General features: G+C 59.3%; 53 protein-coding genes and 1 riboswitch (1 of these 54 only partly in view). Of the genes, 21 read left to right on the forward strand and 32 right to left on the reverse strand.

All coding sequences use genetic code 11. From position 1 onward, the window contains the following. Positions 1-135: 135 nt before the first annotated feature. Positions 136-537, reverse strand: a complete 402-nt coding sequence (mce, locus tag JMJ95_RS06810) for a methylmalonyl-CoA epimerase (RefSeq protein ID WP_290683913.1) — start codon at positions 535-537, stop codon at positions 136-138. A 275-nt stretch (positions 538-812) separates the two neighbouring features. Between mce and JMJ95_RS06815 the strand changes: the two genes are divergently transcribed. Further along, entirely contained in the window at positions 813-1,196 is a 384-nt protein-coding gene (locus tag JMJ95_RS06815; RefSeq protein WP_290683915.1) for a hypothetical protein, read from the forward strand. 45 nt (positions 1,197-1,241) lie between these two features. Here the strand turns inward: JMJ95_RS06815 and JMJ95_RS06820 are convergent, their stop codons facing one another. After that, a complete protein-coding gene (locus tag JMJ95_RS06820; protein WP_290683917.1) occupies positions 1,242-1,700 on the reverse strand; it encodes a universal stress protein in 459 nt (152 codons plus the stop codon). A gap of 162 nt (positions 1,701-1,862) precedes the next feature. Between JMJ95_RS06820 and JMJ95_RS06825 the strand changes: the two genes are divergently transcribed. Continuing rightward, positions 1,863-2,636 (forward strand): A24 family peptidase, encoded by a 774-nt coding sequence (locus JMJ95_RS06825; protein WP_290683919.1) that lies wholly within the window; start codon positions 1,863-1,865, stop codon positions 2,634-2,636. Here JMJ95_RS06825 and JMJ95_RS06830 read toward each other — a convergent pair. Beyond that, positions 2,569-3,420, reverse strand: coding sequence for an alpha/beta hydrolase (locus tag JMJ95_RS06830; protein ID WP_290683920.1), 852 nt, complete (start codon positions 3,418-3,420; stop codon positions 2,569-2,571). The genes JMJ95_RS06825 and JMJ95_RS06830 overlap by 68 nt on opposite strands. 149 nt (positions 3,421-3,569) lie before the next feature. After that, positions 3,570-3,679: riboswitch (TPP riboswitch) on the forward strand. Between the two features lie 51 nt (positions 3,680-3,730). Here JMJ95_RS06830 and JMJ95_RS06835 point away from each other — a divergent pair. The 5 genes from JMJ95_RS06835 to JMJ95_RS06855 all read left to right on the forward strand — a co-directional run bounded on the left by JMJ95_RS06835 (position 3,731) and on the right by JMJ95_RS06855 (position 7,739). Beyond that, positions 3,731-4,465 (forward strand): ABC transporter ATP-binding protein, encoded by a 735-nt coding sequence (locus tag JMJ95_RS06835; protein WP_290683922.1) that lies wholly within the window; start codon positions 3,731-3,733, stop codon positions 4,463-4,465. Continuing rightward, positions 4,462-5,208 carry an ABC transporter permease gene (locus JMJ95_RS06840; protein WP_290683924.1) on the forward strand — a complete coding sequence of 249 codons (747 nt, stop codon included), beginning with the start codon at positions 4,462-4,464 and terminating at the stop codon, positions 5,206-5,208. The genes JMJ95_RS06835 and JMJ95_RS06840 overlap by 4 nt, the downstream gene beginning before the upstream one ends. 43 nt (positions 5,209-5,251) lie before the next feature. Beyond that, entirely contained in the window at positions 5,252-6,187 is a 936-nt protein-coding gene (locus JMJ95_RS06845) for an ABC transporter substrate-binding protein (RefSeq protein WP_290683926.1), read from the forward strand. Continuing rightward, complete coding sequence (gene thiW / locus JMJ95_RS06850; RefSeq protein WP_290683928.1) at positions 6,165-6,686, forward strand: energy coupling factor transporter S component ThiW; 522 nt, start codon at positions 6,165-6,167, stop codon at positions 6,684-6,686. The genes JMJ95_RS06845 and thiW overlap by 23 nt, the downstream gene beginning before the upstream one ends. An 84-nt stretch (positions 6,687-6,770) precedes the next feature. After that, positions 6,771-7,739, forward strand: a complete 969-nt coding sequence (locus tag JMJ95_RS06855) for a hypothetical protein (protein WP_290683930.1) — start codon at positions 6,771-6,773, stop codon at positions 7,737-7,739. On the opposite strand, the gene thiE is transcribed toward JMJ95_RS06855, so the two are convergent. The 6 genes from thiE to JMJ95_RS06885 all read right to left on the reverse strand — a co-directional run bounded on the left by thiE (position 7,723) and on the right by JMJ95_RS06885 (position 14,307). Continuing rightward, positions 7,723-8,358, reverse strand: coding sequence for a thiamine phosphate synthase (gene thiE, locus JMJ95_RS06860; protein WP_290683932.1), 636 nt, complete (start codon positions 8,356-8,358; stop codon positions 7,723-7,725). The genes JMJ95_RS06855 and thiE overlap by 17 nt on opposite strands. Beyond that, positions 8,355-9,188, reverse strand: a complete 834-nt coding sequence (gene thiM / locus JMJ95_RS06865) for a hydroxyethylthiazole kinase (protein ID WP_290683934.1) — start codon at positions 9,186-9,188, stop codon at positions 8,355-8,357. Before thiM ends, thiE begins: the two co-directional genes overlap by 4 nt. Continuing rightward, positions 9,173-9,985, reverse strand: a complete 813-nt coding sequence (gene thiD / locus JMJ95_RS06870; protein ID WP_290683936.1) for a bifunctional hydroxymethylpyrimidine kinase/phosphomethylpyrimidine kinase — start codon at positions 9,983-9,985, stop codon at positions 9,173-9,175. The genes thiM and thiD overlap by 16 nt, the downstream gene beginning before the upstream one ends. 327 nt (positions 9,986-10,312) lie before the next feature. Continuing rightward, positions 10,313-10,936, reverse strand: a complete 624-nt coding sequence (locus JMJ95_RS06875) for a phosphatidylserine decarboxylase (RefSeq protein WP_290683938.1) — start codon at positions 10,934-10,936, stop codon at positions 10,313-10,315. Then, the gene (gyrA, locus tag JMJ95_RS06880; protein ID WP_290683940.1) at positions 10,933-13,392 is read right to left on the reverse strand and encodes a DNA gyrase subunit A; all 2,460 of its coding nucleotides are present in this window, start codon (positions 13,390-13,392) and stop codon (positions 10,933-10,935) included. Before gyrA ends, JMJ95_RS06875 begins: the two co-directional genes overlap by 4 nt. 387 nt (positions 13,393-13,779) lie before the next feature. Further along, on the reverse strand, positions 13,780-14,307 hold the full coding sequence (locus JMJ95_RS06885; protein ID WP_290683942.1) for a nitroreductase family protein: 528 nt from the start codon (positions 14,305-14,307) through the stop codon (positions 13,780-13,782). Positions 14,308-14,407: 100 nt separating this feature from the next. Between JMJ95_RS06885 and JMJ95_RS06890 the strand changes: the two genes are divergently transcribed. Beyond that, positions 14,408-14,923: a type 1 glutamine amidotransferase domain-containing protein gene (locus JMJ95_RS06890; RefSeq protein ID WP_290683944.1), complete on the forward strand. Its 516-nt coding sequence runs from the start codon at positions 14,408-14,410 to the stop codon at positions 14,921-14,923. Between the two features lie 18 nt (positions 14,924-14,941). Here JMJ95_RS06890 and JMJ95_RS06895 read toward each other — a convergent pair whose 3' ends face one another. The 5 genes from JMJ95_RS06895 to JMJ95_RS06915 form a co-directional block, all read right to left on the reverse strand. Then, the gene (locus tag JMJ95_RS06895; protein WP_290683946.1) at positions 14,942-15,565 is read right to left on the reverse strand and encodes a TetR/AcrR family transcriptional regulator; all 624 of its coding nucleotides are present in this window, start codon (positions 15,563-15,565) and stop codon (positions 14,942-14,944) included. Positions 15,566-15,627: 62 nt separating this feature from the next. Then, entirely contained in the window at positions 15,628-17,286 is a 1,659-nt protein-coding gene (gene ilvD / locus JMJ95_RS06900; protein ID WP_290683948.1) for a dihydroxy-acid dehydratase, read from the reverse strand. Positions 17,287-17,323: 37 nt separating this feature from the next. After that, the gene (locus JMJ95_RS06905) at positions 17,324-18,613 is read right to left on the reverse strand and encodes a TRAP transporter large permease (protein ID WP_290683950.1); all 1,290 of its coding nucleotides are present in this window, start codon (positions 18,611-18,613) and stop codon (positions 17,324-17,326) included. A gap of 2 nt (positions 18,614-18,615) precedes the next feature. Beyond that, a complete protein-coding gene (locus tag JMJ95_RS06910; RefSeq protein WP_290683952.1) occupies positions 18,616-19,125 on the reverse strand; it encodes a TRAP transporter small permease in 510 nt (169 codons plus the stop codon). A gap of 12 nt (positions 19,126-19,137) precedes the next feature. Then, a complete protein-coding gene (locus JMJ95_RS06915) occupies positions 19,138-20,109 on the reverse strand; it encodes a TRAP transporter substrate-binding protein (RefSeq protein ID WP_290683953.1) in 972 nt (323 codons plus the stop codon). Positions 20,110-20,687: 578 nt separating this feature from the next. On the opposite strand from JMJ95_RS06915, the gene JMJ95_RS06920 reads away from it, so the two are divergent. Continuing rightward, positions 20,688-21,065, forward strand: coding sequence for a cupin domain-containing protein (locus JMJ95_RS06920; RefSeq protein WP_290683954.1), 378 nt, complete (start codon positions 20,688-20,690; stop codon positions 21,063-21,065). Positions 21,066-21,081: 16 nt separating this feature from the next. Here JMJ95_RS06920 and JMJ95_RS06925 read toward each other — a convergent pair whose 3' ends face one another. Then, positions 21,082-21,546: a hypothetical protein gene (locus tag JMJ95_RS06925; protein ID WP_290683955.1), complete on the reverse strand. Its 465-nt coding sequence runs from the start codon at positions 21,544-21,546 to the stop codon at positions 21,082-21,084. 377 nt (positions 21,547-21,923) lie between these two features. Here JMJ95_RS06925 and JMJ95_RS06930 point away from each other — a divergent pair, with 377 nt between their 5' ends. After that, positions 21,924-22,085 carry a hypothetical protein gene (locus JMJ95_RS06930; RefSeq protein WP_290683956.1) on the forward strand — a complete coding sequence of 54 codons (162 nt, stop codon included), beginning with the start codon at positions 21,924-21,926 and terminating at the stop codon, positions 22,083-22,085. Positions 22,086-22,144: 59 nt separating this feature from the next. On the opposite strand, the gene gpt is transcribed toward JMJ95_RS06930, so the two are convergent. Next, positions 22,145-22,630, reverse strand: a complete 486-nt coding sequence (gene gpt / locus JMJ95_RS06935) for a xanthine phosphoribosyltransferase (protein ID WP_290683957.1) — start codon at positions 22,628-22,630, stop codon at positions 22,145-22,147. A gap of 141 nt (positions 22,631-22,771) precedes the next feature. Here gpt and JMJ95_RS06940 point away from each other — a divergent pair, with 141 nt between their 5' ends. The 5 genes from JMJ95_RS06940 to JMJ95_RS06960 all read left to right on the forward strand — a co-directional run bounded on the left by JMJ95_RS06940 (position 22,772) and on the right by JMJ95_RS06960 (position 28,278). Further along, positions 22,772-23,857, forward strand: a complete 1,086-nt coding sequence (locus tag JMJ95_RS06940) for a BMP family ABC transporter substrate-binding protein (protein WP_290683958.1) — start codon at positions 22,772-22,774, stop codon at positions 23,855-23,857. Positions 23,858-23,958: 101 nt separating this feature from the next. After that, a complete protein-coding gene (locus tag JMJ95_RS06945; RefSeq protein ID WP_290683959.1) occupies positions 23,959-25,512 on the forward strand; it encodes an ABC transporter ATP-binding protein in 1,554 nt (517 codons plus the stop codon). Beyond that, complete coding sequence (locus tag JMJ95_RS06950) at positions 25,509-26,594, forward strand: ABC transporter permease (RefSeq protein WP_290683960.1); 1,086 nt, start codon at positions 25,509-25,511, stop codon at positions 26,592-26,594. Before JMJ95_RS06945 ends, JMJ95_RS06950 begins: the two co-directional genes overlap by 4 nt. Position 26,595: 1 nt before the next feature. Further along, positions 26,596-27,525 (forward strand): ABC transporter permease, encoded by a 930-nt coding sequence (locus JMJ95_RS06955; RefSeq protein ID WP_290683961.1) that lies wholly within the window; start codon positions 26,596-26,598, stop codon positions 27,523-27,525. A gap of 48 nt (positions 27,526-27,573) precedes the next feature. Continuing rightward, positions 27,574-28,278 (forward strand): DUF554 domain-containing protein, encoded by a 705-nt coding sequence (locus JMJ95_RS06960; RefSeq protein WP_290683962.1) that lies wholly within the window; start codon positions 27,574-27,576, stop codon positions 28,276-28,278. A gap of 89 nt (positions 28,279-28,367) precedes the next feature. On the opposite strand, the gene JMJ95_RS06965 is transcribed toward JMJ95_RS06960, so the two are convergent. From JMJ95_RS06965 to JMJ95_RS06995, 7 genes are all read right to left on the reverse strand, one after another. Beyond that, a complete protein-coding gene (locus JMJ95_RS06965; RefSeq protein ID WP_290683963.1) occupies positions 28,368-29,174 on the reverse strand; it encodes an SDR family oxidoreductase in 807 nt (268 codons plus the stop codon). Between the two features lie 18 nt (positions 29,175-29,192). After that, complete coding sequence (locus JMJ95_RS06970) at positions 29,193-29,993, reverse strand: acetoacetate decarboxylase family protein (protein ID WP_290683964.1); 801 nt, start codon at positions 29,991-29,993, stop codon at positions 29,193-29,195. A 189-nt stretch (positions 29,994-30,182) separates the two neighbouring features. After that, positions 30,183-30,932 (reverse strand): M15 family metallopeptidase, encoded by a 750-nt coding sequence (locus tag JMJ95_RS06975; protein ID WP_290683965.1) that lies wholly within the window; start codon positions 30,930-30,932, stop codon positions 30,183-30,185. Positions 30,933-30,948: 16 nt separating this feature from the next. Further along, complete coding sequence (locus JMJ95_RS06980) at positions 30,949-32,238, reverse strand: TRAP transporter large permease (protein WP_290683966.1); 1,290 nt, start codon at positions 32,236-32,238, stop codon at positions 30,949-30,951. Positions 32,239-32,242: 4 nt separating this feature from the next. Next, positions 32,243-32,746 (reverse strand): TRAP transporter small permease, encoded by a 504-nt coding sequence (locus JMJ95_RS06985; protein WP_290683967.1) that lies wholly within the window; start codon positions 32,744-32,746, stop codon positions 32,243-32,245. A gap of 7 nt (positions 32,747-32,753) precedes the next feature. After that, positions 32,754-33,791, reverse strand: a complete 1,038-nt coding sequence (gene dctP / locus JMJ95_RS06990; RefSeq protein ID WP_290683968.1) for a TRAP transporter substrate-binding protein DctP — start codon at positions 33,789-33,791, stop codon at positions 32,754-32,756. Between the two features lie 210 nt (positions 33,792-34,001). After that, entirely contained in the window at positions 34,002-36,455 is a 2,454-nt protein-coding gene (locus JMJ95_RS06995) for a DUF3536 domain-containing protein (RefSeq protein ID WP_290683970.1), read from the reverse strand. 298 nt (positions 36,456-36,753) lie between these two features. Between JMJ95_RS06995 and malQ the strand changes: the two genes are divergently transcribed. The 4 genes from malQ (at position 36,754) to glgC (ending at position 43,116) form a co-directional block, all read left to right on the forward strand. Then, a complete protein-coding gene (gene malQ, locus JMJ95_RS07000) occupies positions 36,754-38,241 on the forward strand; it encodes a 4-alpha-glucanotransferase (protein WP_290683972.1) in 1,488 nt (495 codons plus the stop codon). A gap of 286 nt (positions 38,242-38,527) precedes the next feature. Further along, positions 38,528-40,264, forward strand: a complete 1,737-nt coding sequence (gene glgP / locus JMJ95_RS07005) for an alpha-glucan family phosphorylase (protein ID WP_290683974.1) — start codon at positions 38,528-38,530, stop codon at positions 40,262-40,264. A 5-nt stretch (positions 40,265-40,269) separates the two neighbouring features. After that, the gene (locus tag JMJ95_RS07010) at positions 40,270-41,733 is read left to right on the forward strand and encodes a glycogen synthase (protein ID WP_290683976.1); all 1,464 of its coding nucleotides are present in this window, start codon (positions 40,270-40,272) and stop codon (positions 41,731-41,733) included. 72 nt (positions 41,734-41,805) lie between these two features. Further along, complete coding sequence (gene glgC, locus JMJ95_RS07015) at positions 41,806-43,116, forward strand: glucose-1-phosphate adenylyltransferase (RefSeq protein WP_290683978.1); 1,311 nt, start codon at positions 41,806-41,808, stop codon at positions 43,114-43,116. 70 nt (positions 43,117-43,186) lie between these two features. On the opposite strand, the gene JMJ95_RS07020 is transcribed toward glgC, so the two are convergent. Both JMJ95_RS07020 and dapF read right to left on the reverse strand, forming a co-directional pair. Further along, positions 43,187-46,582, reverse strand: a complete 3,396-nt coding sequence (locus JMJ95_RS07020) for a hypothetical protein (RefSeq protein WP_290683980.1) — start codon at positions 46,580-46,582, stop codon at positions 43,187-43,189. Between the two features lie 100 nt (positions 46,583-46,682). Further along, the gene (dapF, locus tag JMJ95_RS07025) at positions 46,683-47,516 is read right to left on the reverse strand and encodes a diaminopimelate epimerase (protein WP_290683982.1); all 834 of its coding nucleotides are present in this window, start codon (positions 47,514-47,516) and stop codon (positions 46,683-46,685) included. 288 nt (positions 47,517-47,804) lie between these two features. Here dapF and JMJ95_RS07030 point away from each other — a divergent pair, with 288 nt between their 5' ends. Next, positions 47,805-48,116 (forward strand): hypothetical protein, encoded by a 312-nt coding sequence (locus JMJ95_RS07030; protein ID WP_290683984.1) that lies wholly within the window; start codon positions 47,805-47,807, stop codon positions 48,114-48,116. A 95-nt stretch (positions 48,117-48,211) separates the two neighbouring features. Here the strand turns inward: JMJ95_RS07030 and JMJ95_RS07035 are convergent, their stop codons facing one another. From JMJ95_RS07035 to lysA, 6 genes are all read right to left on the reverse strand, one after another. Then, positions 48,212-48,919 (reverse strand): ABC transporter ATP-binding protein, encoded by a 708-nt coding sequence (locus JMJ95_RS07035; RefSeq protein ID WP_290683986.1) that lies wholly within the window; start codon positions 48,917-48,919, stop codon positions 48,212-48,214. Then, positions 48,900-49,703 carry an ABC transporter ATP-binding protein gene (locus JMJ95_RS07040; protein ID WP_290683988.1) on the reverse strand — a complete coding sequence of 268 codons (804 nt, stop codon included), beginning with the start codon at positions 49,701-49,703 and terminating at the stop codon, positions 48,900-48,902. The genes JMJ95_RS07035 and JMJ95_RS07040 overlap by 20 nt, the downstream gene beginning before the upstream one ends. Beyond that, on the reverse strand, positions 49,700-50,563 hold the full coding sequence (locus JMJ95_RS07045) for a branched-chain amino acid ABC transporter permease (RefSeq protein WP_290683991.1): 864 nt from the start codon (positions 50,561-50,563) through the stop codon (positions 49,700-49,702). Before JMJ95_RS07045 ends, JMJ95_RS07040 begins: the two co-directional genes overlap by 4 nt. Positions 50,564-50,565: 2 nt before the next feature. Then, entirely contained in the window at positions 50,566-51,438 is an 873-nt protein-coding gene (locus tag JMJ95_RS07050) for a branched-chain amino acid ABC transporter permease (RefSeq protein ID WP_290683993.1), read from the reverse strand. Positions 51,439-51,572: 134 nt separating this feature from the next. Continuing rightward, positions 51,573-52,727: an ABC transporter substrate-binding protein gene (locus JMJ95_RS07055; protein ID WP_290683995.1), complete on the reverse strand. Its 1,155-nt coding sequence runs from the start codon at positions 52,725-52,727 to the stop codon at positions 51,573-51,575. A gap of 123 nt (positions 52,728-52,850) precedes the next feature. Then, entirely contained in the window at positions 52,851-54,434 is a 1,584-nt protein-coding gene (gene lysA / locus JMJ95_RS07060; protein ID WP_290683997.1) for a diaminopimelate decarboxylase, read from the reverse strand. 212 nt (positions 54,435-54,646) lie between these two features. On the opposite strand from lysA, the gene JMJ95_RS07065 reads away from it, so the two are divergent. Next, positions 54,647-55,390, forward strand: a complete 744-nt coding sequence (locus tag JMJ95_RS07065) for a transporter substrate-binding domain-containing protein (protein WP_290683999.1) — start codon at positions 54,647-54,649, stop codon at positions 55,388-55,390. Positions 55,391-55,441: 51 nt separating this feature from the next. On the opposite strand, the gene JMJ95_RS07070 is transcribed toward JMJ95_RS07065, so the two are convergent. Next, on the reverse strand, positions 55,442-56,160 hold the 3' portion of the coding sequence (locus JMJ95_RS07070; RefSeq protein WP_290684000.1) for a lactate racemase domain-containing protein. The gene runs 541 nt beyond the window's last position; 719 of the gene's 1,260 nt are visible here — the last part of the coding sequence; the start codon falls outside the window, past its right edge; its stop codon occupies positions 55,442-55,444.

Genomic DNA, 56,160 nt, shown 5'->3' on the forward strand with positions numbered 1-56,160 from the left:
GCTCACGCGCCGTGCCCTTCCCCTTCTCCTTCTGCTTCGCTATCGCCTTCGGGCCCCCTCCTCCCTGCGCTTCCTCGTGCTTCTTCAACAACTCCTCACACAATTCATCTATTGTTCGGTGTGACATGACGGCACCTACCTTTCACTGATTTCCAAAAGAATGCCGCCGGTAGACTTGGGGTGCACAAAAGCGATCTTCGCGCCTCCGGCCCCGTACCGGGGCGTTTCGTCAATGAGCCGTATGCCCTTTCCCTTCAGCTCCGCAAGGGCGGTTTCAATGTTTTCCACCCTGATGGCAAGGTGGTGGATTCCCTCTCCTTTTTTCTCGATGAACTTTGCCACGGGGCTTTCGTCAGAGGTGGCCTCGAGGAGTTCCACTTCCGTATCGCCTATGGGAAGAAAGGCCGTCTTGACTTTCTGCTCCTCAACTTCTTCAACACCGGTGCACTGGACGCCGAGAGCAGACTGCCAGAATGCGAGAGCTTCGTCGATGGATTTGACGGCAATTCCAATATGATCCACCATAATAGGTTTCATTCGTTTTTCCCCTTTCGATAATTTTCATTTGATGAAACAAAAACAGACGGGCAATATCTTATCAGAAAAGCGAACGGAGGAACTTTGAAAAAGTATAGTATACTGTATACACTACCTATGGTCTCTTCATTCCCTGCGCCTGAGGTCCTAAATCCGCAGGTTTTTCAGGCAGAGGGAATGTCGCCGGTGCCTGCGGATTTAGGGAGGTTTCGCCATCTTTATCAGCCTGTGGAAAAATGATATAGTTATCCGGAACGGGGAGGGAGGATGACGCAGTGAACCTGATAACATGCAAGCTGTGCGGACGGCTTTTCAGTGCCACCCGCGGAAAGATATGCGTAACGTGTCTCGATGAAATCGACGACCTTTACCCGAAGGTCCGGGAGTTCCTCAGGGATCATTCAAAAGAGAACTTCAACGTGGAACAGATTGCCGACGGCATGGACCTGGACATCCGGTACGTCCAGGCCCTTGTTGAACTGGGGTACCTGGACAGAGGGCTCGGGACGGATCCTGAGGAGGAAGAGGAAAAGAGACGGAAGGAAGCTCTGGCACGGCAACTCCAGGCATCGCTGGAAAATTCGGCCTCCGCGAAAGCATCTGAAAATGCGGGGAAGACGTACGGACAGCAGCGCTACGGCTTTGGAAAGAAAAAATGAAACCAAGGGAGAAGATGCCCTCGCTCTTCTCCCTTTTTCTTCTGTTCAGAGTATCTGCAGGCCCGGCCTGTAGATGAGCACGGAGCAGTGGGCGTATCTCGCCACGTTCGAGGCCGTGCTTCCCACGACGAGACGCTCTATGGTGCTTTGGCCCCTGTAGCCGATGACGATGAGATTGAAGTCGTTCTCCTTGGCGTAGTTCATGATGACGTCCGAGGGGTTCCCTTCCTTGACCACCATCTTGTATTCCACATTTTCCAGTTCCGGAAGATCTTTTTTCGTCTTTTTGAAGTAGTAGTCAAGCTTCTTCCGTGCGATTTCCGCCACTTCCGCGTCAATCTCGGGAGGCAGCCAGGGTTCGTACCCCCGCCAGAGGGTGGGGTGAGGCAGGACGTGGATAAACGCCGCCTCGGCCTTGAGACGGAGTGCCAAGGAGCATCCGTAGGCAAATACCTCCTCGGACATCTTGCTCATATCGACCGCCACGAGTACTTTTCCGGACATGGGTCTCCCTCCTCGCTTTGTCTTTTCATTATCCGAAACGAAATTCCCCTTCCATTGAATTATACGATATTTCTAGGCAGGTGTTCAATTTTTTCCTGAGAAACCTGTCGAAGTATGCTATAAATATCTCCATATCCGTTTGTTCCCTGGGGGGGAAATAGCGTGAATTCCTGGCCGGTCGTTCTGTTCTTCACTCTTCTGGGAGCTTCCCTGGGCTCTTTTCTGAACGTGGTCGCCGGGCGCAGTGTCGCGGGCACGCCGTGGTGGGGCGGCAGCAGGTCGCAATGTCCCCGGTGCGGTGCCGTCCTGGGCTGGAGGGATCTCGTTCCCGTCCTGTCCTGGATGGTTCTCAGGGGCCGCTGCCGCTACTGCGGCGGCAGAATCGCCTTCCGGTACGTGGCGGCGGAAATCTGCGGGGCCGCAATGGGAGGGGTGCTTGCCTGGCGCTGGGGTCTTTCCGTTGCCCTGTTTTTTTCAATGGTGACGGCCTTCGGTCTCTTTCTCAACGCCCTTACCGACCTCGAGGAAGGCTATATTTTCGATATTTTCCCCCTCGCCATGGGGATATGCGGCATCGTCCTCAGACTGCTGCCCGAAGGAGGCTCCCTTCTCGACGGGCTTTACGGCGCTGCCGCAGGCTTTGCAATTATCGCCGTCATCATTCTTCTATCAGGGGGAGGCATGGGCTGGGGAGATGCCACTCTGACGGCGGGCGCAGGGATGATCCTGGGGTGGAAATTGACCCTGCTGACGCTCTACCTCGGTTTCATGGCGGGGGGCGTGTTCTCCGTCGCCCTGCTTGCCGCAGGAAAACTGCGCAGAAAAGACGCCGTTCCGTTGGTTCCCTTCCTGGCCGTAGGAGGGGTTCTTACCCTTCTGTTCGGCCCGTGGATTCTTTCCCTCCTAAATGTCGATCCAGGGCAGCCATGGAGATGAGAAGCATCTGCTCAAGGGGTTCCCGGGAGGGGACCCCTTCTTTTTTACGAAAAGAATGATCCGCTCCCTCTATGATGCAGAATTTCTTTCTCGTTTCAGGGAGGGGGAGCCTGTCGAAAATCCTCCGGGAGGACTCTTCGCTGAAGCTTTCGTCGCGGCTTCCGTAAAAAAAGAGGGCAAAGGCGGGAGAGGCGTCCGAAGCGGCCCGGAGAAGTTCGGTCTTGTCGCCGATGTTGTCGAGGATAGGCAGGGAGAGCACGGCGGATGCTTCGGGCCGTAGTTCGTCGCCGCTGCCGGAGACAATGAGCCCGGCGGCATTTCTTTCCCGGGGAGGAGTCAGCCCTGCGGAGGCAATATAGCCGGCCGTTTTCTTCCCCGCCATGAGAACAGCGATAAGCCCTCCGAGGGAAAACCCCCAGAGAACGGGGGATGAGACCGAAAATGTACGGCAGAAGCATTCAAAGGCCGAGCACGCGTCGAAGACTTCCATGGAAAGGGTCTTTCCGCGGAAAGCTGTTTTCGCCCAGGAAGTTCTGTCGTCGCCGAAGGTTTCCCTGTCCCTTCTCAGCCGGGAGCTTTCTGCGATGCAGGCGGAAACTCCATGAGCAGCGAGTTCTCCGGCCAGGAAGCCGTACTTGTTTCCCTCCATGGGGGAAGCCCAGCCGTGAACGCCGTGCAGAAGCAGAACCGCTGGTGTGTCCGGGTCACTTCCCCCACGGAAGAAATGCAGGAGAACCTCCCGGTCGCCGAAACTCCCCGGGGCTTTTACCGTGACATACTCCATCCTTTCGGCCTCCTTCATCGTGGTTGGACAAATTATCCCCGTTTCCCTCCCTGTTTTCAACTTTTCCAGTGCCCCTAAATCCGCTGCCTGCGGATTTAGGGGAAAACCGGGAAATTGACAAATAGCCCCGGAAAGAGTATCGTACCCATGACAGCAACTGGGGGAGTCGGCGTGAACCGGCTGAGAGGGAGCTTTTGGGCTCCGACCCCTGGAACCTGATCCGGGTCATGCCGGCGAAGGGAAGTGTGTGTTTTGCTGAAGCAAATGCATGAAGACTTCCGCTCCCGGCATTTCCAGCCGGGAGTTTTTTATGCTTGAAATCAGATCCTTCTCCAAGAGTTTTGAAAGTCGTCCTGTTTTTTCCGATTTCTCCCTTTCCGCCGAACGGGGAAGTTTTACCGTGCTCCTTGGACCGTCGGGATGCGGCAAGAGCACCCTGTTCAACATGCTCATGGGAGTTCTTCCACGGGACGGCGGCCGCATCTCCCTCGACGGCCGGGAAATACCGGACCTGAGAGGCGCGGCGGGCTACATGGCCCAGAAAGACCTTCTGCTCCCCTGGAAGACCATGACGGAAAACGCCCTTCTGCCCGTGATGGTAAGAAGAACGCCCACGGAAGAAGATTTCCGCAGGGTGGCGGATCTCTTTTCCCTGCTGGGGCTCTCAGGCCGGGAAGACTATTTCCCCGGGCAGGTATCCGGAGGGATGGCCCAGCGGTGTGCCCTGGCACGGACGATCCTGTTCGACGCACCGGTCGCCCTCCTGGACGAACCCCTTTCCGCCCTCGACGCCATAACCAGGCGGACCCTTCGTGGACTGCTTCTCCTTTTGCAGTCCCGCTTCGGGAAAACCATCCTCATGGTGACCCACGACGTGGAAGAGGCCCTTCTGTTGGCCGACAGCATCCTGCTGCTCTCCCCTCCTCCGATGAAAATCCTGGAGATTTTCCGGCCGGAAGGAACAAAGGACTCGAGAGAAGATTCGCCGTCCTTCCCGGGGATAAAGCGACGGCTTCTGAATCTCCTCCAGGAGGGTTCCCGATGAGAAAGGCGGCCCTTCCCCTGCTGTTTCTCGTCGCGTTTCTGGCTTTCTGGGAGGTCTTCTGCAGGATGTTCAACCTTCCGCCCTTTCTTCTTCCCGCTCCTTCAAGGGTGGCGCTCGTTCTCGCGACGGAGGCCCCTCTCCTCCTAAGGCACGGGCTGACCACGACCCTGGAAATACTTCTCGGGATCCTTCTCTCCCTTGCGGTGGGCATCCCCCTGTCCATTGCCATGTTTTTCTCTCCCGCTCTCGAAAAAGCCCTTTCTCCCCTGCTGATCGCATCCCAGGCGATTCCGGTCTTCGCAGCCGCTCCCCTTCTGGTGGTCTGGTTCGGTTACGGCATGGGGAGCAAGGTGGCCATGGCGGCGGTGATTATCTTTTTCCCGGTGACGGTGACCCTGCTGCAGGGGTTCAAGAGCTGCGATCCCGACCTGAAAACCCTTTTTTCCGTCATGGGAGCCGGCTTCCTGACGACCCTGCGCCACCTTTACTGGCCCTGGGCCCTTCCCTATTTCTTCGCCGGCCTGAGGGTTGCCGTCTCGGTGGCGGCCATCGGCGCCGTCATCGGCGAATGGGTGGGAAGCCTGGACGGCCTCGGTTTCCTGATGATGCAGGCAAATGCCCGCCTCAGGGTTGATCTCGTCTTTGCCTCTATCGTCGTCCTTTCGGCAGTCAGCCTCTCCCTGTGGGGAGCCGTCTGCTTCCTCGAAAATAAAACCGTCCGATGGGCGGAAAAGAAACGGTGATGGATTCCTTGCCGTTATTATCTCTATAATTGGAGGGAATATCATGAAACGAAACCGCGCCTGCCTGATGCTTCTTGTTCTGCTGTTCCTTGTCTCACCCGCCGGGGGAGAAGAAAAGCTTACCCTGATGCTCGACTGGTTCCCCAACGTGGACCATGTCCCCCTCTTCGTCGCAAGCCAGGGAGGCATCTTCTCGAAGCACGGTCTTTCGGTGGAACTGCGGAGCCCCTCCGACAGCGCCGACCCCCTGAAGCTCGCCGCCGCCGGGCATGTGGACATCGCTCTTTCGTACCAACCCCAGGCGATCATCGCGGCTTCAGGGGGAATACCGCTGAAGGCCGTGGGGCGCCTCGTGGGAAGCCCCCTCTCGACCCTCCTCTTTCTTGACGGGAAGGGAATAGATTCTCCTGCCGACCTTGAGGGAAAGACCATCGGCTATACCGTTCCCGGCATGATGGACCACCTTCTCGGCGCCTTCGCAGCCATCAACGGGATCAAAAAGTACACGCCGGTAAACGTGGGATTCGTCATCCTTCAGTCCCTGGCGGCAGGCAAGGTAGACGCCGTCATGGGGCCTTTCAAGAATTACGAGCCCGTCGCCATGGAGATGGAAGGATATCCCGCATCCTTCTTCGAGCTCGAGAAATTCGGCATCCCCGCCTATGACGAACTGGTATTCGTGACCGGGACGATGACCTGGGACAGGAAAGCGGAAACGATACGGCGGTTCCTCGACGCAGTGGAAGAAGCCATCGCTTTCACGGCGGCCCGTCCGGAGGAGGCCCTTGCTCTCTATTTCGAGGCCGTTCCGGAAGCCCCGAGGGAGATGGAAAGAAAAGCCTTTGAAAAAACGAGGGCCTGGTTCGGGCCTGATACCCGGCTCGACATCGTCCGCTGGAAAGCCTTCGCTGATTTCGCCCTTCAGTGGGGAATGATCGACAAGGAAGTGAACATCTATGAAATCGTTGCTGAAAGGTAACGGGAAAGCCCGAATCAGAAAACTGACCTTCGCCGGGCTCCTTGTGGCAGCCGGGATTCTTCTGTCAGGCGTTTCCTTCCCCATGGGGCCCACGCGGTGTTACCCCTTCCAGCACACCATGAACGTCCTCGCCGGGGCAGCCCTGGGACCATGGTGGGCCGCCGGCGCCGCCTTCGTCACCAGCCTCGTTCGGAACATGACGGGAACGGGCACTCTCTTTGCCTTCCCCGGGAGCATCCCCGGCGCCCTGGCGGCCGGACTGGCTTTCAGATATTTCAGGACCTCCAGGGCAGCCTTGGCCGAGCCTCTCGGCACGGGGTTTGCGGGGGCGGCGATTTCAGCCTGGATTCTCGGCCCTGCCTTCGGGAAGCCTGCGGGGCTGTCAGTGCTTATGGGGGCCTTTCTTGCGAGCAGCATCCCCGGCGCGATTCTGGGCATGGGGCTGGTCCACGTGCTGAGGAGGACATCCCTCTCCCCGTTTTTCGAGGGGGGAAAATAACCCGGCGGGAATTGTGCCCTTCTCCGGGGGAACAAACTCCTTTATAATCTTTGTACTACGCACCATGAAGAGGAGATTTTCGAGGTGTCCGATGCTCAGCAAATCATACCGTTGAATATTCTGAAGTGCTTTCTTTCCATCAGGAGATCCAAGACCGAAAAGATCGCGGCTTTCTTTTACGAAATCCTCTCCCCGGCCGGAGTCTGTACCTCGGGCATAGGGTATGCCGGCAGCGGAGATGATGACGATACGGCAGTTTCCGTGGATTCGGAGATAAGGGACTTCATCGCCCATACGGGAACGCTGTCGGCCCGCCGGGAGGAAATGAGAAAAAAACTTCCGCCGACCCTTCTTTCGTCTCTCGAGGGAATTCTCGGGGAAGTGCTCGCTCCCGAAGCGGTGAGGGAATGCCTCGACAAGGGGGAGGGAGGAAACAGGACCCTGGAGGAGCGGACCGGGGAGGAGATAGCAGCCCGTTTGGGCTACAGGGCGAAGGCGTACATCAAGACGGAAAGAAAAAGCTCCTCCGAACTTGCGGATCTGCTTCCCCCGGACGTTCTCACCGAAGGAGCGCCCGTGATCGAGCAGGGCGAGTCGGGAGAGGGCATCAGCTTCCCGATTCCCTGCACTCCCGGTATCGATCCCGTGCGGGGAGTGCCGGCGGCAGCACTGAAAAAGGGAGATTATATCGTCGTCACCCTCCCCTCGGAGGAATCCCCCCTCAGGGAAAGTCTACGCGCCGTCGACCCCGGCTTCGACGGCGCAGTGAGGGCTGAAGTGCTTTCCGTCCACAGAGATCGCCCGGGAAATTTCACCATCCTGACGCGGCTTTCCGACGAGTTCAGCGGAGTGGTGACCCTCGAAGGAAACGCCAGGCTCCGGATGGCCGAGCCGGAAGTTCCCTCCGGGGGCGGGACGCCGGTTTCACCGGAGCCGAAAGCGGAAAGGGACGAGGAGAACGGACCTCCCCTTACTCTTCCTGTGATTCTTCTGCTTACAGGCAGCGGGGCTGTTCTGCTGACCCTCCTGCTCACATTCAGGGTTTTCCTCTGAACACAATCTCCGCCAGCCGCCGGGCGGCCCCGGCGATATCCTGTCTTCCCACGACGGCCGCCACTACGGCGATTCCGTCCACCCCGGCGGAGAGGACTTCAGCGGCGTTTTCCTCGTTGATCCCCCCGATGGCCACCGATGGAAGAGAAAGGGCCTCGCGGATCGCCCTGACAGCGTCGACGCCGATCACCGAGACGACATTTTTCGTGCCTGTGGGAAAGACGGCGCCGATCCCGACGTAATCCGCTCCCTGTTTCTCCGCCTCCCGCCCTTCCTCTATGGAGTGGGCGGTCGCCCCTATGAGAAACCCCGTGGGCACGATCTTCCTGACAACCCCTACCGGAAGGTCTTCCTTCCCGAGGTGGACACCGTGGGCTCCGGCGGCAAGGGCGATGTCGAAGCGGTCGTTCACCACGAAGGCAGCTCCTCTGCGCCTGCAGAGGGAGGAAAGCCTGCAGGCGGTTTCGTACAGTTCCCGGCCGCTCATCTCCTTGTTCCTGAGCTGGATCATGGTTGCTCCGCCATCGATGGCAAGGACAGCCTGCTCTTCGATGGAACGGGGAGCCCCGACCCTGCTGTCGGGGATGACATACAGTTTCAAAGCGTCTCTGAGATTCATGCTCCCTTTCCTCCTTCCGGCGGTGCGCACATCCGCCACCCCTGGGACATCAGATCTTCCGGCGCAAGGGACGCTAGTTCATCCAGCAGGGCCGCCCGGAATGAGCCCGGCCCTGCTGCCCTCTCCTCCGCCCGTTCCGACGCGAGGCGGAGCATGACGATTGCCGCCGAGGTGCCCGCTGCGGCCCCCCCGGAAATAAGCACCCCCATAAGGGACCCGAGAAGGCAGCCCCCTCCAGAAATCTTCGCCATGAGAGGGCTTCCCCCGGAAAAGACGATGGCCGACACTCCGTCGGCAAGGACATCCACAGGACCCGTGGCGCAAATAAGGGCACCGGTTCGCCCGGCGAGGGCCTGAATGGCCGGGACGAGAGGGGCCGTTTCGCTTCCGGAATCCACGCCCCTTACCTCCCCTGCCTGCCCGGCAAGCAGCCGGATTTCTCCGTAGTTTCCCTTGATGACGGAGGGGTGACAGGCTGAAAGAAGACTGTTGACGGCGGCTGTCCTGAAGGCGGTCGCTCCGTAGCCCACGGGGTCGAAGACGATATTTTTCCCTGCCTTCACGGCCCGGTTCATGGCCAGGAGGGAACTCTCGTCCGGAGTTCCCGTGTTGATCACGATGGAGTCGGCCGAAGACGCCAGCTCCGCCGCCTCGAGGGGACACCGGGACATCACCGGAGAGCCTCCGGCGGCAAGGGTCCCGTCCGCCTGGAAGGAGGCAGACACGAAGCTGGTGATGGTATAGACCAGCGGGCGCAGCCGCCGCGCCCGCTCCAGAGCATCTGCCCAGGACCTGGGGGAAAGATCTGCGAGTCCTATTTTTCCGTCCACGGGGGAGTCACCGCATGTCCGAGAGATCCCCACCCGGCCCCGGGGCGAAAGCCGGATTTCAGCGCAAGACGGAGATACTGCCGTCCGCGCAGGACCGCTTCTTCAAGGGAGGAACCCGAAGCCAGCTCCGCCGCTATGGCGGCACTCAGGGTGCATCCCGTTCCGTGGGTGTTCTCCGTATGGATGCGGGGGTCGGTGAACCTCTGAAGGCGGCCCCTGGAATAGAAGACATCCGTGACGGAGTCGGCCTGCATCCGGTGCCCCCCCTTCACGAGAACCGCTCCGGGGCCTTTTCTCCCGATGGCTTCAGCCGCTTTTTCCATGTCTTCCACCGACTCTATGGTCATTCCCGAAAGCCGTTCCGCCTCGGGAACATTGGGCGTCACCAGGAGCGCCAGGGGTAGAAGCTCCGCCCGCAGAACCTCCACAGCCTCATCGGCAATCAGGGACGCCCCGCTCTGGGCGATCATCACCGGGTCCACCACGAGATTGCCTACATTCCACCTCCGTATGCCGTCCGCCACTTCCAGGATGGTCTCCGGAAGGCCCAGCATCCCCGTTTTGGCCGCCCCGACGGGGAAGTCTGACCAGAGAGCGTCCATCTGGGCCCGGATCATCTCCCGAGGAACATTCCAGACCGCGCTTACCTCTCGGCTGTTCTGGGCCGTCAGAGCCGTAATGACGGTCATGCCGAACACCCGAAGGGCGGCGCAGGTTTTCAGGTCCGCCTGTATTCCCGCCCCTCCGCCGGAATCGCTCCCGGCGATGGAGACGGTGATCCCCCTGTAGATTCCCATGATTTCACCTCCAAATATAAATCCGGAGCCCCTCCAGTCCTCGGGGCTCCAGTCCCTTTCCGAGTCCTTTCAGGCTGCCGCAGGCAGGGCACGCTTGATATCATGAACCCCACGAAGCACAGGAGCACGGCCGCCGCAGGTTGAAGGGGTATCGGAGCGAGAATGAAGGATGCGAGAAGCATTCCCCCCGCTGGGATGGAAAGTCCCTGGAAGGGTCCTGACATGGGAACCGCGTCGAATCTGGCGAGGCACAGAGCACCCCACAGCAGGTTGCCGCTGGTCATCATGTCCGGTGCGATCTTCCGGGAAAGGAGGCTTCCCCGGTTTCTACGATTTTTTACCGGGCATTCCTCCAATAACGGTTCTGCCTGCGAAAACCTTCTTTCCCACAGATGTCTTAATCTGTACTCCGGCAGGGAGGTAAACATCGACTCTCGACCCCATCTTGATCATGCCGAACCGATCGCCCCGGGCGAGCCCGTCGCCCTTCCGGAGCCTGCAGACGATGCGGCGGGCAAGGAATCCCGCTACCTGGACGAGCATCACCGGCCCGTGACCGGTGGCAAGGCCCACGCACATCCTTTCGTTGAGCTCCGAGGCCTTGGGTTCAAAGGCCATCCATTTCCTCCCGGGAATGTACTCCATCCATTCCACCGTTCCGTCGCAGGGCACGCGGTTGACGTGAACGCTGAGGGGATTCATAAAAATGCCCACTTTCACCGCCCTGCCCGTAAAGGGGTGTTCCGTTTCCTCCACTTCCACCACTTTGCCGTCGGCGGGGGAAAGAAATCCCGGCCCGTCGGGAACCCTTTCCGGATCCCGGAAAAACCAGACCACCAGGCCGAGCAGGGGCGCCAGGAACAGCCCCACCATGGGAGCGAAATACAGGCTCCCGAGCAGCATGAAGGCCACAAAGGCTATCAGGGGATATCCGTCCCGGGCAATTTTCACGGCCTGTTTTCCTCCACGCATTCGTCTCCGCAGACCACGCTCACGTCCGCCACGGAATCCCCTTCGTCGAGCCGAACGGTGATCGTTCCCATGGCAGTTCTGCTCAGCTTCGGGATCTCCGCCACGGCGACCCGGATCATCCGGCCCCTGGAGGTGATGACCATGATTTCGTCTTCTTCGGCTACCGCCCAGCTTCCGACGAGCGGGCCGGTTTTTCTGCCCAGGTTCATGGCCTTGACGCCCCGTCCGCCCCTGTGGTGAACAGTGAATTCCTCAAAACTTGTCCTCTTGGAGACTCCCCGTTCACTGATCACGAGGGCAAGGCGGTCGGATGTGACCACTTCGCAGCTTATGACGGTGTCCCCTTCGTCCAGCCGGATCGCTTTCACGCCCCGGGCGGTCCGGCCCATGGGGCGGAATTCTTCTTCGGAGACCCGGAGCCCCTGCCCGTTCGCCGTCATGAAGAGGAGTTCGTCCTTTCCCGAAGTCAGCCGCACCTGGGCGATCTCGTCCCCGTCGTCCAGGGTCAGGACCCTTTTCCCGGCACGGTTGAGCCGTGCGATTTCGGAAAGGGGAAGCCGTTTGGAAATGCCCTTTTTCGTGGCAAAGAAAATAAAGCTTTTTCCCTCGAGGCTTTTGCCGTACATGGAGACTACAGTCTCTCCCTCGTCGAGGGGAACGAGCTTGCCGATGAGCTTCCCCTTCCCCGTCCGTGATTCAGGAATCATGTGGCCCCGAATGGCGAGGGCCCTGCCCGAGGAGGTGAAGAGGTATATATCCTTATGGGTGTTGGTGACCGCCACAAGGGCTATCTCGTCCTCGTCCTGCAGCCCGCTCCCCTTTTTGCCCTTGCCTCCTCTGGCCTGGGTGGTGTACTCTTCGAGGGCTTTCCGGCGGAGATACCCGTCCTTGGAGAGGATGACCACGATGTCGTTCTCGGGGATAAGATCCTCCATGGAGACTTCCTCGTAGTTGTCCATGATCTCCGTCCTCCGGGGGCCGCCGAATTTCCGCCTCAGCTCCGAGAGTTCTTCCCTGATGACCCCGTCAAGGGCGGAACGGTTGCCGAGGATGGTCCGGTACCGCTCGATGTCGGCGAAGAGGGCTGCAAGCTCCGCCTCGAGCTTTTCCCGCTCGAGTCCGGTGAGCCGCTGAAGCCGCATGTCCAGGATGGCCTGGGCCTGGGTCTCTGTGAAGCCGAGCTGGGAGACGAGGCCGTCCCTTGCCTCCTGTACCGTCTGGGCGCCCCTGATAACGGCGATGACCCTGTCGATCATGTCCAGGGCTTTCACGAGCCCTTCCACGATGTGGGCCCGGGCGAGGGCCTTGTCGAGCCTGAACTGGGTTCTCCTCCGGACCACGTCTCTTCTGTGTTCGAGGAAGTGGGAGAGCATATCCGTAATGGGGAGCTCCACGGGGTGGTTGTTCACAAGGGCGAGGTTGATCACGCCGAAGGTGGTCTGAAGCTGGGTTCTCCGGTAAAGCTGACGGAGAACGAGTTCCGCGTCGCCGTCCCGCTGGAGATCGAGAACGATCCGAAGCCCGTCACGGTCGGACTCGTCCCGGATATCCGCCACGCCGTCGATGTGCTTTTCCTGGACGCAGGATGCGATTGTTTCGATGAGGGATGTCTTGTTCACCATGAAGGGGATTTCGGTGATGACCACGGAGGTTTTGCCCCGCTTTCCGTCCTCAACGACGGTCTTTCCCCGAAGGATGATCTTTCCCCGTCCCGTCCTGTAGGCGTCGATGATTCCGTCCCTGCCGAGAATAATGCCCCCCGTCGGGAAGTCCGGTCCGGGAAGCCGGGCGTAGATTTCGCCGAATTCCCAGTTTCCCTCGGAATCGATCATATACTCCAGGGCATCGATCACTTCCGAAAGATTGTGGGGGGGGATGTTCGTCGCCATTCCCACAGCAATGCCCGAGCTTCCGTTCACGAGCAGATTGGGGACGAGGGAGGGAAGGTAGAGGGGTTCCTTGAGGGACTCGTCGAAATTGGGGCCCCACTCCACGGTATCCTCGTCGATGTCGGCGAGCATGAGCTCTCCCATTTCGTAGAGCTTCACCTCGGTATACCTCATGGCCGCCGCTGGGTCCCCGTCGATGGAGCCGAAGTTTCCCTGGCCGTTCACCAGCGGGTATCTCATGCTGAAATCCTGGGCCATGCGGACCATGGTCTCGTAAATGGCGGAGTCGCCGTGGGGGTGATATTTACCCATGGTTTCGCCCACGACCCTGGCCGATTTCTTGTAGGAGGAGCCGGACCGGAGGCCCAGTTCCATCATGGCGTACAGAATGCGCCGCTGCACCGGCTTGAGGCCGTCACGGACGTCAGGCAGGGCCCTCCCCACGATGACGCTCATGGCGTAATCGAGGTAGCTGTGCTTGATCTCCTCTACAAGGGGAAGAGGGATCACTTTGCCGAAAAGCAGTTCACCTTTTTTTTCTTCCATCTGTCTTCTCCAACCTCCAAAGCCGATCCGCCGTCAGAAAAAGCAGGCTCTCGGCACAACCCTGTCATTTTACCATGTTCACACCGGCAGATCCGGTATTTTCGTCGACCTGAATCCGCGCATTTTTCAGGCAGAGGGAGTGTCGCCGGGCATAAGGATTAGCCTTCCCCGGGGGCGAAGAGATCTCGCTCCGCGCTCTTTGCGGAGAGATCCCCTGAGGGAGAGAAACAGGCATGAATGTCGGTTTCACAGGCAGGCAACCGGCGAACGCCGGGAACCGCGGGGCGCGCCTGGGCAGTTGTCACGGACGACAATCCGCACTTTCCGCCCAAGGGGTCCCCGGCGACGCTCCCCGCCGGGGTGCGGATTCAGGTCGAGGCAGGATCTTTACCAGCGGTTGAAGTGGACCTTTGCACGGTCAAATCCTTCGTAGGGCGGTTTCTGTTCCGCCCCGAAGCCGATGGCGGCTATGCCGACAATTTCCACAGAGTCGGGCACGGCGAGGATCGAGCGGATTTTTTCGTTCCTGGGGTGCCTGTCCATGACCTTGAGCCAGACCCCCTCCAGTCCCAGCCCCCTGGCGGCGAGAAGGATGTTCTCCAGTGCGGCGGCGCAGTCCTCCACCCAGGCGCGGTCTCCCTCGGGATAAAGGGCCGTCTCTGCGCATACGGCTATGGCCAGGGGTGCCTGCCTGAGCATTTTCCCCGTGTCATGGGCCTCGGCAAGATCGTCCAGGACCTTCTTGTCTTCTATTGCCATGAAGACGCAGGGTCTGCGGTTATGGGCCGACGGAGCGGCAAAGCCGCATTCGAGGAGAAGGTCCCTGATCTCCGGTGGAACAGGATCCGCAGTGAATTTTCTGATGCTCCGCCGTCCCAGAATCGTTTTGATAACCTGGTTGTCCCTTATTGTCATAATATACCCCTCCGGATTTACTTTTTGTGTTTCCATGCTAGACTCTACCGTAGTCCCTTCAGTGAAAGAGGGCTCAAAAACATCGAAAGGAGAGATTTCAGTGTCGAAAAAAGTCGCTGTTCTCGTCGAAGAAAACGTTCATGACCTCGAGTTCTGGTATCCCTTCTACCGCATCGTCGAGGCCGGCTTTGAACCGGTCGTCGTGGGACCCGTCGCCGGAAAAGCGTATACCGGCAAACTGGGAACGTCAATCGAGGCGACTGCTTCCCCAGCGGATCTTTCCCCCTCGGACGTAGCCGGGGTGGTGGTTCCCGGCGGATGGGCTCCGGACCGCCTCCGCACCCATAAGTCCATAGTGGATTTCGTCCGGGAGGTCAGCGCTTCAGGGGGCGTAGTGGCCGCCATCTGCCACGGCGGGAGCGTCCTCGTCTCGGCGGGCATTCTCAAGGGCATAAAAGCCACCTCCTACAAGAGCATACGGGACGATATGGTCCTCGCGGGAGCGGAGTGGGTCGACGAACCGGTGGTGGTCTCCGGAAAGCTGGTGACCAGCAGAACTCCTTCGGACCTCCCCGCTTTCGGGAAAGCCCTCGTGGAGGCCCTGGAATCGAAATAGCCGGTCCCACCTGTCTTGTCAGCCCCGCCCTTCTCCGGGCGGGGTTTCTTTCTTTTCGTAAAACAGTTTCACCAGAAGGTGGATTGTTTTTTCCAGCCGTTCCCAGGTCTCTTCCTTTGACAGGTCAAGACCGAGGTAGCGCCGGGAAACGTCCCGTCTCAGGAGAAGAAAAGTGAATCCGGCGGTGAGAAGGGCGGCCATTTCGGTCACTCCTTCCGCGTCGCCGTTGTGGTCCCGCAGGAGGCCGAGAAGTTCCATCCCCTGGCGGTAGCGGTCGTCCGCCGTCCAGGCGGAGACGTCCTCCCTGCCTGCGATCTCTCCCCGAAGTATCTGCCGTGCCGCATCAGATTTCTTCAGTTCCCTCAGATAGCCTCTCAGGATGGCATAGGCCCTTGTCGCGGGATCCGCCCCGCCTTCGCCGCCGCTCTCGAGAATTTCCGACGTGGAAGGCCAGTATTTTCTCCGGGAAAAAAAAGCCCTCATAAGCTGGGGCATGCCCCCGAAGTAACGGTAGATGAGCACCTTGTCCATTCCGGCCTGTCGGGCGACTTCGTTCACACCAAGATGACCGTATCCTTTACCGGAAAGAATGGTCCCCACCGCGTCGAGTATCCGGGCCTCCGTTTTCTCCCTTTCTCCCACAACATTCCCTCCCAGTGAAAAAAAGGGCCCGGGATCAGGCCCCTTCGCGGATGAAAAAACTTCTAGCCGAAAACAGCTCCCCTGGAACCCGAGGTGACAACGCTCCGGTACCTTTCGAGGAACAGGCTGTCGGTAACGGTTTCCGCTGGTTTCCAGGCGGCCCGTCTCTTCTCAAGCTCTTCGTCGGACACCGCGAGATGCAGTGTCCGTGCGGGGATATCGATTTCGATGGTATCGCCTTCCTGCACGAGGGCGATGTTTCCGCCGGCGGCCGCTTCCGGGGATACATGGCCTATTGATGCGCCCCTCGACGCCCCTGAAAAGCGCCCGTCGGTGATGAGCGCCACTGTCTTGTCCATTCCCATTCCCGCCAGGGATGCGGTGGGGCCGAGCATTTCCCGCATCCCGGGGCCGCCCTTGGGTCCCTCGTACCGGATGACCACCACGTCGCCGTCGTTGATCTTCCGTGCAAGAATGGCCTCGCTTGCAGCCTCCTCGCCGTCGAATACCCTGGCAGGTCCGGAGTGCTTCAGCATGGAGGGATCCACTGCGGACTGCTTCACCACGCTGCCTTCGGGTGCGAGGTTGCCCTTCAGGATGGCCAGCCCTCCCTGAGCATGGTAGGGATTCTCGAGGGGACGGATGATGTTTTCGTCAGCGACCTTGACGCCTGCCAGGTTTTCCGACACGGAACGCCCCGTCACTGTGAGAGGGGAACCGTCGATGAGTCCGCCCTCGAGGAGACGGGCCATAACCGCCTGAACTCCACCGGCCGCGTAAAGGTCCTGTATGTGGTGGTTCCCTCCCGGGCTCATGCTGCAGATATGAGGAGTTTTCCTGCTCGCCTCCTCGAAATAGTCGAGGGTGAGGGAGATTCCCGCCGCATGGGCGAGGGCAGGAAGGTGAAGGGCCGTGTTGGTGGAACCGCCGAGGGCCATGTCCACGGCAACAGCGTTTTTGAAAGCCTTTTCGGTGAGAATGTCTCTCGGCCGGATGTTCTTCTCCACCAGCATCATGATGTGCCGTCCCGCTTCCTTGGCGAGGCGATCCCTGGCAGAGTAAACCGCCGGGATGGTCCCGTTGCCGGGAAGAGCAAACCCGAGGGCTTCGATCATGCAGTTCATGGTGTTGGCGGTGAACATCCCCGCACAGGAACCGCAGGTCGGACAGGTGGTGTCTTCGATTGCCCGGAGCTCGTCGTCGGTCATCAGGCCGGCGACTCTTTTGCCCACCGCCTCGAAGATGTTGCTGAGGTCTACATCACGTCCGCCGCTGACTCCGGCGAGCATGGGACCGCCGCTGATCATGACGGCGGGGATGTTAAGGGAAAGGGCTGCCATGGCCATTCCCGGAATGATCTTGTCGCAGTTTGTGACCAGGACGAGGGCATCAAGGGCGTGAGCCCTGACCATGACCTCGATGGAATCCATGATGAGCTCCCTGCTCGGAAGGGAAAACTTCATCCCCTCATGGTTCATGGCGATGCCGTCACAGACACCGATAACGGGAAACTCGAGAGGGAAGCCCCCGAAGGCGTAGACAGCAGCCTTCACGCCCTCGGTGATCCTGTTCAGGTGAACGTGGCCGGGGATGATGGCGTTGTAAGGATTGACCACACCGATCCAGGGACGGCTGATTTCCCAGTCGGTATATCCTGAAGCCTTGAGCAGAGACCGGTGAGGGGCCCTTTCCGGACCCGTTTTTGCCTTGTCGCTCCGCATGATGCATTACCTCCTGCTGTTTATGTAATGGCCTTTCTCAGATTCCGGCCGGTCCCCAGACGAGCAGCGGCAGGGACAGGATGATGGACGGAACATAGGTCACCAGGATCAGGACGCCTATAAGCACCGCCACCATGGGAACAATGGGTTTGCTGATCTGCTCGATGGGCAGGCCGGTGATGGCACTGGCTACGTAAATGTCGATGGCCACGGGCGGAGTGGCCATGCCGATGGCAAGTCCGATGGAGATGAGGACGCCGAAATGGACGAGGTTGCCGCCCACATGGATGACCGTGGGAAGAAAAATGGGGGTCAGGATGATGAGCGCCGAGGCGGTCTCCATGAACATACCCGCCAGGAGAATGATCACCGTGATCATGAGGTAGATGAGAACTGTATTCCCTCCGGCAAAGCCGAGGAGAAATCGTGCCACGGCCTCGGGTATCTCGTAGAAGGCCAGCCCCCAGCCGAAGAGTTTTGACGTGGCGATGATGAACATGATGAGAGCCGACGTAACGCCTGCGCCCACGACAAGCCTGTAGAATTTTTTGAAGTCCATGGACTTGTAGACGAAGAAAGCCACGAACAGTGAATAGTCCACGGCGACCGCTGCCGCTTCCGAGGGCGTGAAAAAGCCCGAGAAGATGCCCCCGAGAATGATCACGGGAGTCATGAGTCCCCAGGAAGCTTCGGCGAAAAGTTTCCATTTCTGTCTGCCCGTGGTTACTTCAGCCGCCGGGTAGCCCCGTTTTCTGGCGATGTACATGGAGTACGCGATAAGGCCGAGCCCCATCAGAAATCCGGGAACGAAGCCCGCCATGAAGAGCTTGGCCACCGATATTCCCGCGATGACGGCATAAAGCACCATGGGAACACTCGGGGGAATGACCACGCCGATGGTTCCGGACGCGGCAATCAGCGCCGCAGAAAAGTCCACGTCATACCCCTTTTTCTTGAGCTGGGGAAGAAGGGCGGATCCCACGGCTGCGGTAGTGGCTGCCCCGGATCCGGAGATGGCGGCGATAAACATGGATGCCACCGTGGAGACAATGGAGAGCCCTCCCCGGAACCGGCCGAGCGTGGCTTCGGCGAAAGCGACGATCCGTTCGGAAATGCCCCCCCTGGCCAGAATATCCCCGGCAAGCACGAAAAAGGGGACGGCCACCAGGGCGAAGGATTCATTTCCGGAGAACATGGTCTGGGGGATCATGGCCAGGGGGAATCCGCTCAGGAGGACGACGAGAAGCCCTGCGGCCCCGATGGCGAGCCCCACCGGAACGCCCAGTACCATGAAGAGGATGAAGCTGCCTGCAAGAACGAGTCCCATGGTCAGCGCCTCCCCAGGATGCCGCCGAAGCCGGCGACGAGATGTAGCAGAATGATGCCCCCTATCACGGGGTACATGAGATAAATCCATGTCATGGAAATTCCCATGGCCGGTGTAGTCTGCATGGCCTCGCTCTTCATGAGCTCGGCTCCGTAGAAGGCCACCACGGCAAAGAAAAACACGCTCACGCACTGGACGAACATTGAAACGGCTTTCCTTGGCCCTTCCGGGAGTTTGTTGACCAGAAAAGTGACGGCGATGTGGGACCCTTTTTTGAAACCCACGGCCGCGCCGAGAAGGGACGAGGCAACGAGAAGATAAGTAGTGAGCTCTTCGGACCAGATGAGGGCGTCGAAAAAGATACGGCAGACTATCTGGAGGGTTGTTACGCCAACCATGGCGAGAATCATTCCGAAGAGGACGACCTCGCTGACCGTATTCACTGCGTCGCTTAATCGGAGAAGAGGCGAGCGCTTCGTCTCGCCTCCTGCATCGCTGCTATTCCGTTCCATTCCTGCCGGCGCCTATTTCACGGCTAGGACGGCCTCGACAAGTTCTTTGCCGAACTGCTCTCCGTATTTTTCGTATACGGGCTTGACAGCCTCCCTGAACAGGGAGAGATCGGGCTCGGTAACTTCCATTCCCTTGTCCTTGAGGAACTGAAGCCATTCGGCTTCCTTTTCGTTGTCGTAGGCCCTGTTATGTTCAGCGGCGGTCTGGGCTGACTCCTGGACGAGCTTCTGGTGCTCCGGGGAAAGTTTGTTCCAGGTGCGCATGCTCATCATGATCACGCTGGGGGCGTATGCATGCCGCGTCAGGGCAAGGTACTTTTGGGACTCGAAGAGGTTGAAGGACACGATGACGTTCAGGGGGTTTTCCTGTCCGTCGATGGTCCCCTGCTGGAGGGCGGTGAGGGCCTCGGTCCAGGCCATGGGAACGGCGTTCGCTCCGAGGGCCTTGAAGGAGTCCACGTACACGGGGTTCTGCATAAGCCTGATCTTCAGGCCCTTCATATCTTCAGGAACGTTGACCGGTTTCTTGCTGTTGGTGAGGTTTCGGAACCCCCTCTCTCCGTAGGCAAGGCCCTTCCACCCGAGAGCTTCCATATCGGCAAGCATTCCCCTGCCGATGTCCCCGTCCAGAACTTTGTACGCCTGCTCTGGGGTGGAGAAAAGGAAGGGAAGGTCGAACACGCCGAACTTGGGCATGAAGTTGATGATGGGACCGCCGGTGATAATGGCGGAGTCCACCACGCCCATGCGCATGCTCTCGAGAAGGTTCCTCTCGTCGCCGAGCTTCGCGTTGGGGTAAATGGTGACCGTCAGTTCACCCTTGCTCCCGGCCTCCACGAGTTCCTTGAATTTGAGGGCGCATACGTGGAAAGCGTCGTTTTCGTTCACCACGTGGGCCAGCTTGATGTCGGCGGCCGGCGCGGACGATGCCGCTAGAACCAGGAAAAGAAAAACGACCGATAAAACCGCTGCGATTTTCTTCATACTGCTTTCCTCCCATTCCTGATGCAGAATATATGAAACCAACGTCCCATTGTGATAAAGCATTATAGACAATGGGATGATATTTGCAAGTATTTCCCCCTAACCTAAATCCGCTAATTTTTCAGGCAGAGGGAATGTCGCCGGGCACAGCGCCCGGGCCGAGAAACCGACACGGATGTCGGTTTCAGGTGCAGTTGTCAAGGACGACAATCTGCACCCCCCGCCCAAGCGTTCCCCGGTGACACTCCCCAGGGGCGAAGAGATCTCGCTCCGCGCTCTTTGCGGAGAGGCCCCTGGGGGAGGGCGCCTGAGGTGAGAAAAACCGACACGGATGTCGGTTTCACAGGCAGGCAGCCGGCGAACGCAGGGAGCCGCGGGACTCGCTTGGGCAGTTGTCAAAGGCGACAATCTGCACCCCCCGCCCAAGCGAGTCCCGGCGACGCTCCCCGCCGGGGTGCGGATTTAGGGCACCTCCGCCTTTCTGGACAGGGACACCCCCCCATGGTACCATCTTGTGTGTTTCCTTCCCCTTCAGGGAGAAGGGAAGAAATTCATTTTACCCAGGGAGCGTGAACCTCATGACATGTTCCAAATGCAACGCCGGAAGGCTGAGAGATATCCCCAAGGCTGACGACGCGGTCCAGCCGGCGGGAATCGAGCGGCGGATCGTCTTCGCGCCGGGAAAATTCTGGGACGATTACGTTGCCCGATTTTTTACCGTGGAAAAGGGAGCCCAGACCCCCTTCCACGCTCATGACTGGCCCCATTATGTCCTTATCATGGGCGGCTCCTGCGAAGCGAAAATAGACGGGACAGTTTACCAGCTCGAAGGCGGATGCTGGGCCCATGTCCCGCCCGGCGCGGATCATAATTTCACCAATACGGGCGAGGGCCCCCTTGAATTCGTCTGTATCGTCCCACCGAAGGGAGATCCCGCCGGCAGCTCGAAGGCCTGATTGGCGGCAGGGAGGCTCAGCCTATGGGAAACTTCATCAGGGGCGGAAGCCACGGATAGACGGAGGCAAGAAAATAGGGGTTCAGGGCGAATATGACGAAAAACCCCATGGCCATGGCGGAATGAAAAACAGAAAGAAGCCCGCGGTAGGGTTCCCGTTTCGCCACGATCCCCAGGATTCCTTCGCAGATGATGAATGCGGAAATATAATACAGCCAGCCGTTCGTGCCGGGCTCAAGAAGGAAGACCATGGTTCGGAGTACGCAGTAAGCGGACCAGATGCCGAGCACATAGGCCTGGGCGACGGTCAGGACGATTTTCACCAGAAAGGCAAGAACCCGGTGAAAGATCTGCCCGCTTTCTTCCAGGGATTCGAGGGTGGTGAAAACGGAGCCTATGAGCGGGACTACGTACCGCACGTATCCTCCGGAGAGGATCCATCCCCAGAGAAGAAGGAAAAAAGCGTAGTTTAAATAGTGCACATGAACCCCGCCTTCCCATAGATAAAATAGACGTTCCTGATTATACCCCTAAATCCGCAGGCAGCGGGGAGTGTCACCGGGGAACGCTTGGGCGGGGGGTGCAGATTGTCGTCCTTGACAACTGCCCAGGCGAGTCCCGCGGCTCCCTGCGTTCGCCGGTTGCCTGCCTGTGAAACCGACATCCGTGTCGGTTTCTCTCACCTCAGGCGCCCTCCCCAGGGGATAATCTCTTCGCCCCTGGGGAGGGCGAATTCACCTTATGCCCGGCGACATTCCCTCTGCCTGAAAAATTAGCGGATTTAGGATACCCTCTTTTTTTTTCGGGGGCACTCCGGTGTGATATAATCATGGAAAAGAAAAGCGGGGGGGGAAACTGAATGGAAGGTATTTCCGTTGCGTCCCGGGGTTCCGCGGCACAGGATGTTCAGCTTGCTGTTCAGTACTCTGTATTGAAGCAGGTGACTGACCTCCAGAAGGACATGCTCGCCCAGATGATGCAGAGCATGGGCGTAGGGCAGAACATCGACCTCCTTGCCTGAGAAAGTTGATTCCGGTATGTATGAAGGAACAGGGGGAATTTCTTCCCCTGTTCCTTTTTTTACTGCTGTTCAGCTATTGGCTTGACGTAAGAGGTTTCGGCGTCCCACGGGAAGAGGATCCACGTGTCCTGGCTGACTTCGGTGATGAACGTGTCAACGAAGGGCCGCCCTTCCGGTTTGGCGTAGACGGCGGCGAAATGGGCCTTCGGCAACATTTCCCGGACGACCCTGGCCGTTTTGCCCGTATCAACCAGGTCGTCGATGATGAGCCATTCCTCCCCGTCCCCCCGAATCTCCTTGAGAACGGATATTTCCCCCTGGTTCCGGATGGTGTAGCTTGACACACAGACCGTGTCCACCAGACGTATATCCAGTTCTCTGGCGATGATAGCGGCGGGGACAAGCCCTCCCCGGGCGATGCCTATGATTCTCTCCCATTTGGCCAACCCCACCAGCCTCCAGGCAAGAGCCTTGCAGTCCCTGTGGATCTGCTCCCATGAAATGGGGTATGTTTTGTGATACCGTTCGCTGGACACGCCGAACATTCCTCCTCGCCGAAAAATCAGGAGCTATTATTGTAACATGACCGAAGGAGAAAAAAAGAAGAGGGGCACCCCCTAAATCTCCGCCGGCAATGTATAATAACCTTGGGCAGTTGACCCACATTTAACAGGGAGGTAGAAAACGTGAAGAGATTTTCTGTGCTTCTCGCTCTCGCGGTCGGTTTCGTTTTCTGCAGCGCGGCATTCGCCGCTTTTCCGCCGATCCCGGTGGAAAAGATCAATCCCGGATTTATTTACATAGGGCCCATAGGCGACGGCGGATACACCTTCATGCACGACAAGGGGAGGCTCTTCATGGAAGAGGCGTTCCCCGGGCTGAAATCCGTCTACGTGGAATCGGTCCCGGAAGGCCCCGATGCGTCCAGGGTCATGGAGACCCTCGTGAGGAACGGCTCGAAGGTGGTTTTCGCCAACTCCTTCGGCCACATGGATTTCGTCCTTGAAGTGGCAAAGAAGTACCCCGAGATCATTTTCATGCACTGCTCCGGCTACAAGGTTGCCGAAAACGTGGGGACCTACTTCGGAAGAATGTACCAGGCGCGGTACCTCTCCGGCCTCGTGGCGGGGAGCATGACGAAGAAGAATGTCATAGGCTACGTGGCGGCCTATCCCATCCCCGAAGTCATCCGGGGCATCAACGCCTTCACCCTCGGCGTACGGAAGGCCAACCCCAACGCGGAAGTCAGGGTTATCTGGATCTTCTCCTGGCTCGATCCCGGCAAGGAAAAGGAAGCCGCCAAGGCCCTCATTGACGCAGGGGCGGACGTTCTCGGTATGCACGCCGACACGGGCGCCGCACCCCAGGCCGCAGAAGAGGCCGGTGTCTACGTGGTGGGCTACAACAACGACATGAGCAATTATGCCCCCACGAAGCATCTCACCGCCCCCATCTGGAACTGGGGCATCGTGTACAGGGACACCATCCGGCAGGTCGTTGACGGCACATGGAAATCCGAGCAGATCTGGATCGGTCTCAAGGAAGGCATGGTCGACCTTGCCCCCTACGGCAAGGATGTGCCGGATTCCGTGAAGAAGCTCGTGGAAGACGAAAAGGCGAAAATCATAACCGGCGGGTGGGACGTGTTCCACGGCCCGGTGAAGGACCAGGGCGGAACGGTGAGGGTTCCCGGGGGAACCGCCATGACCGACGCCGAATTGCTCTCCATGAACTGGTTCGTCGAGGGTGTGAAGGGAGATATACCCAAATAGACCGATCTTTTGTATCATAATGGTCGGGAGATTCTTGAGGGCGCGAATTTCCGCGCCCTTTTTTTCGCCCTCCGTCATTCAGAACACAAGGAGGAAATGGGATGAATCAACGCCAGCCGCTGGTACGCATGAAAAAGATCACGAAGCGGTTCGCCGGTGTAACGGCAAACCACGAGGTGGATTTCGACGTGCGCCCGGGAGAAGTCCACGCTCTGCTCGGAGAAAACGGCGCAGGGAAATCCACGCTCATGAACATTCTCTACGGCCTGTACCGCCCGGACAGCGGCTCTCTCTTCATCGACGGGAACGAGACTGCCTTCGCATCCCCAGGGGACGCCCGGAAAGCCGGGATCGGCATGGTCCACCAGCACTTCATGCTCATTCCCAGCCAGACGGTGTGGGAGAACATGATCCTCGGCCTCGACGGTCTCCCCTGTATTCTGCCGAAGAACGACATCCGGGACAAAATCGTCTCCCTCTCGTCGAGATACGGCCTCATGGTGGACCCCGACGCCGGTATCTGGCAGCTCTCCATCGGGGAGCAGCAGCGGGTGGCCATTCTCCAGATGCTCTTCCGCCAGGCGAACATCCTTATCCTCGACGAGCCCACGGCGGTGCTCACCCCCCAGGAGGCGGAGCTCCTCTTCGAGACCGTGCGGCAGATGACCTCCGAGGGGCATGGCGTGGTCTTCATCTCCCACAAGATGGACGAGGTCATGGGCCTTTCGCAGAGAGTGACCATCCTCCGGAAGGGGAAGCTCGTCGGCACGGTGGAGACTGCCTCCACCTCCAAGGAGCAGCTCGCGGAAATGATGGTGGGACAGAAAATGGTCTATACCGTAAGCAAGCCCCCTCTGGAACCAGGCGACCCGGTACTTGAATGCGCCTCCGTCTGCGCTCTTGGAGACAGAGGCTTCCCCGCCGTAAACCATGCCACGTTCCTTGTGCGCCGGAGGGAGATCCTCGGCATAGCGGGAGTCGCGGGGAACGGACAGCAGGAACTGTGCGAAACTCTCGTGGGCCTGCGGAAAGTCGAATCGGGAACCATTCATGTCAACGGCCGGGAGATGACCAACGCCCTGCCGAAGGATTTCATCCGGCAGGGCGTCCATTACATACCCGCCGACAGAAAGGGAACGGGCCTTGTTCCCAACATGAACGTGAGCGAGAACTCCATTCTGAAGCGCTATTGGATCCCCCCCGTCTCCCGGGGGCCCTTCCTGAACTGGAAGGAAGTGTTTTCCTTCGCCAGGGAGCTTGTCTCCAGGTTCAACGTGAGTACGCCGTCCATAGAAACTCCCGTCCGCAACCTCTCCGGGGGAAACCTGCAGAAACTCATGCTCGGCAGGGAACTAAGCGACTCCCCCGTCGCCCTGCTCGCCGTCCATCCCACCTGGGGGCTCGACGTGGCCGCAACCAAGTTTGTCAGGGAACAGCTTCTGTGTCACCGTGAAAGGGGTGGGGCAGTGCTCCTCGTGTCCGAGGACCTGGATGAACTTCTCGCCCTGAGCGACAGGCTCGCCGTGATGTGCAAGGGGGAAATCATGGGCATTCTCGACAACCCGTCATCTGTGCCGGTGGAAACCATCGGCCTGATGATGGCGGGGACACCCCTTGAGGAACTGGAAAAACGCGACGGAGGGACCGTCCGGTGAGAATCAAAGTCGAACCCCGGCTGACCTCGACATGGAAACTGTCCGTCGCCATCCCCTTTTTCTCCCTTGCCGCCGCCATTCTCTCGGGAGGAGTGTTCCTCTTTTTCATGGGCGTTTCCCCTCTCCAGGCGTACCGGGCCATTCTCACATCGGCCCTCGGGGATGCCTACGGAATCAGTGAAACGGTGGTAAAGGCCATCCCGCTGATCATGGCAGGCATCGCCGTCATGCTTTCCTTCACCATGCTCATCTGGAATATCGGCGCGGAAGGGCAGATTTTCATGGGAGCCATTGCCGCCACTGCAATGGTCAGGTTCTTCTATACCGACAACAAGATCGTCATGCTCCTGCTCATGTTTCTTGCGGCGGCGGCGGCGGGGGGCATATGGGCGGCCATAGCTGGTTATTTCAGGGCGAAGTGGAACGTCAACGAGATTATCACCACCCTGATGCTCAACTACGTGGCCATGAACTTCCTCAACTATTTCGTCTTCGGCCCGTGGAGAGACCCCTCGAGCCTTGGATTTCCCATGACGCCTCCCTTCCCCGATTCAGCCAGGCTGCCTGTCTTCTGGGGCACCCGCATTCACGGGGGACTCGTCCTTGCGATTATTCTCCCCCTTCTTTTCTGGGTTATCCTGAAGTTTACCCGGTGGGGGTATGAAATCCGGGTCATGGGAGAGAACCCGAAAGCGGCGGGATTCGCAGGGATGAATTACCTGAAGAACGTGGTCCTCGTCATGTTCATTTCCGGCGCCATAGCGGGAATCGCCGGGATGTGCGAGCTTTCCGGGCTCCAGGGCAGGCTCCAGCACGGCTTCTCGGGCGGCTACGGCTTCACCGCCATCATCGTTGCCTGGCTCGCCCGTCTCCATCCCATCGCCATCATTTTCGTCTCTTTCCTCATGGGCATTCTGCTCGTGGGGGGCGAGACGCTCCAGATCGTCATGCGGCTCCCTCTCTCGAGCGTCATGGTGTTTCAGGGCCTGATCCTGTTCTTCGTCCTCGGCGGTGAGTTCTTCCGGAAATACACCCTGAGGATCATTCCGGCGAAAGACACTCCCCGCAAGGAGGGAGCATAACATGGAAATGATCATCCCCATCCTCACCGCCGCGGTCAGGAGCGGAACCCCCATTCTCTACGCCACCCTGGGGGAGATTCTCACGGAAAAGGGAGGAATCCTCAACCTCGGCCTTGAAGGCATCATGCTCATGGGGGCCTACACCGGCTTTTCCGCCGCCTATTCCACAGGCAGCGCATGGCTCGGCGTGGCGGCGGCCTTTCTCGTGGGGGCTCTCATGGGCCTTGTCCATGCTTTCATCTGCGTTTCCCTGAAGGGCAACCAGGTGGTCAGCGGCCTCGCTCTGGCCATGTTCGGTACGGGAGCAAGCTCCCTCCTCGGAAGGAACTTCGTCGGCTTCACCATTCCCGGGCTTCCCCGGATCAGCGTCCCCATCCTCGCCGACATCCCGGTGATCGGTCCCGTCTTCTTTTCTCACGACGCCCTGACCTACTGCTCCTACGGCCTGGTGATCTTCTTCTGCTGGTTCTATTCCTCCACCCGGCCCGGGCTCTACCTTCGGGCAGTGGGAGACAACCCGAGGGCGGCGGACGCCATGGGCATTTCCGTGGCGAAGACCCGGTACTTCTATACTCTGGCGGGGGCGGGCATCGTGGCCGTGGGAGGAGCCTACATGTCCCTGGCTTATACAAAGATGTGGGGGGAACTGATGACTGCGGGACGAGGATGGATTGCCGTAGCGCTGGTCATTTTCGCCATCTGGAATCCTGCCCGGGCGGCCCTCGGCGCCTATCTCTTCGGGGGCGTGGAAGCCTTCCAGCTTCGCATCCAGACAGCCGGAACCACCATTCCCACCCCGGTGCTGATGATGCTTCCCTATCTCATGACCATCGGCGTGCTTCTCTTCATCTCGATAAAAAAGGGAAAGGGCATCATTTTCGGAGCCCCGGCTTCCCTGGGAACGCCATTTTTCCGGGAGGAAAGGGACTGATTCCCTTCCTTCACTATCTGCTGGAAAGTACAGGAGGATTCAATTATCATGGATTTCTTTTTTGCCCATGTCCCGGCCTCGGGAAGCGTTCTGAACGCCCTTGCCATCGTGATCGGCTCCCTTGCGGGGCTGGTTCTTCACTCGCGCCTTCCCCAGAGGTTCGTAGCCATAACCTTCCAGGGACTGGGACTTCTGACCCTGTTTCTCGGCGTTTTTATGGCTCAGCGCACCCAGAGCTTTCTCGTCATGGCTTTCAGCATCGTCGGAGGTTCCCTTCTCGGGGAATACCTAAACCTCGAGAAGGGACTGAACAGGCTGGGGGAATGGACGAAGGTAAAAATCCGCTCGAAGAACGAAAAGTTCACCGAGGCCTTCATTGCCTCATCCCTTCTCTTCTGCGTCGGCTCCATGGCCATTCTCGGGGCTATCGAGGAAGGCATGGGAGAGTTTCCGAGGCTCTTCGTCACCAAGTCGCTCATGGACGGCATGGCGTCCGCTGCCATGGCCGCCTCCATGGGACCGGGGATCGTGTTCTCGGCCCTTCCGGTGCTGCTCTACCAGGGGGGGATGACCTTTCTTGCGGGGACGGTGCAGACCGTGATGACCCAGCCAGTCATCGACGAGGTGAGCGCCGTGGGCGGCCTCCTTCTTCTCGGCATCGGTCTCTCCATACTGGAGATCAAAAGGGTCAAGGCGGTCAACATGCTTCCAGCCCTTTTGTTCGCCGGAATACTCGCATCCCTTTTCCGGTAGGCTCCCGTGGACGGAACGAGGGGAACCTCCGAAAGGGCTCCTCTCGTTTTTTCATGCACCCACCGATGCACTCATTCCGGGGGTGATCCTCAATAATAGGTTCCCTTCGTCCTGTAGTTCTCCCTCCGCTCATCAGCCAGCTTCCGGGCAAACTCGTCGAACACGTCCTTCTTCGTCCTGTAAAGGACATCGAAATCCCGGGCCGCCTGGGGAAGCACGATCACCACCGATTTTTTCTCCATTTCGGCGAAAATGTATTCCACTGCCTCCTCCACACTTATGGAGTCAGGCGGAGGGGTCATATCGCCGAAGATCGCCGTCCGGACGTTGGCGGGGCAGAAGACGCTGAACCGGAGATTTTCGTTTTCCAGCTCGTAATTGAGGCTTTCCGTCATGGATATGACGGCGCTCTTGGTGGCGGCATACACCGCCTGATAGGGTACCGGAATCCGGCCGGTGATGGACCCGGTATTGACGATATGACCGAAGCCCTGCTCCCGCATGATGGGGATGGCGCTGTAGGTTCCGTAGACCACGCCCATCAGGTTGAGGTCCACAACGAATTTCCAGATCTCGAAAGTAATCTGCTCCGTGGGGAGGGTCATTCCCACCCCTGCATTGTTGAAGAGGAAATCGAGATGTCCGTCAAAATCCCTCGCGTCACCCACCAGCTTTTTTACCTCGTCGAGCTTTGTGACATCCGTCAGGACGGGAAAAACCCTCCCGGGGTATTCGGCGTTCAACCTGTCCGACTCACGGGCGAGGTTTTCCTCCTTGAGGTCGCCCATAAAAACGGCCCTTGCGCCCCTGGCCAGCAAGCTCTCGGTGATGCCCAGCCCCAGTCCCGAAGCGGCCCCCGTGACGGCAGCCACCTTGTTTTCATAGTATCCGCCCATAATGCAGTCTCCCCTTTCTTACGGCAGTCTTCTCGAATCACCCACGTTCAGCCGTGCGACGCCCTTGACCATGGTCCCTCCTGCCATCTTCAGCACGGGAAGGGAGGCAAGGGTACTGATGATCCGCGCCTGCAGGGGATGTTTCCACCAGTCGGGAGGTGTCCAGAGCAACCGCCCCTCCCCTTTCCAGCCTTTCTTCACGGTCATTTCCTGGGGATAGAGAGTGGCATGGCTCAGGGAAGCCCCTCCTTTCCCCAGGTTGGGAAGGTACCTCCAACCGAAATAGTTTACCTTTGACCGGGTGTTGATCTGCCAAATTTCAGCTTCTCCCTGTTCTTCCTTTCTCGAAAACTCGAGGGAGAGAAACGTATGGGACTCGTAGCTCGCCGCAGTGAACCACTCTTCCCCGTAATGGCGTTCCGAGGCGATGTCGGCGTAGATTTTCGGCATGCCGTCCTCCTCGCGCCCTCCCAGGATGGGGCATGCCTTGTTCTCCCAAATGACAAAAACGTATTCCCCCTCCAGTCCCTCGTCATTTCCCAGGTACCTGACGGGAGAAGACACCTGGATGAGCCGGTACTCGCCGCCGGACATCCAGTCGACTTCCCGCGCATTGGCGAACTGTACGTTCACCATGGGGGCAAGGAGTTCGAAATCCTCCGGTAGAATGGACAGGAGAGCTTCCGGGTCCGTTTCAAAGATGACGGTAATCCCCGTCATATCGCCGTAGACGGTCCGCACGGGAGTGAATGGGGCTCCCCCGAAATGCACCGGCATCTTGTAGATGTCGTCGTCCTTAAGCACAAACCTACCCCTCATGGTCGTCGTCCCCTTTCAGCATTGTTTATTCAGACAATACCGATTCTTCTTTGCAATATACGCTCTGTCGTGTTTTTTTTCAAGTCACTTTCTGCCCCTCCCCCCCGCCGGGGTTTGCCGGGGGGAGGGGCAGAAAAGGCCGGAGGCAAAATGCCTCCGGCCGAAAGAGCGACGTTTTGAAAAAAGCCGTTATAGGGACTTCCAGCGAAATGGCGGTTCGGCGGCGCCGTAAGGGGCCGTTTTTTCCCCCCTGAGCAGCGCCCAGCTCTGGTTGCCGTAATCGTAATGCCACCACTCGTCCGGATAATTCGTGAAACCGGCCCTGGTCATGACGGCATACAGCAGTCTCCTGTTGGAGAGAGCCTCCTCTTCCGCTGCGGTCATCCGCTCCTTCGCCGCCAGTTTCCTCTCGAAATAATCTGTGGCCGACCTGTCCGTAGTTTCGTCGAATTCCGTGCCCATAGGGATACAGAGGCCCGATTCATCCACGATGGTCAGGTCCACGGCTCCCCCCGTGACATGAGGGGAGGGATGGGCGGGGGATACGGAGGGCTTCGCCACGAACTGGGAGGCCAGCGTGGAGATTTCCTGGTCGTCGAGCAGGGGCATCTTCTCCCTCAGTTCGGACCTGAATTTCTGGAAAAGAGAGGTCTGCACCGCCCTGGGCCTCCAGCAGTCGAGCAGGACCAACCGGCACCCCTGGGGCAACAGGTCAGCTGCGCTGCTCAGGCGCACAAGCACCGAGCGTCGGACAAAACACTCTGGAATCGCCCCCTCGACGCCGTGAATGTAATACTGGGGACTCGCCAGGATTTTCTCCGGAAGGTAGCCCGCAGAAACGAGGGGTTCACCGTTCTCCTCCACTGGTATCCGCCGGGAAGCATCCCATGAAAAGGTATCCGGCAGACAAATCGGTATATCCTGATAGGGGTGGTTCATTCTCCTGCTCCTTCCCTCAGAGATTCAGCAGCCGCGGAAGCAGTGTGGTCAGCGGCGGGAACGAAATGATGACCAGCAGCACAAGAAGGGCCACGCCGATGAAGGGCCAGATGTGGACGAACACGTCCGCCAGCTTCACCCTGCCCACGGCGGCGACAATATAGTTGCACGCTCCCATGGGGGGCGTTATAAGGGCGATGGTGACGTTGAGGGTCATGACCACGCCGAAATGAAAGGGGTCGATCCCCGCCTTCAGAGCTATAGGAGCAAAGATGGGGGTAAGGAGGGCCAGGGTGGAAACTTCTTCCATGAACATGCCGACGGGGAAGATGATAGCGCTCAGCACGATCATGAGAAGCCACGGCTTGTCCAGCAGTCCCGCCTGGAGGATGAGGGAGGCGAACTTCTGGGGGACCTGCTCCCATTTGAGGAGCCACCCGATGACTGTGGCTGCTCCCATGATGAGAAAGATGGAGCTGGAAAGCCTCACCGTCTCATAAAATGATTCCGCCAGAGCCGTCATCGTGAGCTGCCTGGTGTAGAAAAGCCCGGCCAGAAGGCAGTACCCCACCGCCAGCGCTCCCGATTCGGTGGGGGTGACGATCCCGGTGACGATTCCCCCGACGATGATCACGGGGGCGAAAAGGGCCACCAGAGAACGGACGAGGATCTCTTTTTTCCGTTTCCGGACATCGGCGAAATCCGCCACGGGAACCTGGTACCTGTGGGAATAGACATAGTTCATGGCCATGAAAGCCCCGCCGAGGGCAACCCCGGGAAGGATCCCCGCAGCGAACAGTCCTCCGATGGAGGTGTTGGTCATGGTGGCGTAGATGATCATGAAGATGCTCGGCGGGATGATCGGACCGATGAGGGCACTTCCTGCCGTGAGTCCAGCCGCATAGGGAGGAGAGAAGCCGTCCTTCACCATGGCAGGGATGAGGATGGAGCCGAGAGCCGAGGCGTCCGCCGCGGCGGAGCCGTTAACGCCTGCGAGGATGATCCCCCCCACCACGTTGACGTAGCCGAGGCCGCCCCTGACCGAACCCACAAGGAGCCTGCTGAAGTCAAGAAGGCGGTCGGTGAGGCCGGATCGGTTCATAAGGATGCCCGCAAGGATGAAAAACGGAATGGCCATTAGGGAGAAGACATCCATCCCTCCGAAAAACTGCTGGCTCATGACCCTGAGAAGGGACAGGTCTCCCAGCATCACGATGCCGAAGAGGGACGTGGAGAGCAGGGAAAGGTAAAGGGGAACGCCGAGAATCATGAGAATCAGAAAGGCGAACAGCATGGACAGGCCCATTCCCTCACCTCCTTCCTACGGTCTGCAGATGCATGAGGACCGTTCCGGCAAGAAGAAGGGCGAAGCCCACGGGTATTGAGAGCAGGGGGATGGTCTTGGGAATGTTCAGTGCCATGGTTTTCATGTCCCAGATCTGGACGGCGTTGACCCATCCGAGCCGGATCATGAGGGACAGGATACCGACAGCAAGCAGGAAGCGCCCCCACTCGACGAATCTCCGCAGTGCAGCGGGAAAGCGGGGGACCACAAAGTCGATGACCATGTGGTCCCCCTTCACCGCCGCACCCAGGGCGCCCATCATCACCATCCATACGAGAGAGAAACGGGCCACTTCTTCGGTCCAGATGATGGAGCTTTTCAGCACATAGCGGCAGAAAATGCCGAGGAGAATGTCGCCGACATTGACCAGCAGGAGAAAACAGGCAGTCCATGCGCTGATCCGCTCAAGCCTGCGGGTCCAGCGGGCGAGACCGCTCCTTTTTTGCTCAGGGTGACGGGCGGGTTCCATGACGACGCTATTTCGCCTTCTCGTTCGCGTTCTTCGCACACTCGAGGGCGAGGTTGAGCCAATCCTCACCAGCCTTGGACTTCAGCCATTCCACGTAAGCGGGCTGGCCGGCAGCACGGAAAGCGTCCATTTCTTCGTTCGTGGGTGCGTAGGCGACCATGCCTTTTTCAACAAGGAAATCGATATCCTTTTTGTCCTGATCGGCCATGGCCTCTCGGTTCAGGGCGTTGGCCTTTTTCCCTGCCTCGATGACGGCCGCCTTGTGCTCCGGCGTGAGTGAATCGAGGAAATCGCCGTTGATTACCAGGAACTGGTCGGAATACTGGATGTTGGCCAGGGTGAGGTATTTCTGCACTTCATAAAGACTTCCCATCTTGATGTACATGGCAGGGTTCATCTGGCCGTCCACCACGCCGGTCTTGAGGGCCATGTAGAGTTCCGTCCACGGGATGGGGGTTCCGCTGGCACCGAAGGACTTGTACAGAATGATCTGGCCTTCGTCCATGCCGCGGAATTTCAGTCCCTTGAAGTCTTCGGGGGAGCGGATTTCCTTCTTGTTGTTCGAGAAGGCGAGGAAGCCTCCCTCCTCCACGGCTTCGAGGAGATAGGCGCCGGTGCGCTTGTGGAACTCTTCCTTCGCCCTGTTCCAGTACCGGCTTTCATCGAAGAAGAAGTGAGCAGCCTTGTAGTTGTTGAACATGAATGGTATGGCGGAAGCGTAGATTTCCGGGAAGACCGGCGCAACTCCGGCAAAGGAAGCCACATTGATGATGGGTTGGTTCATTCCCTGCTTCGAGAGCAGTTCCATGCGCTCTTCCTCGTTCCCGAGCTGGCTGTCCGGGAAGAGCTTCACAACCACTTCGCCGCCGGTCCCCTCGGCAACCAGTTTGGCGAAGTTTTCCGCGAAAAAGTGCACAGCGTTGTTTTCAGCGTCCGCCGGGCCGTTGTAGGACATTTTGACCTCCAGGGCAGCCTCGGCCCCGAAAGGAACCGCCAGGCAGAACACTGCGACCATAAAAAGCACCGCAAACCTTCGGAACTTCATCTTCACTACCTCCTTCAGAACGATATGGGATTTTTTTCCGCCGGTTTTCCGGAGGAACCGGTTCCATTCTTCCACACTTTACTCTTTCAGTCCAGACGGTGCTTGCGGCCCCAAATCCGCAGGTTTTTCAGGCAGAGGGGGGAGTCCCCGGTGCTCGCTTGGGCCCCCGGACCAGGGGACGGTAAAGACCTTTCCCTGGGTTCCCGGTTTCTACCGGCGGTTTCTCCAGGCGGGGGGAGGAGGGAAAAAATCCGAGGCGCCGCTCTCGGGCCTGACCTTGAGCATGGCCGAAATGCCTTTATACAATTCCGACGTTTCCGGAGCAATCTCCCGGTTGCCGTTCAGGATCTTCGCGAACAGATTCTGCACCTCCCAGAGATTCACATCCCACTTTCTCCTTTCAAGAAAGGAGAGCAGGGCATGGAGTTCCTCGAGGACAGCCCGGTTCTCCGGCGCCTCCCCGAGCCTGGCCAGGAATTCCTCGAGACGCCGGGCGGCAGTATGACGCAGGGTCTCCAGGTCAAGGGAAATTCCCCAGGTTTCGGCATCCGTCACCCTCCGCTCCAGGAAAATAAAGTCCAGGTGAAGGCTTTCCAAGGCTTTCCGCAGGTCGTCGTTCAGCACCACCTCAGCGGCGCTCCGGAAGGCTTCCGGTGCGGGCATGGAGAGGGTCGCAAGGAAGGAAAGGACTTCAGAATAATCCCTGACCGTCTTCCGGAGCATGTCAGTAACGGCGGCCACGTCCTCGGAGATGATGAGGGTAAGGATCCTCCGCTGTTCGTCCTTGAAAAGGTGCCTGAGAGAGTAAACATTATGACCGAAGAACTCGACCAGGGCCTGTTCGTCCCCGCCCCTCAGGGTGGCCTCTATTCTTTCCCGCACTCCGTTTCCGTCCGCCGGAGCGGTTTTCCGGGCCACCCCGCACAGGACATCCTTTCCGCCCCGGTAGAGTGCCGCCACGAAGAGATCATCCTCCTCGAAGGTGGTCTCGGACATGATCCTGAGGTACCCGAGAGCGTACCTGTTGTTCCCGCTTTCCTTTCGCTCGACGGAACACCCGGAAATACGGTAGGAGGAAAAGGCACACAGTTCAGGGGAACAGGCTTTTTGTTCCCCCGGGACAAAAAGACAGGAAACGGCGAAATGAGCCCCTGCCCGAAGCAGGTCCGCCCGGAGGGGTTCGACGAAGATGTCGAAAATTCTCCGGCCGTCCCGGAATTCGGCGATGTTGCTTCTGGCCTCGGCAAGCTTCGTCATGAAGGGGGTTCGAAAATCCCGGGCCGGAAAAAGCCGCTCCCCCAATTCAAGGGCCCTCGCGGCGTAAGCCATCACCTGAAGAGTTTCTATACCGGAAATCTCGTCGAAGAACCAGCCGCAGCTGGTGTACATGAGCATGAGGTTTCGCTCCATCTCCAGCAGGGAAACCGACCGGACAAGCTCTTCCCGGGACAGGGGCCGTCCCGCTTCTCCCTCGAGGAATTCCCGGACCTTGTCGCCGTCCCTTCCGGGCAGGACGGATACATACCTGTTCCTGGCCCCGTAAGGGTCAGGAAGTACCGATCTCCCCTCTTCAGAAAAAAGAGGAGAAAGCGTGTCCCGAAGGCCGTCCAGGGCTTCTCTCAGGGGTTTTCTCCACCCCTGACTCCAGCCCGCCCTGGAATGGGCGGAACAGCCGCAGTCGCTCCGCCACCGCTCGACACCGTGCACGCAGCTCCAGGAGGAGTTTTCGGCTATCCTGACCTCGTCTGTGGGGGGGTGCTTTTCCAGATATTCGCCGTAAATGGTAAGATTCACGCGATCGCTCCGTTCGAGCCTGTCGAGGCAGTAGGCGAGAGCCATGTCCCCGTACTTGTGATGGTGGCCGAAGGTCTCGCCGTCGGTGGCCACGGAGAGAAGGGGAAATTTGGCGGGAGAGGCCAGGACGGAATCCAGCAGCATGGAGGCGAAGGCACTTCCGTTCCGGAGCGTTTCACCAAAGGCCACCTGCTGGGCGATGCCGCCGTGGTAGAAAAACAGGACCATGGATTTTCCCGACGGAAGAGGGCAGCGATATGGCCGAAAGACATCCACCCGTTCTCCCGTGACGTCGATCCAGTCTTCTTTGCCCGCATGTCTTACGGCTGCGGCCTGGCGGGGAGCGAGAATGGTGAAGGAGACGCCGTTTTCGGCCAGGACTTCCAGGGTCTCCGTATCGACGGCGGTCTCGGCGAGCCACATACCCTCGGGGTCCCTGCCGAAGCGGGCCCGGAAATCCTCCATCCCCCAGATGACCTGGGTTTCCTTGTCCCTTCTGTTTGCCAGGGGGAGGATCATGTGGTTATACACCTGGGCGAGGGCGGGTCCGTGGCCGGAGAATCTCGCGATCCCCAGCCCGTCCGCCCGCAGAACAGCCTCGTAGATGTCGGGGCGTTTTCTCTCCATCCAGGAAAGGAGAGTCGGCCCGAAATTGAAGCTGATGCGGGAATAGTTGTTGACAATGCTCCGGATCCATCCCTCGTCATCGAGGATTCTCGCGGCCCCGTTCGGGCCGTAGCACTCCGCCGCGACCCGTTCGTTCCAGTCGTGCCATGGAGCGGCTGATTCCTGTATCTCGATCTCCCCGATCCAGGGGTTTTCCCTGGGGGGCTGGTAGAAATGACCGTGAATGCATACTGAACGGACCATCGGGATACTCCCTTCCCATTACATTTTTGTCAATTATATATCATGACCCTAAATCCGCAGGCAGCGGGAGTGTCACCGGTGCTCGCTTGGGCCGCCGGTGCAGATTGTCGTCCTTGACAACTGCACCTGAAACCGACATCCGTGTCGGTTTCTCGGCCCGGGCGCTGTGCCCGGCGACACTCCCTCTGCCTGAAAAATTTGCGGATTTAGGATGACTCTGTCCCGGAAGGCGGAGATGGGCCGTCTTCCTGGTGTAGAATGGCACTGAGAGCGACAAACCGACTACGGAGGTGTTTTTTTGAACAGAGCATGCGGCATCCTTCTCCCCGTCCCGTCCCTTCCCGGAGGGTACGGATCGGGAGACCTGGGAAAGCCGGCCCATGATTTCGTTGACTTTCTTTCCCGTTCCGGGCAGGCCATCTGGCAGGTCCTCCCTCTCACCGTGACGGACGGCGCCCTCGGCAATTCGCCGTACAGCTCCCCGTCGGCCTTCGCGGGCAATCCCCTGTGCATTTCCCCGGATGATCTTGTCGCGGGGGGGTTGCTCCTCAGGGACGAACTTTCCGGTCATCCCGCCTTTCCTGAGGACCAGGTAGACTACGGCCCGGCGAGGGAGTTCAAGGAGGGCATCCTGCGGCTCGCCTTTTCCCGTTTTTCCCCGGGGGAAGAATACCGGGTCTTCCTCAGGGAACAGGAGTACTGGCTCGAAGACTACGTCCTGTTCACCGCCCTCAAGGGACTCTACAAGGGCGCTCTCTGGAACGGCTGGCCGGAGAAGATCCGCGCAAGGGACAAAAAAGCCCTGCGGGAAGTCTCCGGTGATCTCCGGTGCGAGCTGGACTATCTCCGGTTCACCCAGTACATTTTTTTCTCCCAGATGAAGAGCCTCCGGGAAAAATGCCGGGAAGCGGGAGTGGAACTCATCGGCGACCTTCCCATCTATGTGAACTACGACAGCGCCGACGTTTGGTCCCATCAGTCCTTTTTTTGCCTTGACGGGGAGCTTCTGCCCACCGAGGTGGCAGGGGTGCCCCCCGACTATTTCAGCGAAACGGGGCAGCTCTGGGGAAACCCCCTTTACAACTGGAACGCACTGAAAAAGAACGGTTTCTCCTGGTGGATCCGGAGACTTCGCCATTCCCTCTCCCTGTTCGATATGGTAAGAATCGACCATTTCAGGGGGCTCCTCGCCTATTGGGCCGTTCCTTTCGGGGACAGGACCGCCGAGAGAGGGACATGGAGGCCGGTCCCATCGGAGGATTTTTTCAGCACCGTCAGGAAGGAACTCCCCTCCCTGCCCTTCCTGGCGGAAAACCTGGGGGTGATCACCCCCGACGTCACGGAAGCCATGGAGTCCATGGGATTTCCCGGCATGGCGGTGGTTCTTTTCGCCTTCGGCGGCGGAATGAGGGACAATCCCCATATCCCTCACAACTACCGGCGGAAACTGGCCGCCTATACGGGAACTCACGACAACAACACCATCGAAGGATGGTATTCCGAAGACGCCTCCGAGAACGAACGGCGGACATTCCTGGAGTACACCGGCCGTTCCGCCGACGGTGTAAGCGCCGCGGACACGGTCATCCGGCTCGTCCTTTCATCGGTGGCGGAGCGGGCAGTGGTACCGCTCCAGGACTATCTGGGGCTGGGCTCGGAGGGAAGAATGAACACACCTTCGGTTCCCTCGGGGAACTGGGAATGGAAGGCCCGCCAGGAACACCTCTCCGTGGGGCTCTCCCAAAGGATGGCGAACCTTGCGGGCATCTACGGAAGAAAATCCTGAATCCGCACCCCAGCGAGGAGCGTCACCGGAGACCACTTGGGCGGAAAGTGCGGATTGTCGTTCGTGGCAACTGCCCGGGCGAGTCCCGCGGCTCCCTGCCTTCGCCGGCTGCCTGCCTGTGAAACCGACATCCGTGTCGTTTTCTCTTCCCTCAGGTGCCCTCCCCGGCGACACTCCCTCTGCCTGAAGAATTTGCGGATTTAGGAAAATAGAGTCCCTTCTCTTCAAGAAGAGGAGACTTTCTGGTAATATTGAAACAGTAAAGAGAGGGGGAATCATTCTCATCATGACATCCATGCACCAGAGAGAACTGGGCAGCTCCATACGAAAACTTGTGGAAAACGACCCCGCCTTCCGGCCGGTGGCCTATCTTTCCATGGAAATAGGAATAAAAGAGTCTCTTCCCACCTACTCGGGAGGCCTGGGCATCCTGGCGGGCGACATCCTGAAGAGCGCGGCGGACCTTGGTGTCCCCATGGTAGGACTCACACTTCTCTACCGTAAAGGATATTTCGAGCAGTCCTTCAACGCCGACGGATGGCAGACGGAAAAACCGGTGCTCTGGCAGCCGGCCCAGGAACTGACCCTTCTTCCGAACCAGGTCTCCCTGACCCTTCAGAACCGGGAAGTTTACGTGCGGGTGTGGCGGTACGAGATCATCGGAGGCGGCGGCTACCCTCTTCCGGTCTACTTCCTGGACACGGACTTCGACAACAATCACCCCGACGACCGCAAGCTTACCTGGTACCTTTACGGCGGAGACCAGCTCTACCGGCTCTGCCAGGAGATGGTCCTGGGGGTGGGTGGCCTGCGGATGCTCCGGGACCTGGGCTACAAGAACATCGAAACCTTCCACATGAACGAGGGGCATGCGGGGTTCCTCACCCTGGAGCTCATGAGGGAGCAGGGGTACTACGACCCCGAGAAGATCCGGGAGCAGGTGATCTTCACCACCCATACCCCCGTTCCGGCAGGACACGATTTCTTCCGCTTCGACCTGGTGGACAGGGTCATCTCCCAGGAGGCACTCTCCAACCTGAAGAGAATGCTCCCCAACGCCGACGGTGTTTCCATGACCGAACTGGGCATCCGCTTCAGTCGGTACGTGAACGCCGTATCTAAAAAACATGCCGAAGTCAGCCGGAAAATGTTCAACATGCCGGAGATCGACTGGGTGACCAACGGTGTCCACCCCAGGACGTGGGTCAGCAGCGGTATTCAACGGCTTTTCAATACCTATATCCCAGGATGGGAACACGATCCCGGAAGGCTCGTCCAGGCGGTGAAGATGCCTCCCGAGGAGATCTGGAACGCCCACCAGGCATCCAAGATGCGCCTCCTGGCAGGGGTCATGGAGCAGACCGGCCGCCAGCTCGAACCCGACGTCCTCACCATCGGCTTTGCCCGGAGGGCGGCTCAGTACAAGAGGGCCGACCTGGTGCTGTCGAACATCAAACGGCTCATGGAAGTGGGGGCGGGAAAGATCCAGTTTGTCTTCGCCGGCAAGGCCCACCCCAGGGACGACGGAGGAAAGGCCGTTCTCCAGAGACTTCTCACCGCGTCCCAGAAGGTGGACGAAATGATTCCCATTGTCTTCCTCGAAAACTACGACATGGATAAGGGAGCCCTCATAACCCAGGGAGTGGACCTGTGGCTGAACACACCCATCCGCCCGAGAGAGGCCTCGGGAACAAGCGGAATGAAGTGCGCCCTGAACGGCGTGATGAACTTCTCGGTCCTCGACGGCTGGTGGATCGAAGGGTGGCTGGAGGACGTGACGGGCTGGTCCGTGGGTCCCGAACCCAGCGAGTCCGACATGATGCACTACGACGAATCTCTCGATGCCATCGACCTCTACGACAAGCTGGAGAAGAAAATAATACCCACCTACTACAACAACCGGGAAAAGTGGATCTGGATGATGCAGCGGACCATAGCCCTCAACGGCAGCTTTTTCAATACACACAGGGTGGTACGGGAGTACTGCGAAAAGGCATACAACATCACTTTCCGGGGGATGTGAGGCTCATGACCACAGAGCAGGGAAGCGGAAGGCCGAAGATTCTTCACGTCAGTCCCGAAGCGGTGCCCTTCAGCAAGGTGGGAGGGCTCGGCGACGTGGCCGGGTCTCTTCCGGCGGCACTGCGGGAGAGCGGGACTGACTGCAGACTGCTCACCCCGGCCTGGGAGGGAACGCTCGACAGGGCGAGAGAACAGGGCTTCACCCTTACGAAGATCTCCCGGAAGGTCGAGGCCGTCATTCGCTGGAAGATTTACCGGGGAACGGTCTGGAAATGCTCCGGTCCCGGCATGGTGGCATACCTGTTGGAAGAGCCGTCGCTCTTCGGAAAATCCGTCTATCCGGCGAATCTTACTCCCGAAACGGTCGTCCCCTTCCTTTTTCTCTCCCTCGCCGCCCTGGACCTTCCCTCAGCGGCATTGTGGAAACCGGACATAATCCACTGCCACGACTGGGGAACAGCGCCTCTTCCGGCGGCACTGAGGTGGCATGTCCATTTCGGAGCCTCCGGGGGTGCCTACAAAACGGTCTTCACCATCCACAATCTGGCCCACCAGGGGATTCTTCCCCTTGAATCCCTCGGCGACTGGGGCATACGGGATGAAGCAGCCCGGGTGGAAGGAATGGAATATTTCGGCATGGCGAACCTGATGAAAGGCGCCCTGGTCGCATGCGATGCCGTCACCACGGTAAGCCCCGGCTATGCGAAGGAAATACAGACCGAAGCCGGCGGAGAAGGACTGGGAGGGCTCTTGAAGAGTCTTTCCGGCAAGGTCACCGGAATACTGAACGGTCTTGACGACCGCTACTGGGACCCCCGGACGGACCCTCTTCTTCCGGAACGGTATTCTCCCGCCGATCTGTCGGGAAAAGCCGTCTGCAAAAGAAAACTGCTTGAAAGAGCGGGTTGGGAGGACGATGGACGGCCCTTGGTCGTTTTCGTTGGAAGAATGGTGGAACAGAAGGGCTTTCCCATCCTTCTGCCAGCCCTCGAAAAGCTTGCCGGAATGGACTGCCGCCTGTTTCTCGTCGGCTCGGGGCAGACCGAATATGAAGAAGCGGCCGAGAACGCGGCCGCCCGTTTCCCCGATTCGCTATTCGTCTTCAGAGGCTATGATGAAACCCTTGCCCACCTTGCCTACGGGGGAGGGGACTTTTTCCTCATGCCGTCCCGTTTTGAACCCTGCGGCCTGTCCCAGCTCATTTCCCTCCGGTACGGCACGGTACCAATCGTCCGGGCCGTGGGCGGCCTCCGGGACACCGTTTTCGATCACGGCACTCCGGAGGGGAACGGCTTCCTCTTCTCCGGGTACACCCCTCTTGACCTCCTGGCGGCTCTCTCCAGAGCCCTCGAAGTATACCGGGACGACGGGACGATGAAAAAGCTCGTTCTGAGGGGAATGAACGCCGACTTTTCCTGGAGCCGCTCCGCTCCCCTCTACCGTAAACTGTACGAATCTCTTCTTTCGTGACGACCGCCCGGCGCGGAAGAAAAAAGAATCTCCGAACCGAGAATCCAACAACAGTCGAAGGGGGTATGCTCCATGCAGGTAGGCAAGTACGGCCGCACCCTGGGCATCGTCCTGGCGGGAGGCAAAGGCGAACGGCTCATGCCTCTGACTAAATACAGGGCGAAACCTGCGGTCCACTTCGCGGCGAAATACAGGATCATTGATTTTGCGCTTTCCAACCTGGTCAACAGCGGCATTTTTTCCATTTATGTTCTTGTCCAGTTCAAAAGCCATTCCTTGAACGAGCACATCGAGCGGGGGTGGCAGTTCGGCGGTGCCCTCCGGGGCCGTGATTTCTTCATCACTCTCGTTCCCGCCCAGATGTGGAGAGGAGAGCACTGGTTCCAGGGAACGGCGGACGCGGTCTACCAGAACCTTCATCTGGTGACCCTCTACGACGCCGATCGGGTGGCCATCTTCGCGGCGGACCACGTTTACAAAATGGACGTTGACCAGATGCTGGCCTACCACATCAACAAGGGCGCAGACATCACCGTGGCGGCCAACGTGGTTCCAACCTCGGAAGCATCAGCCTTCGGATGCATCGACACGGACGAGACCGGGCGGATCGTCGGGTTCCTGGAAAAGCCGGAGAACCCGCCGGAGATTCCGGGAACCCCGGGTTTCACCTACGTTTCCATGGGCAATTACATCTTCGAGCGGGAGATCCTGGAAGAATCCATCATCGAGGACTCCAAGCTGCCCACGAGCCACGATTTCGGAAGGGACATCATCCCGAAGCTCGTCGGGACATCCAGGGTCTTTGCGTACGACTTCTCCACCAATGTCCTTCCCGGAAAGGAAACATCCTCCTTCTGGAGGGAGGACAAGCCCTACTGGAAGGACGTGGGAACCATTCGGACCTACTGGGAGGCCCACATGGACCTGCTGAAGTACGACTCGGAGATGACCTTCTACAACCCCCAATGGGCCATACGGACCGTCTCCTATGCCGATCCCCCGTCCTATGTCTGCCCCGTGAAGGGCTACGCCTGCAGCGTGCAGAGCACCCTCTCGGCGGAAGGCAGCAGGGTGCTCGGGGCCACCGTGGAATCGTCGGTTCTTTCCCGGAACTGCGTCATCATGCCCGGCTCCTCGGTGGAGGAATCCATCATCGGCGAAGGAGTCGTGGTAGGCGAGAACTGCAGGCTGCGGCGGGTGATCATCGACAGCCATAACATCATCCCACCGAACACGGTCATGGGGTACGACGAGGAACATGACCGGGAACGGTACACCGTGGACCCGGGATCGGGCGTCATCGTGGTGGGCATGCCGATGATGCAGCTCCGGAGGTCCATCGATAACCCCAAGGAAGGCTTTGACTGGTCAAGCTTCAGCTGACGGCGGGGAAAAAAAGAATCATAAAGGGGAGGCTTTTCGGCCTCCCCTTGTCTGTTCACTGCTTTCCGTACTACTTTTTGTTGAAGATGGATTCGAGAAGTTTCTCCTTGATGATGTCCGCAGGTTTTTTTGGCTCCTCTGTCGGGCTCGCAGGGGCCGGTGCAGGGGCGGGATTCATGATCTGATCGATAATGGCCTGCTGGGGCGTTTTCGGCGCCTGGGGCTGTTCTGCGGGGTTCTGCAGCTGGGTCGCAGCCGGCTGCTGGGCGCCAGGAGCCACATTCAGGTTTGATACGGAAGGCTTCTCCACGGTCCCTCCAACGGAGAAGGAGATATCCCGGAAATCCGCCTTTTCCATTCCCTTCCGGGCTCCTCCGAGAACACCCCTCAACGCGTCCTCCAGGGACCCGGCCGTCAGGCCGCCAAGGGTTCCGCCGGCAAGAGCGTTGATGATCTGGATGTTCACGTTCCCGGCAACCTGGAGCTTGAGGGCTCCCTTGGGGCCGACGGGCCCTTCGGCGGTCAGGAACCGGTAGAGAGGATCGTTCTGGGGCGCCGTCGCCTTCGTTCCCTTTTCAAAAATGATGCGCCCCGTCTCGAGGCGGAAGGGAGCGGTGACCTCGGTGTACCTGATGCCGCTGATGCCGTGGAGCTTCGTCACGATATCCAGGACCTTGAACCCGGAGACCGCACCCTCGCCGATCTTTGCACTTCCCTTGCCCGAAAAGGCAAACTTCGGGGCCAGGGTTCCGGAGACGTTGGCCGAGCCCTGGGCAAGACCGGTGATTTTCCCGCCGAGCCCTCCGGTGAAGTCCTGGAGAACCCCGTTGACGTCCACGCCGCTGAGTTCGACGCTGTGGGAGAACTTCATGGTCGATATATCGAGAGAGCCGTTTCCGGAGGCCTTCCCTCCGTAGAACGAAGCGCCGGCGCCTTTCCCGGACAGGGTGTTCCCCTCCAGGACCAGGGGATAGTTCAGCGCCGTGGCCTTGAGGCCCATGACCGTCAGGGACTGGGACGTCACGGCCCCTTCCCCCTTACCGGAAGCTCCCGCGAACCGGCCCTTGAAGGTGGCATTCACCCTGCCCCCGATGCGGAATTCCTTGGCGTCGGGCATCCCTGAAGTGAGGACCGCAAGATCAAGATCCTTTCCCGAAATGTCAACGGTTATGTCAGGGGCCGCTCCAAGCTTGACGTTTCCCGTCGCTCCGAGAGTGCCTCCCCCGAACTTCGAACTGAATTCCTCTATCTTCATTTCTTTCGTATTGCCGCTGAGCCCCAGGGCGACGTCGGTGGCAGCCATTCCCGACAGAGTGACCTTCGGCGAGGATGCCTTGACCGTCACGGCCGGATTGGAAAAGGGGCCCTTGACCGTGACAGTGCCGTCCACCACTCCTCCGAGGGGGAAGTCGAGCCCTCCGGCGCCCGCGATGAAGCCGAGATCTGCCCCGGAGATCTTCGCGGCAAGATCGAGGGTTCCATCCTCGCCCTGCTTCGCCCCGAGGGTGGCGCTTCCGGAACCTGTAATGGTTCCCTTACCGCTTTTCACCGAGGCGGAGGAAATATTGATCTTCTGCCCGGTTTTCCTCAGCTTCACTGCGAGATCGGAGAAGGTGATCCCCTGGACGGCGGCACTTCCCGCCCCTATGTCGAGGTCAAGATCAGCCTTTTCGATGGCCTTCAGGTCTCCCGCAAGGGTGGTGGCTACCTTCAGGTTCTTGAAGGTGGCCATGTCGAGAAGCCCCAGCAATCCGGAGGTAAGGGAGAGGTCGATCTTCGGGGTTGACGTTGTTCCCGTCACCGTTGCTCCCGCCGTGACGGCACCCTTGATCTTGTACCGGGCGATATCGGGATAGAAGGCAGCTATCGCGCCGGGCTGGAGATTCTCCAGGGTCGCCTTGAGGTTCAGTTTCCCGTCTGCTGCGATCGTTCCGGAGCCTGAAAGGGAGGAACCTCTCCACTTGGCCGACGCGCCGATAATGTTCACTGTTTTACCCTTGAGGGCGAAGGAAACCGACGGCGCCTCCACTGTCTCTTTCATGGCGGTGAGCTTGTTGCTCCAGGCCTTTCCGGAGATCTCGGGAACGGCCGCGGTGCCCTTGACGGTCACATCGGCATTCACCGTTCCGGCGAGGGCCGGATCCTTCAGTTCAGGAACCAGGGCCGCTGCCTTCGCGAGGTTGAAGGACCGGAGATTGCCCGTGAGATTCAGCTTCGGGGAGGTCATGTAGTCGGTAATCGTTCCCTGGGCGGTGATGGGTGCCCCTTCGAAGTTGCTCTTTGCGCTCACCGTCAGCACCTTGGGGTTGATCTTCACCTGGGCGGCCGAATTGGTAACGCTGTAGCCGAAGGCGCCCAGGACTGGCGCGCTGAACTCAACCGTACCGTCCAGGGCATCTGCGGCACCGGAGAGCTTCAACGTAAACTTGTCGATTTCACCGGAAACGTCGCCAATGTCAGGATAGAGCTTCTTCAGTTCCGCAACCTTGATTGACGTCCCGGCGAGGTCAAGGTCAAGCACCGGGGGCTTGCCGGGAGCAAAGCCGAGGCTCATGCTTCCTGAAAGGGGCATGGCGAGGACGCCGGCTTCAAGATCCGTGACGGAAAGTTTGTCCGCTCCGAGAGCCCACTTGGCCCGGACGCTGTCCACGGGATAGCCCAGAACGGATTTTCCGCTGTAATTGACATCACCTGCAAAAGACGGCGCATTCCACTCACCGTCCCCCCGGAAGTTGAGGGATACCTTTCCGTCGAAACCATCGGCGGGAACCACTGGCCAGAAGGCGACGAGTTCCTTCAGGTCCAGTTCCTTCAGGGTACCGCTCACGGCAAGGCTGGGAGACACTCTTCCCGAGGCGGACACCGAGCCTTTTCCCACGTTCAGCGCCATGGATTTCACGTCCACGATGTTTCCGTCCAGCAGAACGGCCGTCTTTCCCCTGACAGCAACACCGTTGACGGCAAGGTCGAGATCAGCGTCGATATCCTTGCCTGAAAACGAGAGACCGATGCTTGTGATGTCCGCCTTCGCCCATTTCGATGTTATGGTGCTGTCAACGAGGCGGACCGTCTCCACCGGAATCTCCCCTCCACTCCCACTCTCGAAGCTGAGCCGGGAGATCTGCTCCGCCAGGGCGTCGGCATCAGCGGTTACTCCACCCACCGAGACCACTCTCAGCTTCGGAGACTTCGAGAGAAGGGACATCAGGTTGAGCTTTACCTCGAGAAAATCGGCGGAAAAGAGCGGTTTGCCTTCCTTCACAAGAGTGATCTTCCCGGTGGTGAAGCCCTTTATGGGGTTGCCGGATATTCCGTCCACGATCAGATCGGCGCCGAGCGTTTCCTTCACTGCCTTGGTCGTTTCCCGGACCACGAGATCCCCGGCAAAATCCACGCCGGCCCCTATGAGTACCACGCCCGCCAGGCCGACCACCAGAAACAGACCTATCATCTTTTTCTTTCCCATTGTATCAGGACCTCCTTTTCTCCCGCCCGAAAGGGCTACCGAGTGCGGAATTCCTTCGCACGATATTTTTCATTCTGATTCCGATTATAACACTGACCTATTACGGCTCCTCCATTAGAAAGCCTTCGGCCACGATGACGGTCCGCCCTTTCAGGGACGCTTCCACGGTCATTCCGTCCTGCCCGAAGGAGAGGGTCACCGTGTTCACCCCGCCGGGGTTGATCACGTCCAAAACCGTGCAGGGAAGGGATGGGCGGCCGTTCAGGAGAAGCCAGCAGATCGCGGACGCAGTGGAGCCGGTGCCGCAGGAATCTGTGAGGTCCTCCACCCCCCGTTCGTAGGTCACGGACCGTATGGTCGCCTCACGGCCCCCGAAGACAAAATTCACGTTCGCGCCGTCGGGGAAGAGGTTCCTGTCGTGGCGGAGCGCTCTCCCCACATGAACCATGCGCTCCCGGGACGGTTCCGTTTCGCAGAACAGAACGGCATGGGGAACGCCCACCCGGAGAAAGGAGGCCGGAAAAGTTTCTCCGTCCACAGTGAGAGACCGGTTGAACCACCCTCCTTTCAGGGAGACGGTTCCCATCCGGAGATCGACGAAGGGAGAATCCACCGTTGCCTCCATAATTCCCGCAAGGGTGGAAAAACGCTGTCTCCTGCCGGCGATGCTCTTTTCGAAGGCATACCTGGCGATGCACCGGGCGCCGTTCCCGCACATTTCTCCTTCACTGCCGTCGGCATTGAAAAGGCGCATGGTGAAGTCAGCCTCCCGGGAGGTTTCCGCGACAAGCACGCCGTCAGCCCCGAGGGACTGGCGCCTTCTGCAGTACGAAACGGCCGCCGTTGAAAGAAATGCCGCCGGATACTGTCCCGACATATTGTCAAGAACAATGAAATCGTTGCCGTTGCCCTGCATTTTCGTAAATGGAATCACGGTTATCTCCCCCGGATGATGATAAATTACTCCTGCTCACAGTTTTATTTACGCTACCAAATTTTACTCCATGTTACAACCGCCGTTTTCCGCTATATTTATGTATTTGCACGGGTCTGAAGGAGGAAGCATCATGAACCCCAGAGAACTGCTTCCGGTATATCGACACCGGGAAAAGAATCCCGGTCCTCGATGAAAGCATGGGAACGCTTCTCGCGGTAAAGGGCTGGAATCCCCCCCTTCCGGAGGAAATGGACCTCGGCAGTCCGGAAATCGCGGAACCCATCCATGGGTCCTACCTGGCAGCCGGGGCAAGGGTACTCGACGTCAACGGGGGGCCTTCCCACCATCGGCCAGGAAGCGGCCATGAAGGCCCCACCGGGATCTGGGGACCGCCATCATCAAGGAGACCGGTGGGCCGACATCCTCTCCTCCCTTCCCCTGGATCCCATCCGCATCGCCTGGGACTTTCCGGGGGAACGGGACATAGACGAACAGGCGTCACCGTCTTCACCCGAGGAAAGAGCACGGACCTGGGGCTGTTCGGAAAGAGAGGTCCGCCTCTTCGAAGAGCTTCCGACGAAGTTCCGGACAAAATAAGGGGATGGGGAAAATTTTCGGATCTTTTCGGGAAGGGACCGGAGGATTCCAGGGGAAAAGCGCCGCCGGGACTGATCTCCGGCGGCGCTTTTCGTTCATCCCCCGAGGTAGGCCTTGATGATCTCGGGATCCCGCGCGAGATCAGGTCCGCTGCCGCTCTTGACGAACCGCCCCGCCTCGAGGATGTATCCCCTGTCGCTGATCTCCAGCGCCCGGGTGGCGTTCTGCTCCACGAGCAGCACGGTCATTCCCGCGTCCCGGATCTGGAGAATGGTCTCCATGAGGGTATCCACCAAGATGGGCGCCAGGCCGAGGGAGGGCTCGTCAAGAAGCAGAATCCTGGGGCTTCCCATGAGAGCCCTGGATATGGCCAACATCTGCTGCTCCCCCCCGGAAAGGGTGCCGGACCGCTGTTTCAGCCGCTGCTTCAGTATGGGGAAGAGGCGGAAACAGCGCTCGAAATCCTCTGAGAGCCCATCGTCCTTTTTTCTCCTGTACGCTCCCATGATCAGATTCTCCTCCACGGTGAGGGCCGAGAAGAGACGGCGCCTCTCCGGGACGAGGGCGAGGCCCCGGGCCACCACCTCGTGGGGCTTCGCCGGAAGAGGCTTGCCGAAAAGCTCCACGGCGCCCCCGGACCGTTCCGCCACCCCAGCAAGGGTCCACATGACGGTGGATTTTCCGGCCCCGTTGGAGCCGACAATGGACACGATCTCCCGCTCCTCGAGGGAGAAGGAAATTCCCTGAACGGCATGGATGGTGCCGTAATGGACATGGAGGCCGTCAACCCGCAGTACGGTCATTGTTCTTCGTTCCTTTCCCGAGGTACGCGGCCACCACGGCGGGGTTCGCCCGGACTTCGTCCGGCGTTCCCGCGGCGAGGAGGGCGCCGAAGTTCATTACCACTATGGGCGAGCAGATGTTCATCACCAGGTCCATGTGGTGCTCAATGAGCAGGATGGTCACGCTGAAGCTGTCCCGGACCTCGGAGACAAGGGCGGCGAGACTTCGGGTCTCCTCGGGGTTCATTCCCGCAGCGGGTTCGTCGAGAAGGAGGAGTTTCGGATCTGTGGCAAGGGCCCGGGCGATCTCCAGCTTTCGCTGCAGCCCGTAGGGCAGGGTGTTCGCCTGCCGGCCCGCGTACCGTTCGAGCCCCAGGGACGCCAGGAGGTCCATGCCCCTGTCGTGGAGCGCCCTTTCTCTGCGGCGGGTTCCCGGGGTCCCAAGCAGCGCACCGGCGAAACTGAATTTTTCCCGCTGGAGAAGGGGGGTAAGAACATTCTCAAGGCAGGTTCGCCTGTTGAAGAGGCGGATGTTCTGGAACGTCCTGGCGATGCCCTTTCTGACGATTGCATCGGGACGGAGCCCTCCCATCTCCTCCCCTTCGAAGAGGATGGAGCCTTCCGTGGGGCGGTAGATACCCGTGACAAGGTTGAACACCGTAGTCTTCCCCGCACCGTTGGGGCCGATGATTCCCGTGATGGAACCCTCCCGGACCCCGAAGGAGAACCGGTCCACCGCCCGGATGCCCCCGAAGGTTTTCGTGAGTCCCTTCACCTCGAGGAGAAGCCTCCCGACCGCCGTCATGACCGGGACCTTCCTTCAGGGTTCCCGTTTTTCCGGAAGAAAGCGGAAATCTCGGAGTATCCCATGAGCCCCTGGGGCCGGTAGACCATGATGAGTACGAGAAGAAGCCCGTAGGCCACCAGGCGCCACATCTGGGCCACCCTGAGGGCTTCGGGAAGGGCTATGAAGACGAATGAGGCGATGAGGGGCCCGGAGATGCTGCCCATGCCTCCGGCGATGACCGCCGCCAGCAGCTGGGTGGACTGGACCAGGGTGAACATGACGGGCTGGATGAAGGAGAGGAAATGGGCCAGCAAACCTCCCGAAAGGCCGCAGTACACGGCGCTCACCGCAAGGGAAAGGAGCCTGGTGCGGAAAAGCCGCACCCCCGCCATTTCGGCGGCCACGGGATCCTCCCGGATGGCGATGCAGGCTGCCCCCCAGCGGGAACGGAGGAAGTTCCGCGCCACGAGCACGCCCCCCGCGAGGCAGACCAGCACCACGGGGAGGGTTGTGAAACCGTCGATGCCCGGAAGCCCCCTCGCGCCGTTGGTGATCTCGAGATTTTCGAGGATGACCCGCAGGGCTTCGCCGAAGCCGAGGATGGCGATGGCGAAGTAGTCGCTCCTGAGCTTCGCCCGAAGGGTGGGCACGCCGATGACCAGGCTGACGAGGCCGGCGGCTACACCCCCAGCCGCCAGGGCGAGATAGAAGGGAACGTAATAGTAGTAGGTGAGGATCGCCGAAGTGTAAGCGCCGACGGCCACGAAGGCCGCGTGCCCCAGGGAGAAGAGCCCCGTGAACCCTGTGAAGATGGAGAGACCGAGCACGGCGATCATGTTGATGCACGCGAGAATGACGATGGAGAGAATATAGTCCATGGCTACACCTTTTCCTCGCTGTCCTGTCCGAGAAGTCCGTTCGGCCTCCAGACGAGGAAGGCTATCAGGAGCGTAAAGCTGAACACGTCCCGCATCACGCTCGACACATAGGAAGAGACGAAGGTCTCCACGACGCCGAGGACCAGTCCCCCGGCGAGGGCCCCGGGAAGGCTTCCCAGGCCGCCGATGACGGCGGCAATGTAGGCCTTGTTGGTGACCCATCCCATGGTGGGGTAGACGAGGTATTTTATGCCCAGGAAGACTCCGGCCACGCCGGCGAATCCGCCGGCGAGAAGGAAGACGATGGAGATGAGCCTGTCCAGGTCAACTCCCATGAGGGAGCACATGGTCATGTCCGATACACCTGCACGGATAGCAATTCCTGTGCGGGTGCGGGTAATGAAAAGATGAAGTCCCAGGATGGCCGCAAGGGCGAAAAGGAAGGCACCTACGTCGAGAAGGCTGACACTGCTTCTGCCGATGGAGATCACCTGCCGTCCGAAGAACTCGGGAAAGGCATAAAACCTGGAGCCGATGGTGGCATAAACCAGGTTTTCGAGGAATACGGCGCACCCCATGGCACTGATCATGAGGTACAGGGAGGGAGCCTTCCGCCTGCGGAGGCTCGAATAGGCGAGCCGCTCGTTGAGAACGGCAATGATCCCCGCACCCGCGATGCTTCCCGCGAGAACGAGGCCGAATCCCAGGCTGAACTTCGTCGCCAGGGCAAGCCCCACGTAGGCGCCGAGCATTATGACCGCTCCGTGGGCGAAGTTGCTGAAGTTGAGCACGCTGAAGACGAGGGAATACCCCACCGCCATCAGCGCGTAGATGCCTCCTATGGAGAGGCCCGTTATCAGAGTCTGAAGGAACAATCCGGCCCACACATCCTTTGAGCGTATTGGGAAAGGTCGCCTCTCCTCCGGTTATCCCGGTTCCGGACGGATTTTTTCAAAAAAACCGGGGGAGCACCCGGGCGAAGGGCGCCCCCGGTAACACACAGCCGCGACTATTCGACGGAGAAATACTTTTTCACGAACTTGAAGGTCTTGTTGGCCACGTCCACCTGCTGGATCACCGCAGGCTTGTCGAGGGGGTTGTGATCCTCGGGGTTGATGGTGAGGGGGCCGCTGGTAACCTTGATGTCCTTCAGGTTGGCGAGGGCGTCGGCGAGCTTGGCGCCGTCGGTGGTCCCGGCCTTCTTCAGGCCTTCCACGATCATGATGAGGGCGTCCTGGGCCATGACGGGGTTCGGAAGCACAGGCTCCTCGCCGAAAGCGGCCTTGTACTCGGCCACGAAATCCTGGATATCGGGGTCGGCCAGATCCGCGAGGTTCACGAAATACCCGCCGTCGATGGCGCTGCCGCCAAGCTCGATGAGATCCGGGCTGCCCCAGTTGTCCGTTCCGAGGAGTACGGCGCCGATGCCGAGGTCCCTGGCCTGCTTGGCGGCCATGGCGGCTTCCTTCTGGCTGGTGGGGATGAAGATGACGTCAGGGGCGAGATCCTTCATCTTGCCGAGCTGGGCCCTGTAGTCGAGCTCGTCGGTCCTGAAGGCCTCCTTCGCCACGATGGTGCCGCCCTTCTCCACGAAGGCCTCCTCGAAGTACTTCGCGAGCCACTGGCCGTAGTCCGATCCAACGTCGTAGAGAATGGCGCCCTTCTTCGCCCCGAGGTCAGTCACGGCAAACCGGGCCGCCACCGTCCCCTGGAAAGGGTCAATGAAGCAGGGGCGGAAGGCGAAAGGACGAACCTTGCCGGACCTCTGGTCGATAGTCACGTAGGGGTTGGTGGCGGTGGTGACCACCATGGGGATGCCCGCCCTCTCGAATACGGGGGCTGAAGCGATGGCGTTGCCGCTCTGGGCAGGGCCGATGACGGCCACGACACCGTCGGAGACGAGCCGGCGGGCCACGTTGACCGCTTCGACCCCGTCATTCCGGTTGTCGTAGCGGACGAACTCGATCTTCTTCCCGAGGACGCCGCCGGCGCCGTTGATCTTCTTCACGAGCATGTCAAGTGCCCGGGCCTCGGACTGTCCCCACATGGAAGCGCCGCCGGTGAGGGACACGGTATGGCCGATGCGGATCACGTCATCCGCGAAGGCGGCTCCCGCAAAGACAAGGATCAAGACTGCCGCTGCCATCATAAGGATCTTTCTCATTTCTTTTCTCAACCTCCCTGGTATTTGGCGTTTGTTTCCAATCCGATTTTCCGCCCGTCAGGACGGGGATCCAACCGTCACTCTCTTTTTTTTCCGGCCCCACCTCCAGATATGGTGTTCCGTTCACTCCAGATGCTTCGGAATTCTGTCCCACCGGAGCACATCGTCGTAGGTCTGCCTCTCCGCGATCACGTCGGCCCGCCCCGGGCTCACCAGCACGGCAGCCGGTCGGGGAATGCGGTTGTAGTTGCTCGCCATGGAGAAGGTGTAGGCCCCGGTGTTCAGCACCGCGAGCAGGTCGCCCCGCTCCAGGGGAGGGACCTTCAGCCTCTCGATGAGCACGTCCCCGGACTCGCAGCATTTCCCGGCCACCGTCACCGTCTCCGTAGGTTCCCTGTTCATCTTGCCCGCCGCCACGGCCCAGTACTTCGCGCCGTACAGGGCGGGCCTCGGATTGTCCGTCATGCCCCCGTCAACAGCGACGTAGGTCACCATTCCGTCGATGGTCTTCACCGTCTGCACGGTGTACAGGGTAATTCCCGCCTCGGAGACGATCCACCGGCCCGGCTCGATGATAACCTGAGGCAGGGGGATTCCCTCCGCGGCGCATCCCGCAGCGAGGGTCTCCATCATGGCGTCGGTGAAGGAGGCTATGGGGGGAGTCTTCCCTTCGGGGTCCAATTCCACGCCGTACCCCCCGCCCATGTTGAGTTCCATGGTGGTGAAACCGAGGTCCCGGGAAAATTCGGCAATGGTCTTTACCACGATTCCCACGGCCATCACGTGGGATGTGTTCTCGAAAATCTGGGAACCGATGTGGAAATGGAATCCCCTGAGGGAAAGGCAGTCCGAGTCCATGGCTCTCCGCACCGCCGTTCTGAGGGAGTTCCCGAGGAGAGGAAACCCGAACTTGGAGCCCGTGTGGCCCGTAAGTATATATTTGTGGGTGTGGGCGTCCACCCCCGGGGTAACCCGGAAGAGGATGTCCGCCCTTTTTCCCGCTTTCCGGGCGATCTCTTCAAGGGCGTCGAGCTCCGAGGCGCCGTCCACGACGATCCGCCCCACTCCAGCATCGAGGGCATAACGGAGTTCCTCCTCCGTCTTGCTGTTGCCGTGGAAAAAAACGTTTTCCATGGGGAAGCCGGCGGATTTTGCCGTGTGGAGCTCCCCTCCCGATACTACGTCGAGCCCCAGCCCTTCCGAGGCAATGATCCTGCACATGGCCAGGGGAAGGAAAGCCTTCCCGGCATACACCGCCAAGGCATTCGCCCACCGGTCCATGAAGGATTCCCTCACCGCCCTGCATCGGGCCCGAATCCCCTCCTCGGACAAGACGTACAGCGGCGTCCCGAAACGCTCCGCCAGTTCCGTCACGTCCCATCCTCCGAAGAGGAAATGCCCCCTGTCATTCACGTTCTGCTGGCCCACTCCGGCTGCACCTCTTTCCGTTCGAAAAAAACGGTGAATAAAAAACGACCCGCCCCGATGAAGGGACGAGTCGTTGAACTCGCGGTACCACCCTGCTTGGGCGCATGCCGCAGCGCCCCGCTCTCGGCTCTGTGACGGGAGCCTCCCGGAGGCGTACTTCCGGTTCATTCGAACCGTTTCAGCCCCGGCTCCGCAGTCTTTCGCTCCTCCGTTCCTGCCCGGGAAGCTTCTCAGCCTGTGGACTTCCCTCTCTGGCGGCAGATTCATTACTTCGGGCATTCTGCATCATCGCCTGTGCTTTCTTTGTTTCGGACATTATATCCAGCGGGGGAAGGAACGTCAACATAAAAAAAACGAACCTAAATCCGCAGGATTTAGGACGGAAAGTCGGTATTGACAGAAAAAAACAGGGCGTGTATTCTGACTGTACATTGAATATCATTCGTGCGGAATGATATAAACATATGTTCAATAACAAAGGAGAGATCATCATGAAAAAACTGCTGCTCGCGCTTCTGGTCCTGGCCCTCGCGGCCACCGGCGGATGGGCCGATGTCATGGCCAAGGACGTGATTCTTGTGGGAACGGAAAGCACTTACCCCCCCTACGAGTTCCGTGACGAGAAGAACAACCTGAAGGGTTTCGACATCGACCTCATGGAAGCCATCGCGGCGAAGATCGGCAAGAAGCTCGAGTGGGTGGACATGCCGTTCGACAGTCTCATCCCCTCCCTGCTCGCGAAGAAGATCGACATCGTGGCCGCCGGAATGAGCGCCACGGAAGAGCGGGCAAAAAAGGTCGCCTTCTCCGATAACTATGAAATCTCCATCAGCGCTTTCATCGTGAAGGCGGACAACGACTCCATGAAGGTTCTCGACGACATGAAGGGCAAAACCGTGGCGGTCCAGCTGGGCACGGTGCAGGAGACCTACTCCCGGACCATCCCCGGCGTAACGGTGAAGTCTTTTCAGAAGTTTGACGATTGCGTCCGGGAAGTCATCCTCGGGAGGGTGGACGCAACTCTCATGGACACCCCCGTGGCCAAGAGCTACGTGGAACACAAGGATTTCACCGGGAAGATCAAGATGGCCTTCGAGCAGGAAATCACCGGCTCAGGGAAAGCTCTCGCCATGAACCTTGGTGAGACGGCCTTCATAACGGCGGTCAACGCAGCCCTGGCGGACCTCGAAAAGAGCGGAGAGCTCGCGAAGCTGAAGGAGCAGTGGTTCAAGTAGTATTCCCCGAAACGGAAGCCCCCGGCCCGTTCCTCGGTCCGGGGGCTTTTTTTATTGGCTGTCCGCCCTGAGGACGATACAGTTTCCTGACTTCACGTACACCATGGGACCGGGGGGAACCCGGGGGAGCATCCATTCCACGGCGGAGTCGAAGGAGGAGAAGGTCTCCCCGGGGAAAGGGGTTCCTTCCCTCTCCGTCACCAGGGCGGCCGGATGTCCCTTCATGTCGTGGGGAAACTTGAGGGCGATGAAGCCCGGTATGGTGAAGTCTTCTTTCAGCCTGCGGAGAAGAACCCCGGGATCAGAGAGCGCCAGGGGAAGATCTGCGGCGAAGTTTCCCGGGCCGAGACCGTCTTCGAGACCCGCACACAGGATGAGCCCCCCGCCGGGCATCAGGGCGCCGAGAGAGGCGGTAACTGCCTTGGTGGCCTGGTACAGATCGATATCGTATGGGTATCCCCCGCTGGATACCACCACGAGGGCCGCCTTCTCCGGGATGTGAAGCGTCTGGAGCGCCCGGGCCATTTCCACGCCTTTCCCCCACGCCTCGCCAAGCCTCCCCGCCGTGTAGCAGTAGGGTTTGCCCGTCTCGTCGGGAATGACGTTGAGCAGAAAAATAGTCTTGCCCTGTTCCAGGATTCTACCGTATTCCTCCATGTCTTCGGCGGTGGCGTTTCCCGAGAGCCTGCCCACGTTCACATCCAGGCCTTCGATCCCCCCACTCAAGGAAAGGCCGTGGTTGTTGCGGACCGATGCTCTGCCGCTGATGC

The sequence above is a fragment of the Aminivibrio sp. genome (assembly GCF_016756745.1).
In the GTDB taxonomy this organism is placed as follows: domain Bacteria; phylum Synergistota; class Synergistia; order Synergistales; family Aminobacteriaceae; genus Aminivibrio.

Coding starts and splice junctions, on each gene's coding strand:
- JMJ95_RS06955 (WP_290683961.1), top strand. CDS start 26,596: ATGGAAATGATCATCCCCATCCTCACCGCCGCGGTCAGGAGCGGAACC.
- JMJ95_RS06840 (WP_290683924.1), top strand. CDS start 4,462: ATGAGAAAGGCGGCCCTTCCCCTGCTGTTTCTCGTCGCGTTTCTGGCT.
- JMJ95_RS06945 (WP_290683959.1), top strand. CDS start 23,959: ATGAATCAACGCCAGCCGCTGGTACGCATGAAAAAGATCACGAAGCGG.
- JMJ95_RS06820 (WP_290683917.1), bottom strand. CDS start 1,700: ATGTCCGGAAAAGTACTCGTGGCGGTCGATATGAGCAAGATGTCCGAG.
- thiD (WP_290683936.1), bottom strand. CDS start 9,985: ATGGGAATCTACAGGGGGATCACCGTCTCCATCGCCGGGAGCGATTCC.
- JMJ95_RS07020 (WP_290683980.1), bottom strand. CDS start 46,582: ATGGGAAAGAAAAAGATGATAGGTCTGTTTCTGGTGGTCGGCCTGGCG.
- thiW (WP_290683928.1), top strand. CDS start 6,165: ATGAAATCGTTGCTGAAAGGTAACGGGAAAGCCCGAATCAGAAAACTG.
- thiE (WP_290683932.1), bottom strand. CDS start 8,358: ATGAATCTCAGAGACGCTTTGAAACTGTATGTCATCCCCGACAGCAGG.
- JMJ95_RS06980 (WP_290683966.1), bottom strand. CDS start 32,238: ATGGGCCTGTCCATGCTGTTCGCCTTTCTGATTCTCATGATTCTCGGC.
- JMJ95_RS06830 (WP_290683920.1), bottom strand. CDS start 3,420: ATGGAGTATGTCACGGTAAAAGCCCCGGGGAGTTTCGGCGACCGGGAG.
- JMJ95_RS07065 (WP_290683999.1), top strand. CDS start 54,647: ATGAAAAAACTGCTGCTCGCGCTTCTGGTCCTGGCCCTCGCGGCCACC.
- glgP (WP_290683974.1), top strand. CDS start 38,528: ATGACATCCATGCACCAGAGAGAACTGGGCAGCTCCATACGAAAACTT.
- JMJ95_RS07040 (WP_290683988.1), bottom strand. CDS start 49,703: ATGACGGCGGTCGGGAGGCTTCTCCTCGAGGTGAAGGGACTCACGAAA.
- lysA (WP_290683997.1), bottom strand. CDS start 54,434: ATGCCCGAAGTAATGAATCTGCCGCCAGAGAGGGAAGTCCACAGGCTG.
- JMJ95_RS06930 (WP_290683956.1), top strand. CDS start 21,924: ATGGAAGGTATTTCCGTTGCGTCCCGGGGTTCCGCGGCACAGGATGTT.
- JMJ95_RS07010 (WP_290683976.1), top strand. CDS start 40,270: ATGACCACAGAGCAGGGAAGCGGAAGGCCGAAGATTCTTCACGTCAGT.
- JMJ95_RS06920 (WP_290683954.1), top strand. CDS start 20,688: ATGACATGTTCCAAATGCAACGCCGGAAGGCTGAGAGATATCCCCAAG.
- glgC (WP_290683978.1), top strand. CDS start 41,806: ATGCAGGTAGGCAAGTACGGCCGCACCCTGGGCATCGTCCTGGCGGGA.
- JMJ95_RS07055 (WP_290683995.1), bottom strand. CDS start 52,727: ATGAGAAAGATCCTTATGATGGCAGCGGCAGTCTTGATCCTTGTCTTT.
- JMJ95_RS07030 (WP_290683984.1), top strand. CDS start 47,805: ATGGGTCCTACCTGGCAGCCGGGGCAAGGGTACTCGACGTCAACGGGG.
- JMJ95_RS06975 (WP_290683965.1), bottom strand. CDS start 30,932: ATGAACCACCCCTATCAGGATATACCGATTTGTCTGCCGGATACCTTT.
- JMJ95_RS07035 (WP_290683986.1), bottom strand. CDS start 48,919: ATGACCGTACTGCGGGTTGACGGCCTCCATGTCCATTACGGCACCATC.
- gyrA (WP_290683940.1), bottom strand. CDS start 13,392: ATGGAAGAAAAAAAAGGTGAACTGCTTTTCGGCAAAGTGATCCCTCTT.
- JMJ95_RS06915 (WP_290683953.1), bottom strand. CDS start 20,109: ATGAAGAAAATCGCAGCGGTTTTATCGGTCGTTTTTCTTTTCCTGGTT.
- JMJ95_RS06995 (WP_290683970.1), bottom strand. CDS start 36,455: ATGGTCCGTTCAGTATGCATTCACGGTCATTTCTACCAGCCCCCCAGG.
- JMJ95_RS06845 (WP_290683926.1), top strand. CDS start 5,252: ATGAAACGAAACCGCGCCTGCCTGATGCTTCTTGTTCTGCTGTTCCTT.
- JMJ95_RS07045 (WP_290683991.1), bottom strand. CDS start 50,563: ATGGACTATATTCTCTCCATCGTCATTCTCGCGTGCATCAACATGATC.
- dctP (WP_290683968.1), bottom strand. CDS start 33,791: ATGAAGTTCCGAAGGTTTGCGGTGCTTTTTATGGTCGCAGTGTTCTGC.
- JMJ95_RS06910 (WP_290683952.1), bottom strand. CDS start 19,125: ATGGAACGGAATAGCAGCGATGCAGGAGGCGAGACGAAGCGCTCGCCT.
- JMJ95_RS06985 (WP_290683967.1), bottom strand. CDS start 32,746: ATGGAACCCGCCCGTCACCCTGAGCAAAAAAGGAGCGGTCTCGCCCGC.
- JMJ95_RS06905 (WP_290683950.1), bottom strand. CDS start 18,613: ATGGGACTCGTTCTTGCAGGCAGCTTCATCCTCTTCATGGTACTGGGC.
- JMJ95_RS06885 (WP_290683942.1), bottom strand. CDS start 14,307: ATGACAATAAGGGACAACCAGGTTATCAAAACGATTCTGGGACGGCGG.
- gpt (WP_290683957.1), bottom strand. CDS start 22,630: ATGTTCGGCGTGTCCAGCGAACGGTATCACAAAACATACCCCATTTCA.
- ilvD (WP_290683948.1), bottom strand. CDS start 17,286: ATGCGGAGCGACAAGGCAAAAACGGGTCCGGAAAGGGCCCCTCACCGG.
- JMJ95_RS06835 (WP_290683922.1), top strand. CDS start 3,731: ATGCTTGAAATCAGATCCTTCTCCAAGAGTTTTGAAAGTCGTCCTGTT.
- JMJ95_RS06970 (WP_290683964.1), bottom strand. CDS start 29,993: ATGAGGGGTAGGTTTGTGCTTAAGGACGACGACATCTACAAGATGCCG.
- JMJ95_RS06960 (WP_290683962.1), top strand. CDS start 27,574: ATGGATTTCTTTTTTGCCCATGTCCCGGCCTCGGGAAGCGTTCTGAAC.
- mce (WP_290683913.1), bottom strand. CDS start 537: ATGAAACCTATTATGGTGGATCATATTGGAATTGCCGTCAAATCCATC.
- JMJ95_RS06965 (WP_290683963.1), bottom strand. CDS start 29,174: ATGGGCGGATACTATGAAAACAAGGTGGCTGCCGTCACGGGGGCCGCT.